This is a genomic window from Streptomyces sp. SDr-06 (assembly GCF_003324565.1).
Classification (GTDB): domain Bacteria; phylum Actinomycetota; class Actinomycetes; order Streptomycetales; family Streptomycetaceae; genus Streptomyces.
Window position 1 is genome coordinate 1 of the sequence record NZ_QOLA01000011.1, and the last position, 57,083, is coordinate 57,083.

Here is a 57,083-nt window from a genome sequence, read left to right on the forward strand (position 1 = left end):
CGGGCACGAGCCCCGGGAACTTTCGCCCGGCCCGACCCCGCAGGGACGCCGGGCCCGCAGCCGCGAGACGCCGACCCACCCACCCGCAGGCGACCGAGGCCCCACCCACAACCCCCCGCAGGGGTGCCGGGGGGGCGCAGCCCCCGCTCGGGGAGAGCGGGCACGAGCCCCGGGAACTTTCGCCCGGCCCGACCCCGCAGGGACGCCGGGCCCGCAGCCGCGAGACGCCGACCCACCCACCCGCAGGCGACCGAGGCCCCACCCACAACCCCCCGCAGGGGTGCAGGGGGCGCAGCCCCCGCTCGGGGGGCGGGGCGGAGCCCCGGGAAACGGCCTTCCCTTTCACCCCCGACCCCCGGAGGGTCTCGGGAAGGGGCGGGGTGGGGAAACGAACCAACCCCCCAGGCCATCAGGCCCAGGGGGTTGGAAAGGGGCGCGGCCCCTTACTTGTCGGCGACCGGCTTGCGCAGGGCGATGTTCAGCTCGCGCAGCCGGGACTCGTCCAGCTCCGAGGGCGCCCCCATCATCAGGTCCTGCGCGTTGCCGTTCAGCGGGAACGCGATGGTCTCCCGGATGTTCGGCTCGTCCGCGAGCAGCATCACGATGCGGTCGACGCCCGGCGCGATGCCACCGTGCGGCGGCGCCCCGAGCCGGAACGCCTTCAGCATGCCGCCGAACTCCCGCTCCACGGTCTCCCGGTCGTACCCCGCGACCTCGAACGCCTTGAACATGATCTCGGGCTCGTGGTTGCGGATCGCGCCCGAGGACAGCTCGATGCCGTTGCAGACGATGTCGTACTGCCAGCCGAGGACGTCCAGCGGGTCCTGGGTCTCCAGGGCCTCCAGACCGCCCTGCGGCATGGAGAACGGGTTGTGCGAGAAGTCGATCTTCCCGGTCTCCTCGTCCTTCTCGTACATCGGGAAGTCGACGATCCAGCAGAACCGGAACACGCCCTCCTCGAAGTGCCCGGCCCGCTTCGCGGCCTCGACCCGCACACCCGACATGATCTTGGAGACCTCGTCGAACTCGCCCGCGCCGAAGAACACCGCGTGCCCGGGGACGAGGCCGAGGCGCTCGGTGAGCACCTTGACGTTCTCGTCGGTGAGGAACTTCGCGATCGGGCCGGACAGCGAACCGTCCTCGCCGACCCGCACCCAGGCCAGGCCCTGCGCGCCGAGCGAGACGGCGTACTCGCCGAGCCCGTCGAAGAACTTCCGGGACTGCGAAGCCACGTCCGGCACCGGAAGCGCGCGCACGTGCTTGCCCGCGAACGCCTTGAACTCCGAGCCCGCGAACACGTCGGTGATGTCGGCGAGTTCGAGCTTGGCGCGCAGGTCGGGCTTGTCGTTGCCGTACTTCAGCATCGACTCGCGGAACGGGATGCGCGGGAAGGGGCTGGTGACCTCGCGGCCGCCGCCGAACTCCGTGAACAGCTCCGTCATCAGCTTCTCGATGGGCTGGAAGACGTCCTCCTGCTCGACGAAGCTCATCTCGACGTCGAGCTGGTAGAACTCGCCCGGCGAGCGGTCGGCGCGGGCGTCCTCGTCGCGGAAGCAGGGGGCGATCTGGAAGTACCGGTCGAAGCCGGAGATCATCAGCAGCTGCTTGAACTGCTGCGGGGCCTGCGGCAGCGCGTAGAACTTGCCCGGGTTCAGCCGGGACGGCACCACGAAGTCGCGCGCGCCCTCGGGGGAGGTCGCCGCCAGGATCGGGGTGGCCATCTCGTTGAAGCCCAGCGCGACCATCTTCGAGCGGATGGAGGCGATCACGGCGCTGCGCAGCATGATGTTGCGGTGCATGCGCTCGCGGCGCAGGTCGAGGAAGCGGTACTCCAGGCGCCGCTCCTCGTTGACGCCGTCCTCGGCGTTGATCGTGAACGGCAGCGGGTTCGCGGCGCCGAGCACCTCGACCTCGCCGACCTCGATCTCGATCTCGCCGGTCGCCAGCTCACCGTTCACGTTCTCGGCGCCGCGCGAGACGACCTTGCCGTCGACGCGTACGACGGTCTCCTTGGACAGCTTGTCCAAGGCCTCGGCGCCGGCCGTGCCGGGCCGGGCGACCAGCTGGGTGATGCCGTAGTGGTCCCGCAGGTCGATGAAGAGAATGCCGCCCAGGTCTCGGCGATTGTGCAGCCAGCCGCTCAGCCGGACGTCGCTGCCGACGTCGGAGGCGCGGAGCTCGCCGCAGGTGTGGGACCGGTACCGGTGCATCGTTCATCCAATTCTTCGCGAACCGTGGCCGCGACTACTTCGCGAGATTCTTCGCGAGACAGGCGGGAATCAACCAGTCCAGGTTACCGCCCGGTCCCGGGGCCCCTTCTCGGTGGCGGCCGGTCCTGGGATCTTCTTAAATGGGGTCAATGCGCACCGAGGACGTCCTGGCAGCGATCGCGACCGGCTTGTGGCGCTGGGACAACGGATCCGGGACGGTCACCCTCGACGCGGAGGCCGCCCGCCTCCTCGGCCTGCCCGCGCAGCCGGCCACCCTCACCGAGTCGGCCGTGCGGTCGCGTTTCCACCCCGTCGACTGGAACGAGGTCGACGGCATCGTGCACCTCGCCCTCGCCGAGGGCACCCTGGCCGAGGCCCGGCTGCGGATCATGGACGAGAACGGCCGGGTCCTGCGCACCGTACGCAGCCGTTCCAAACCCATGGTCAGCGACGGGGACTACCTGCTGATCGGCACCATCCAGGAGGTCGCCGAGCCGCAGCCCGGCACCACCGCCGCCCACCCCTCGATCACCGGCGACTGGCGGCGCTCGCGCGAGGCGTTCCTGCTCGACGCGGGCCGCGCGCTGGCCGAGGCCCGCTCCACCTCCGAGGTGCTCCGGGTCGCCGCCTCGCTCTCCATGCCGGGCTTCTCACCGGACGGCCTCGCGGTGTTCGGGGTGGCCGGCGAGCGGCTGACGATCATCGGGCACCACGGGCACAACCCCGGCGACGACGGCCCGTTCACGTACATGGCGCTCGACACCGACTACCCGGCCGCCGACGTCGTGCGCAACGGGCGGGCGATCTATCTGCCGACACCGCAGGAGTACCGGCGCCGCTTCCCCGCCACCTGGCCACTGGCCCAGCGCTTCGACCGCCAGTCGTGGGCGTTCGTGCCGCTCATCGTCGCCGGGCGGACCATCGGCGCCTGGATGGCGGCGTTCAAGCACCCCGTCGCCTTCACCCCCGACGAGCGTTCGGTCCTCACCACGGTCGCCCGCATGCTGGCGCAGGCCCTGGCCAGGGCGGGCGAGGCGGAGAACGAACGCGAGCTCTCGCTCGGCCTCCAGCGCGCGATGATGCCCACGCTCGGCCCCGAGATCCCCGGCATGACGATCGCCGCCCGCTACGTGCCGACCGGCGGCGGCCTCCAGGTCGGCGGCGACTGGTACGACATGATCCCGCTGCCCGGCGGCACCTCCCTCACGGGGTCCGGCGCGGGCAGGTTCGCGCTGGTCATCGGCGACGTCCAGGGCCACGACGTGCGGGCGGCCGGCCTCATGGGCCAGTTGCGCATCGCGCTGCGGGCCTACGCGAGCGAGGGCCACAGCCCCGACGCGGTCCTCTCCCGCGCCTCCCGCTTCCTGTACGGGATCACCGAGTCGTACGGGGTGCCCGACCCCTACGGCGACGGGTACGAGGACTACGCCCCGCGCTTCGCCACCTGCCTCTACATCGAGGTCGACCCGGCCACCGGCACCCTCGACATCGCGCGGGCCGGCCACCCCGACCCGGTCATCCGCACCGCCGACGGCACCGCCCTGATCCGCCCCACCGCGGGCGGCCTGCCACTCGGCATCGAGGCGGACTCCGACTACCCGACCACCCGGCTCGTCCTCGACCCCGACGAGACGATCATGCTCTGCACGGACGGGCTGATCGAGACCGGCGGCCACGACATGGCCAGCGGCTGGGCCCGGCTCCGGCCGGTCCTGGAGAAGCACACCGGCGCCAGTCTGGAGCAGCTCGCCGACGAACTGGTCCAGGCCGTGCACGGCCCCTCCTCCCACCACACCACGGGCCCGCTGGTCGACCGCCGCGAGGACGACATCGCGCTCCTGCTGCTGCGCCGCAACGACGTCGCGGCCCAGGCCGGTGCCGCCCCGCCCGACGTGGTCCGCCGCACCGCGCTGACCGTCGCCCAGGCCGAACCCGAGCGGATCGCGGGGGCCCGCAGGCAACTGCGCGAGCTGCTGCACGACTGGGCGGACGAGGAGCAGGTCGACTCGGCGGTCCTGATGATCTCCGAGATGATCACCAACGTCCTGGTCCACACCGACGGCGACGCGCTGCTGGTGGCGGAGGCGAGGGGCCCGCTCGGCACCCGTCGGCTGCGCGTCGAGGTGGCCGACGCGAGCGACGAACTGCCGCACCGGCGCCGCCCCGGCGAGATGGCCTCCAGCGGCCGCGGCCTGATCCTGATGGAGATGCTCGCGGACGCGTGGGGGGTGGACCCGAGGGGCGACGGCAAGTCGATCTGGTTCGAGCTCTACGAGACGGGCGGAGCCGGCGGGCCGGACGCCGCCGAGCCGTCCTCGGAGTAGCGCGTCCGCAGCTCGCCGAGGACGGCGAAGCCCGCCGCCGCGACCGGCACCGCGAGCAGCATCCCGATCAGCCCCGCGACGCTCGCGCCCGCGGTCAGCGCCACCATGATCATCGCGGGGTGCATCTGGACGGTGCGGCTCTGGATGACGGGCTGGAGGATGTGCCCCTCCAGTTGCTGTACGGCGAGTACGACCCCGAGGGTCCACAGGGCGGTGCCGAACCCGCGGTCGGCCAGCGCCACGAGCACGGCGACGGCCCCGGAGACGAAGGCGCCGAGGTAGGGGATGTACGCCCCGATGAACACCAGCGCGCCGAGCCCGATGGCCCCGGGCACGCGAAGGACGAGCAGCCCGACGGTGATGCAGATGGCATCGATGAAGGCGATGAGAGTGGTCCCCCGCATGAACCCCTCGACCGCCTCGAAGGCCCGGCGCGCCATGGCCTCGACGGTGTCGCCGGTGCCGCGCGGGGCCAGCGAGTGGGCGAGGCCCACGGCCCGGTCGGAGTCCTTGAGGAAGAAGAAGGTGAGAAGGAGCGCGAGCACGCTGGTGGCGAGGAGCGAGCCGAGCAGGCTGAGCCCTTCGAGCACCCCGCTGGCCGCGCCCGCCCCGAACCTGGACAGCAGCCGCTTGGCGTTGTCGGCGAGGTTGGTGACCCCGCCCCCGCCGGCCGCCCCGACGTGGTCGGCCACCCACTGCCCGGCCTGCTTGAGCGAGGCCACGATCTGGTCCCCGGTGTCGATGAGCGCGGTGACGACGACGTATCCGGCGCCGCCGACCACGGCGACGAGCGCGACGCAGGTCAGCGCGGCGGCGATGGACCGCCGGACTCCGACGCGGATCAGCCACCGGTGCACGGGGCCGAGGAGCGCGGTCCCGAGGAGCGCGAGCAGCACGGGGGTGACGGCGGTCTTGAACACGACGCAGAGCCAGACTCCGACGCCGACGACCCCGGCGACGAGCAGCACGAGGGCACACCACGCGCCGATCCGCCGGGCGGTGTCGGGAAGCAACGTGCCGTCCATCCCGCCAGCGGACCACGGCGCGGGGGGCCGCGCCTCAGGTACGGGCCCACACGGGTGACGCCCCGTCAGCTCCTCGACTCCCGCCGGCGCGCGGGGCCTCCGGGGGAGAGTTCAACGGCTGCGGACCGTGCGTGGCCGCTCGCGCAGTTCCCCGCGCCCCTGGCAGGGTCGATGCTGGCCAGCACCGGGCGCCTCAGCCCGTCCGGCAATTGAGGACGAGCGCCGTCCAGGCGCGAACGGGGGCGCGGGGGCAGAGCCCCCGCAGGGGGTGCAGGGGGCGAAGCCCCCGGCGGGGTCCGAGGGGCGGAGCCCCTCAGGGGGTCTGGGGCGCAGCCCCAGGGCTCAGCTCATCCAACCCCGCGCAACGGGTGGGCGGGTGGGCAAACCCCCCGGGGGCCCGGGGGCGGAGCCCCCGGCGGGGTTCGAGGGGCGGAGCCCCTCAGGGGGTCTGGGGCGCAGCCCCAGGGGCGGAACCAACCAACCCGTTGCACGGGCGGGCGGGTGGGCAAACCCCCCGGGGTCTGGGGCAGAGCCCCAGGGAGGCGGACACACTGGGCCAGGTCACATGCCGTGCACCGCCGGGACCGACCCGAGCCGCCCCTTCTGGAAGTCCTCGAAGGCCTGCTCAAGCTCCGCCCGCGTATTCATCACGAACGGCCCGTAGTGCGCCATCGGCTCACGGATCGGCTGCCCACCGAGCAGCACGACCTCCAGGTCCGGCGCGTTGGAGTCCTGCTTCTCGTCCGCGCGGACGGTCAGCGAACCGCCCTCGCCGAACACCGCGGTCTGCCCCATGTGCACGGGCCGCCGCTCCGCGCCGACCGAGCCGCGCCCGGCCAGCACGTACGCGAGCCCGTTGAAGTCCTCCCGCCACGGCAGCGTGACGGAAGCACCCGGCCGCAGCGTGGCGTGCACCATCGTGATCGGGGTGTGCGTGATCCCGGGGCCGTCGTGGCCGTCGAGCGAACCCGCGATGACCCGCATCAGCGCACCCCCGTCGGGCGAGGTGAGCAGCTGGACGGAACCGCTGCGGATGTCCTGGTAGCGCGGGGCCATCATCTTGTCCCGGGCCGGCAGGTTCACCCAGAGCTGGAGCCCGTGGAAGAGCCCGCCCGACATGACCAGCTGCTCCGGCGGCGCCTCGATGTGGAGCAGACCGGACCCGGCCGTCATCCACTGGGTGTCGCCGTTGGTGATCGTGCCGCCACCACCGTTGGAGTCCTGGTGGTCGAAGATCCCGTCGATGATGTACGTGACGGTCTCGAAGCCGCGGTGCGGGTGCCACGGGGTGCCCTTGGGCTCGCCCGGCGCGTACTCCACCTCACCCATCTGGTCCATCATGATGAACGGGTCGAGGTACTTGTAGTTGATCCCGGCGAACGCGCGGCGCACCGGGAATCCCTCCCCCTCGAACCCCTGCGGAGCAGTGGTCACGGCAAGGACGGGACGGGCCGCGACACCCTCCGGCGCGGCTACACGCGGCAGGGTCAACGGGTTTTCGACGGTCACAGCAGGCATGGGACGGCCCTCCTTGCGGGGATGCTCTACGTTCAAAGTAGTTGAATGGTGAACATCCTGCAAGGCGTCCCCATTCCCGCCCCCTCCGCGCCCGTCCCGGAACGCACTTCGGGCCCGCACCCCCGAGGGGTACGGGCCCGATGAACAGCCGGTTCCGCGGCTATCCGTACATCCGCCGCATGGCGAAGTCGACCATCTGCTCCACGGCCTTCGCGTCGAAGACCATCCGGTGGTCGCCCTCCATGTCGAGCACGAAGCCGTACCCGGTGGGCAGGAGGTCGATCACCTCGGCGCCGGTGATGACGAAGTACTTGGACTCCTTGCCCGCGTACCGGCGCAGCTCCTTGAGCGAGGTGAACATCGGGATGACCGGCTGCTGGGTGTTGTGCAGCGCCAGGAACCCCGGGTTGTCGCCGCGCGGGCAGTACACCCGGGCACCCGCGAAGATCTGCTGGAAGTCCTCGGCCGAGAGCGTCCCGGTCGTGAACGCCCGCACCGCGTCGGCGAGGGAGGGAGGCGACGGCTCGGGGTACAGCGGCTGCTCCCCGTACCCGCCCTGCATCTGCTGCTGAGGCGGGGCGTACTGCTGCTGTGCGCCAGGGCCGCCTGCGTGCTGGTCGTAGCCGTACATGGGGCTCAGCGTAGTGGGCCGCGATTAGAGCCGCGTCACAGTTGTCCCACTAGGGGTTGCGTCTTATTACCCACGGGTAGCATCATCGTAGCTACTTGCTGGTAAAGATGTAACCGACCCTGTTTACGGAGCCGTCGCCATGGGGCACTACAAGTCGAATCTCCGCGACATCGAGTTCAACCTCTTCGAGGTGCTCGGACGCGACAAGCTGTACGGCACCGGCCCGTTCGGGGAGATGGACGTCGACACCGCCAAGTCGATCCTGGAGGAGATCGCCCGCCTCGCCGAGAACGAGCTGGCCGACTCCTTCGCGGACGCCGACCGCAACCCGCCGGTCTTCGACCCCGCCACCAACACCGCTCCGGTCCCGGAGTCCTTCAAGAGCTCCTACAAGGCGTTCATGGACTCCGAGTACTGGCGCCTGGGCCTGCCCGAGGAGATCGGCGGCACCGTCTCGCCGCGCTCCCTGATCTGGGCCTACGCCGAACTGCTCCTCGGCTCCAACCCGGCGATCTGGATGTACTCCTCGGGCCCGGCCTTCGCGGGCATCCTCTTCGCCGAGGGCAACGAGCAGCAGAAGAAGATCGCCGAGATCGCGGTCGAGAAGCGCTGGGGCTCGACCATGGTCCTGACCGAGCCGGACGCGGGCTCGGACGTCGGCGCCGGCCGCACCAAGGCCGTCCAGCAGGACGACGGCTCCTGGCACATCGAGGGCGTGAAGCGCTTCATCACCTCCGGTGAGCACGACATGGAGGAGAACATCCTCCACTACGTCCTCGCCCGCCCCGAGGGCCACGGCCCCGGCACCAAGGGTCTCTCCCTCTTCCTGGTCCCGAAGTTCCACTTCGACTGGGAGACCGGCGAGCTGGGCGAGCGCAACGGCGTGTACGCGACGAACGTCGAGCACAAGATGGGCCTGAAGGCGTCCAACACGTGCGAGATGACGTTCGGCGACCAGCACCCCGCCAAGGGCTGGCTGATCGGCGACAAGCACGACGGCATCCGCCAGATGTTCATGATCATCGAGTTCGCCCGCATGATGGTCGGCACGAAGGCGATCGCCACGCTGTCGACGGGTTACCTGAACGCCCTTGAGTACGCCAAGGAGCGCGTCCAGGGCAGCGACCTCTCGCAGTTCATGGACAAGACCGCGCCGAAGGTGACGATCACCCACCACCCCGACGTGCGGCGCTCGCTGATGACGCAGAAGGCGTACGCGGAGGGCATGCGCTCGCTCGTCCTCTACACCGCCGCCGTCCAGGACGCGATCCAGGTGAAGGAGGCGGCGGGCGAGGACGCGAAGTCCCTCATCGGCCTGAACGACCTCCTGCTGCCCATCGTGAAGGGCTACGGCTCGGAGAAGTCGTACGAGAAGCTGTCGTCCGAGTCGCTCCAGACCTTCGGCGGCTCCGGGTACCTCCAGGAGTACCCGATCGAGCAGTACATCCGTGATGCCAAGATCGACACGCTGTACGAGGGCACCACGGCGATCCAGGGCCAGGACTTCTTCTTCCGGAAGATCGTCCGCGACCAGGGCGCGTCCCTGAACGCCCTCTCCGAGGAGATCAAGAAGTTCCTCGCCGAACAGAACGGCCACGCGGAGCTGGGCGGCGCGCTCGACTCGCTCGCCAAGGCGGCCGTCGACCTGGAGGCGATCGTCGGCACGATGATCACCGACCTGACGGCGACCGGTGAGGACGTCAAGAACATCTACAAGGTGGGTCTCAACACGACCCGTCTGCTGATGGCGTCGGGCGACGTGGTCGTCGGCTACCTGCTCCTGAAGGGTGCCGCGGTCGCCGCCGAGAAGCTGTCCTCGGCCTCCGCGAAGGACGTCCCCTTCTACCAGGGCAAGATCGCCGCCGCGAAGTTCTTCGCCGCGAACGTTCTGCCGGGCGTTGGCACGGCGCGCGCCCTGGCCGAGACGGTGGACGGCTCCCTGATGGACCTGGACGAGGCGGCGTTCTAGCCCACGCGGTACCGGGGGCTCGGGGTGGTCGGACCCCGAGCCCCTTCCCCATGCCCGCCCGCACCGGTTTCCGGGCGTGCGTACGCCCCGTTCCGGGTGTGCGGGGGAGCAACGTTCCCCGTACGGGGAGGCAGATCCCCCACCCCACCCCTTCCCGAAACCCGCCGGGGGTGGGTGGGATCGAGTGCGAACCGTGCGTGGTTGCTCGCGCAGTTCCCCGCGCCCCTGGCGGTACCGGTGCGGGGCGGCATCAGCAGCTTCAGCCTGCCCGGCAGGGGTTCGGCCGCGGACCGTGCGTGGTTGCTCGCGCCGTTCCCCGCGCCCCTAACAGCACCGTGCTGGCCAGCATGGGCAATCTCAGCCCGTCATGGGGGTCTCCCCTGGCCCTTAAGGCCTTGGGGGAGATTGAGGACGAGCGCCCTTAAGGCGCGAACGGGGGTGTGGGGGCGGAGCCCCCGCCGGGGTTCGAGGGGCGGAGCCCCTCAAGGGGGCCTGGGGCGCAGCCCCAGGGCTCAGCCCATCCAACCCCCCGCACGGGCGGGCGGGTGGGCAAACCCCACGGGGTCCGGGGCAGAGCCCCGAGAGGGGTGCAGGGGGCGGAGCCCCCGCCGGGGTTCGAGGGGCGGAGCCCCTCAGGGGGTCTGGGGCGCAGCCCCAAGGCTCAGCCCATCCAACCCTGCGCAACGGGTGGGCGGGTGGGCAAACCCCTCGGGGTCTGGGGCGCAGCCCCAGAAGCATCACCATCCAACCCTGCGCAACGGGTGGGCGGGTGGGCGAACCCCCCGGGGTCCGGGGCGGAGCCCCAGGGGCGGGCCCGTGGGCGAACCCCACGGGGGTCCGGGGCGGAGTCCCGGGCATGCTGCAGAGCCGGGAGTGCAATCCACCCCGCCGCTAGGGTGGCCGCATGAGCACACCGCCCCGCTTCGACCGCGGCCACACCGACGACCTGATGACCTTCCTCGCGGCGAGCCCGTCGCAGTACCACGCCGTGGCCAACGCGGCCGCACGCCTGGAGAAGGCCGGGTTCCGGCAGGTCCAGGAGACGGACGCCTGGGACGGCACGCACGGCGGCAAGTACGTGCTGCGCGGCGGCGCCATCGTGGCCTGGTACGTGCCCGAGGGCGCCGAGCCCCACACCCCGTACCGGATCGTCGGCGCCCACACCGACTCCCCGAACCTGCGCGTGAAGCCGCAGCCGGACTCGGGTGCGTACGGCTGGCGGCAGGTCGCCGTCGAGATCTACGGCGGGACGCTGCTCAACACCTGGCTCGACCGCGACCTCGGCGTCGCCGGCCGACTCACCCTGCGCGACGGCAGCCACCGCCTGATCAACGTGGACCGCCCGCTGATGCGCGTACCGCAGCTCGCCGTGCACCTGGACCGCTCGGTGAACACCGACGGCCTCAAGCTCGACCGCCAGCGCCACCTCCAGCCGATCTGGGGCCTCGGCGACGACGTACGGGAAGGCGACCTGATCCGCTTCCTGGAGCAGGAGGCCGGGCTCGACGACGGCGAGGTGGCGGGCTGGGACCTGATGCTGCACTCCGTCGAGGCGCCCGCCTACCTGGGCCGCGACCGGGAGTTGGTGGCCGGGCCGCGCATGGACAACCTGCTCTCCGTGCACGCCGGAGCCGCCGCCCTGGCCGCCGTGTCCGCCGGCGACGACCTCCCCTTCATCCCGGTGCTCGCCGCCTTCGACCACGAGGAGGACGGCTCGCAGGCCGACACCGGCGCGGACGGCCCGCTGCTCGGCAACGTCATGGAGCGCTCGGTGTTCGCCCGCGGCGGCACGTACGAGGACCGCGCCCGCGCCTTCGCCGGCACCGTCTGCCTCTCCTCCGACACCGGCCACGCCGTGCACCCCAACTACGCCGAGCGCCACGACCCCACGCACCACCCGCGCGCCAACGGCGGCCCCATCCTCAAGGTCAACGTGAACGCCCGGTACGCCACCGACGGCGCCGGCCGCGCGGTCTTCGCGGCGGCCTGCGAACGCGCCGGGGTGCCGTGGCAGACCTTCGTCTCCAACAACGCGATGCCCTGCGGCACCACCATCGGCCCCATCACCGCCGCCCGTCACGGCATCCAGACCGTCGACATCGGCGTGGCCATCCTGTCGATGCACAGCGCGCGCGAGCTGTGCGGCGCCGACGACCCGCATCTGCTGGCCAACGCCCTGACCGCGTTCCTGGCGGGCTGAACCAGCGCCCCGTACAAGGGGATTGGCCGTCCGGGGCCCGGGTACCCGGACGGTCCACCACCTTTCACGGAGGCGAGATCCATGGGCTTGGGCGGCTGCATCATCCTCATCGCGGTGGGGGCGATCCTCACGTTCGCGACGGACTGGCACGCCAAGGGTGTGAACCTCGACGTCGTGGGCCTGATCCTGATGGCCGTCGGCATCATCGGCGTGGCCGTCTTCACCAGCGTCCTGCGCAGGCGGCGCATAGTGCCGGGCGCCACCGTCGTCGAGGAGGAGCGCCGCGACCCCCTGGTGTGAGTCCCTGCGCCCCGGGGCGGGGCCGCGGTGACTCGCGCCCCCGCCTCGCGTGACCCTGGCCACCTGCGCCCGGGCGCGCGGTCCCACCCCCGCGACCCCGCGTATCCTCGACTGTCCGGGCCCTGACCAGGCCCGGGGGGAGACCGGGAACGGGGAGCAAGGGGGTACCGCCACCGTGGAGTTCCGTGTCCTGGGAACGGTGGCCGTGGCGACGGAGGACGGCGCGTTCCTCGCGCTCGGCCCCGCCAAACGCCGCAGCCTGCTGGCCATGCTGCTGCTCCGGCCCAACACCGCGGTGCCGGTGGAGCGCCTCACCGAGGCCCTGTGGGACGACGAGCCGCCGCTCCACTCCCGCACCGTGCTGCAGGGCCACGTCTCACGGCTGCGGGCCCTGTTCGCCGAGCAGGGCGCCGAGGCGTACGGCATCGAACTGGCCACCCGCGGACCGGCGTACGTCCTGCGGCTGCCCGAGACCCTCATCGACGCGCACCGCTTCGAGGAACTCGTCACCCTCGCCCGCGGGCAGCGCGATCCCGGCGACGCGGTGCTCATGCTGCGCGAGGCGCTCGCCCTGTGGCAGGGCCCCGCCCTCACCGGCACCGTCGCCAGCCCGCCCCTGCAAGCCGCCGCCCACACCCTCGAAGAGCTCAGGCTCGCCTCGGTGGAGGCGCTCGCCGAGGCGTACGGGGAGCTCGGCGAGCACGGCCGGGCCGCCGCCGTGCTGCGCACCGAAGCCGTCGCCCACCCCCTGCGCGAGCCCCTCTCGGCCGCGCTGATGCTCGCCCTGAGCCGCTCCGGCCGCCAGTCCGACGCCCTCGAATGGTTCCATCGCACCCGCCGCCTGCTCTCCGACGAACTCGGCGTGGACCCCGGCCCCGCCCTCTGCGACGCGTACGCCACGATCCTGCGGACCGGCACCCCCGCCGCGGCGCCCGCCGAGCCTGCCGCGCCCGAGCCCGAACACGCCATCGCCGTACCGGAGTTGCTGCCCCGCAGGCCTCGCGGCTTCACCGGCCGCCACGCCGAGCTGACCGCGCTCGGCCACGCCGCTGCCGGACAGTACGGCGCCATCGCGCTGGTCACCGGCGGCGCGGGCGTCGGCAAGACCGCGCTCGCGGTGCACTGGGCCCACGAGCGCCAGGGCGACTTCCCCGACGGCCGCCTCTTCGCCGACCTGTGCGGCTACAGCGACACCCCGGCCCGTCAAGTCACCGTCGTTCTGAGGGAGTTCCTGCTCGCGCTCGGCGTGCCCGTCCAGCGCATACCGGAGACCGAGTCCGGCATGGGCGCGCTGTACCGCTCGCTGACCGCGGACCGCCGGATGCTGGTCGTCCTCGACAACGCCCGCGACTCCGAGCAGGTCCGCCCGCTGCTGCCGGGCGGTGACCACTGCGTCACCCTGGTCACCAGCCGCGACCGGCTCGGCGGCCTCGTCGCCTCCGACGCGGCCCGCCCGGTCCGCCTCGACGAGCTGCCCGCCGCCGACTGCACCGCGCTGCTCGCCGCGGTGCTCGGCGAGGACCGGATCGCCGCCGAACCCGCGGCCGCCGCCCGCCTGGCCGAACTGTGCGACGGCCTCCCCCTCGCCCTGCGGGTCACCGCCGCACGCCTCGCCGCCCGCCCCCAGTGGACCCTCGCCTCGCTCGCCGGTGAACTCGCCGACGAGCAGCGCCGACTGGGGCTGCTGCGGGTCGAGGACACCGGAGTGGCCGCCGCCCTGCGCCTGACCGTCCAGCAACTGCCCGAACAGGCCCGCCGGATGTTCCGCGCGCTCGGCCTGCACACCGGCTCCGAACTCGACCGCTACACGGCCGCCGCGCTGGCCGGCTGCACCCCCGACCAGGCCGCCACCGCCCTCGAACGGCTGGCCACGGCCCACCTCGTGGTCGAGTCCGGCCCGCCGGGACCCGCCCACTCCCGCACCCGTCCGGACTCGTACACCCTCCACGACCTGGTCCGGCTCTACGCCCGCGCGCTCGCCCCCGAGGCCGACCCCGACGGCCTCGCCCGCCTCCTGGACCACTACCTGTACACCGGCCTGGTCGCGACCGCCACCGCCGAGCCCGGCAGCCAGCCCTGCTTCGTGCCGCCCCCCGGGGCCCGGCGGCCCGCGGCGGTGCGCGAGTTCGAGGACCGCCAGGCCGCGCTCGCCTGGTACGAGGCCGAACGGGCCACCCTGCGCGGCGCCGTCGCCGCCGCCGTGGGCGCCCAGCTGCACGACCGCGCCTGGCGCCTGGTGCTGCTCCAGTGGCCGCTGATCCTGTGGCGGGTCCGCGACGGCTGGGTCCCGCTCCTCCAACAGGCCCTGGAATCGGCCGAGTTGGAGCAGGAGCTGGACGCCCAGTCCCGCACCCGCGCCCTGCTGGGCTGGGTCCTGCACGAGGAGGGCCGCTACGACGAGGCGCTCGCCCAGCTGGAGAAGGCCCCCGACCTCGCCCGCCAGGCCGGCGACGTCACCAGCGAGGCCATCGCCCGCATGAACCTGGCCCTCATCCTCGCCCAGTACGGCGAGGTCGACCGGGCCGGTGACCTGCTCGGTCAGGCCCTCGCCCTGGCCGGCCGGGCCCGCGACCGCTCCACCCAGATGCTGGCCCACCAGCACCTGGCCCGCCACCACCTCGACGCGGGCAGGCACCGGTCGGCCCTCGACCACGCTCAGCTCGGCCTCGAACTCGGCCCCTCGCCCGAGGCGATCCCGCGCCGGGTGCTGCTGCGCACCAGCTACGGCGAGGCGCTGGCCGGCCTCGGACGCACCGACGAGGCCCGCCGCCAGCTCGCCGACGCGGCCCGCGAGGCCGACGACCACGGCTTCGAGGAGGGCGCGGCAGCCGCCCGCGCCGGCCTGACCGCGCTGCCACCGGCGTAGCCTTACGCGGTCCCCCCGTCGTCATGGGGCGCGGGCCCACGGGACGCACGGGAGGCCGCGGGTCCACGGAATGTCGTGGGTCCACGGAATGTCGTGGGGCGCGCGTGACGTCGGGAGGGTGCGGGCCCGACGCGCTTATTTCACGGGCGCGTTGGCCGGACGACAGGAAGCGCCGCGAGGCTGGGCGGCACAGCGATGCGATGGGGAGCGGGGCTCGATGGGCAGGGGCAGGGGCAGGGTGGCCGTCGTCGGCCTCGCCGTGCTGCTCGCGGCCCTGACGGCCTGCACGGACCGGGTGCCCTCCGGCGCCGACGGCACCGGTGTGAGGACGGCGGCGCACGGCTCCGCCGCCCCGCCCTCCGGCGCCCCGCGGGAAAGACCCGCCCCGCCGCTCCCCGCGCCCGGCGACGCCGGACCGAGCCCGTCGCCCGGAGCCGAATCCCCTGACCCGTCCGACCCGTCCGCCCTGCCCGGCTCACCCACGGCCACGCCCCCGCCGGGCACCCCGGGCCCCGACACCCGTACCGGCCCGCCGGGCGACGGTGGTGAGGACGCGCGCGGGTTCTGCTCGGCCACCTCGCTGTCCCTGAGCTTCCGCGTCGCGGACGACGCGCGCGGCTCCCGGCCCGGCGCCGACGCGAAGGCTGCGGGCGACGCGATCCTGGTGGTCCGCAACACCTCCGGGCACACCTGCGTCCTGCACGGCACCCCGGCGGTCGTCCTCCTCGACGCCGGCGGCCGCGCCGCTCCGCTCGCCGCCGCCCCGGCCAAGCCGTTCGCCAAGCCCTTCGCCCTGCACCCCGGGGCGAACGGGGTGGCCCGGATGCACTTCGCACCGGGCCGCGACTGCCCGGCACGGGGCACCTCGGTGCGCGTGACGCTGCCCGGCTCCGACAGCCCGAGCACCCTGCCCGTCCTGGATACGAAGGGCCGCCCCGCCACCCTTCCGCTGTGCGGCCCGGCCCCGCGCACCGGCCCGTTCAGGCCGGGCTTCGGCTGAGCCCCCCTGGACCCCGCTGGGCCACCGCTGAGCCTCCGCTAGGACGCCGCGTCCATCCCGGCGAGCACCAGCGGCAGCCTGCTCGCGCCGCCCTCGGTGAGCCGCACGGGCACGCCCCAGTCCTGCTGGTGCATGTGGCAGGCCGGGTACTCGTTCTCCGGGTCGTCGTCGCAGGAGGCCGCCATCGCCGACACGTGCAGCACGCCCTCGGTGACCTCCGGGTTCAGGCTGAGCTCGCGCGCGAGGTCGGTGCCGGTGCCCTCGCCCGCGAGCAGCAGCTCGGGCGGGGTCGAGGAGACGAGCAGCCGGGTCGAGGGCCCGTACCGGGTGTCCAGCTTCTGCCCGGCGGGCGCCTGGAACACCACGTCCAACCGCAGCCTGCCCGGGGCGACTTCGGTCGCCGCGCGCTGGGTGCGGTGCGCCACGGACTCCACCCGCACGGCCTCCTCGGGCAGCCGCAGCCGGGTCAGCCGGTGCCGCGCCGACTCGACGACGACGATGTCGTCCCCGACCAGCACGGCGTCGCTGGGCTCCCTCACGTCCGTGGCCAGCGTGGTCACCTCGCCGGTGGCCGGGTCGTAGCGGCGCAGCGCGTGGTTGTACGTGTCCGACACGGCGACCGAGCCGTCGGGCAGCGCGGTGACACCCAGCGGGTGCTGGAGCAGCGCCTGGGCCGCGTCACCGTCGCGGTGCCCGAAGTCGAAGAGGCCCGTGCCGACGGCGGTGTGCACGGCGCCCTCGGTGTCGACGTACCGCAGCGCGGAGGTCTCCGAGTCGGCGACCCAGAGCCGGTCCCCGGTGGCCGCGAGCCCGGACGGCTGGGCGAACCACGCCTTGGGGCCCGGCCCGTCGACGAGCCCCTCGTTGGTGGTCCCCGCCGCGACCTCGACGGTCTTCGTCTCCGGGTCGTACGTCCACAGCTGGTGCACGCCCGCCATGGCGATCCACACCCTGCCGCGCCACCAGGCCACGTCCCACGGCGAGGAGAGGTCCACCTCCAGGGCGGGCCCTGAGGTCGGCTGCCCCTGCCACCACTGCCTGCCGGTCCCGGCGAGCGGCTCGATGTCCCCGGTGGCCGGGTCGAAGGTGCGCAGCGCGTGGTGCACGGTGTCGGCGACGACCACCTTGCCGTCCGGGAGCAGCGCGAGTCCCTGCGGCTCCTTGAACTGCCCGTCCCCGCCGATCCGGCGCACGACGCCCTCCCCGTCCGGGGCGAGCTCGACCAGCTGGTGGCGGGTGGTGTCGGAGACCAGGAAGTTACCGCTGGGCAGCACGATCGCCTTGCCCGGGAAGCGCAGGTCGGTGGCGACCGGCTCCGGCGGGACGTACGGCCCGTCGCCCCGTCGCAGCGTCCCCTTCGCCCCGTGCTCGGCCTCCAGCTCCGCCACGAGCCGCTCGATGGCATGGGCATGGCCCTCGCCCGCGTGCTGGGCGACGACGTAGCCCTCGGGGTCGATCACCACGAGCGTGGGCCAGGCCCGCACCGCGTACTGCTTCCAGGTGGCCAGCTCCGGGTCGTCGAGGACCGGGTGCTCCACGCCGTACCGCTCGACGGCGTCGACGACGGCCTCGTGCTCGGCCTCGTGCACGAACTTCGGCGAGTGCACCCCGACGATCACGACGGTGTCCCGGTGCTTCTCCTCCAGCTCCCGCAGCTCGTCGAGCACGTGCAGGCAGTTGATGCAGCAGAACGTCCAGAAGTCGAGGATGACGATGCGCCCGCGCAGCTCGGCGAGGCTCAGCTCCTTGCCTCCGGTGTTCAGCCAGCCGCCCTTGCCGATCAGCTCGGGGGCACGGACGCGGGCACGACGGGGGGCGGGCGCGGGGGTGGGCGCCGGGGCGGCATCGTTCATGGTTCAAGCTTGCCATCCCGGTATGAACAGCTTGTGTCGCCGTTCGGCGGCCCGCCGCGGCGGGCAGGGGTACAGCCATGAAATACCTCGTGCGGGACAAGATCTTCGCCATCGGTGACGACTACTGGATCGACACGGAGGACGGGCGGCACGCCTTCCTGGCCGACGGCAAGGCGCTGCGGATGCGCGACACCCTGGAGCTGAAGGACCCGTCCGGGCGGGTGCTGATCACGCTGCGGGAGAAGATGTTCAGCCTGCGCGACGCGATGACCATCGAACGGGACGACCAGATCCTCGCGAAGGTCCGCCGCAAACGGCTCTCCCTGCTGCGCAACCACTACCGGGTGAGCCTGGTCGAAGGCACCGAGCTCGACGTCACGGGCAAGATCCTGGACCGCGAGTTCACCGTCGAGTACGACGGAGAGCTCCTCGCCCACGTGTCCCGCAAGTGGTTCCGGGTCCGCGAGACGTACGCGGTGAACGTCGTCCGGGAGGACGCGGACGCGGCCCTGCTGCTGGCGGTGGTCATCTGCGTGATCCGCATGGACGAGAAGGAACGCGGCCACGAGGAATGACCACCCCGGCAGGGCAGCGGCCCCAAAGGGGCGCGAGGAAGTGCGCGACCAGCCACCCACAACCCGCACGGACAGAGGGTTTTCAAGGGGCGCGAGGAACTGCGCGACCAGCCACACACGACCCGCACGGACAGCGGACCAAAAGGGGCGCGGGGAACTGCGCGACCAGCCACCCACAACCCGCACGGACAGCGGACCAAAAAGGGGCGCGAGGAACTGCGCAGAACCCGTACACCCACCCCGCACTACCCCTTGGGCACGTCCAGCCCCAGCACCCTGTCCTTCAGCGCGGGAAACACCCCCCGCGTCTCCGCGACCTTCGCCGGATCGAGATCCACGGTCAGAACCTCCTCGCCGGAGCCCGCCTCGGCGAGCACCTCGCCCCAGGGGTCGACCACGATGCTGCGCCCGCTCTGCTCGACCCCCGCGTGCGTCCCGGCCGTACCGCAGGCCAGCACGTAGGCCAGGTTCTCGACCGCGCGGGCCCGCGCGAGCAGCGTCCAGTGGGCGCTGCGGCGCGCGGGCCAGCCCGCGGGGACGACGAAGGCGTGCGCGCCCGCGTCGACCAGGCCGCGGAACAGTTCGGGGAAGCGGAGGTCGTAGCAGGTGGCCAGGCCCAGGGTGAGGTCCGGCAGCGAGGCGGTGACCAGATCCGAGCCCGCGCCCATCAGGACGGCCTCGCCCTTGTCGAAGCCGAAGCGGTGGATCTTCCGGTAGGTGCGGGCCAGCGCGCCGTCGGGCGAGAAGACGAGGGAGGTGTTGTAGAGCGCTCCGTCCTCGCCGCGCTCCGGAATCGACCCGGCGTGCAGCCAGACCCCGGCGTCCCGGGCCGCCTCGGCCATGGTCTGTGCCGTGGTGCCGCGCAGCGTCTCCGCCTCGTCCGCGAAGAGTTCGTACGCGAACGCCCCGACGGTCCACAGCTCGGGCAGCACGACCAGATCGCTGCTCCGCTGCTCCCGGATCAGCGAACCCACGCGTCGGCGGCGGGAATTGATGGATTCTTCCGGGTTTACATCGATCTGGATGAGCGAGGCGCGCACGGTACCACCGTCCTGGCTTTCGAGCCGTCAGCACTGGGGAAAACAGCCTACGATCGTCCTACCAAAGCACTGCCGGGGTACTGCTCGGCAGCGTACTGTGACCTTCCGGGGGAGACCCCGGACCCCCCAAGCGACCAAGCCTCCCACACAGTCCCGCAGTCCAGCCCGTACAAAGAACCGCCGAGGGGTCCCGTGACCGTCCATCCCAGCCTTCAGACCTACGCCGATGCCTGGACCCACTCCATCGAGGCGATATCGGAGCTGGTGCAGCCGCTCGTCGAGGGCGAGTGGAACCGTGCGACGCCGTGCCCCAACTGGTCGGTGCGCGACATCGTGTCGCACATCATCGGCATGGAGTGCGAGCAGCTGGGCGACCCGAGGCCGATCCACACCCTGCCGCGCGACATCTTCCACGTCCAGACCGACCTCGCCCGCTACATGGAGATGCAGGTCGATGTGCGCCGCCACCACACGGCGCCGGAGATGACCTCCGAGCTGGAGTACACGATCATTCGCCGGGCGCGTCAGCTGCGCAACGAGAACCGGGACCCCGACACCAAGGTGCGCGCCCCCCTCGGCGCCGAGCAGACCCTGGAACTGGCGCTGCGGATGCGGGCGTTCGACGTGTGGGTGCACGAGCAGGACCTGCGCTGGGCCCTCAACAAGCCGGGAAACCTGGACTCGCCGGGCGCGTACGTGGCCCGCGACATCCTGCTGCACACCCTGCCCCGGGTGGTGGCGAAGGACGCGGGCGCGCCGCCCAGCTCGGCGGTGGTCTTCGACGTCCACGGCCCGGTGGAGTTCCTGCGCACGGTGCGGGTGGACGCGGACGGCCACGGCACCATCGACGGCGCGCCCTCGCTCGGCCCGCTGGTCACGCTGACCATGGACTGGGAGACCTTCGTGCGGCTCGCCTGCGGCCGGGTCCGCCCGCACGCGGTCGCCGACCGGGTGAAGGCCGAGGGCGACCCGGCGCTGGCCGACGCGATCCTGCGGGAGTTCGCGGTCACCCCGTAGAGCCGGGGCCCCGGGGCCCCGGCCCGCTACACGGGGACGTGCACGGCCTCCACCCGGCTCGCCACCAGCCGGTCCCGCTCGCGGCGCTGTGCCCGTGCCCGCAGCCGCAGGATCTGGACCAGGCCCAGGGTCTCCAGGAAGAACACCGACGAGAAGGCGATCCGGTAGTTGTCCCCGGTCGCGTCGAGGAGCACGCCCACCGCGAGCAGGGTGGTCATGGAGGCGATGAAGCCGCCCATGTTGGTGATGCCGGACGCGGTGCCCTGGCGCTCGGGCGGGTTGGCCGGGCGCGAGAAGTCGAATCCGATCATCGAGGCGGGCCCACACGCGCCCAGGACCAGGCACAGGATGACGAGCAGCCACATCGGCGCGTGGGCGGCCGGGTAGGCGATGGTGGCGGCCCACATGAAGGCGGTCGCTCCCACGGTGCCGAGCGCCAGGGGCAGCCGGGCCGCGTGGTGGCGGGCGATGAGCTGGCCATACACCAAACCCACGACCATGTTGGAGAGCACCACCAGGGTCAGCAGTCCGCCGGCCGTGCCCCGGTCGAGGCCCTGCGACTCGACGAGGAACGGCATCCCCCACAGGAGCAGGAACACCATCGCGGGGAACTGCGTCGTGAAGTGCACCCACATCCCGAGCCGGGTGCCGGGCTCGCGCCACGACTCGGCGATCTGACGGCGTACGAACGCGGCCCCGGCGTGGTGCGCGGGCGGCGGCTCGTGGCCCTCGGGGTGATCGCGCAGGAAGAGCAGCAGCAGGACCAGGACGGCGACTCCGGCGAGCGAGCTGCCCGCAAAGGTCTCGGTCCAGCCGACGCCGTGCAGCGCGCGGGAGATGACGAGCGTGGACACCAGGTTGCCGGCCATCCCGAACAGCGCGGCGACCTGCCCGATCATGGGGCCGTGCTGGGCGGGGAACCAACGCGAGCCGAGCCGCAGCACGCTGATGAAGGTCATCGCGTCGCCGCAGCCGAGCAGCGCCCGCGAGCCGAGCGCGGTGGCGTACGAGGGCGACAGGGCGAAGCCGAGTTGTCCGACGGTGAACAGGACGGTCCCGAGCACCAGCACCTTCTTGGTGCCGAGCCGGTCGACCATGAGGCCGACGGGTATCTGCATGCCCGCGTACACGAGCAGCTGGAGTATGGAGAAGGTGGACAGGGCCGAGGCGTTGACGTGGAAGCGGTCGGCGGCGTCCAGGCCCGCGACGCCGAGCGAGGTGCGGAAGATGACGGCGACGAAGTAGACGCCGACGCCGATGCCCCACACGAACGCGGCCCGGCGCCCGCCCAGCGGCTGCGGCCGTGCGGCGGAGCTCATCGGTCGTCCCCCCTGACCAGGACCTTGACCCAGCTGAGGTGCTGGCGCACACAGTGCGCGGCCCGCTCGCCGTCCCCGTCCCTGATCGCGGCCAGCATCTCCTCGTGCTCGGCGATGTTCTTGGCGATGCGGTCGGGCTGGGCGTGCATGACGGCGACGCCCATCCGCAGCTGACGGTCCCGCATCTGGTCGTAGAGCCGGGCCAGGATCTCGTTCCCGGCGTTGCGCACGATCTCGGCGTGGAAGCAGCGGTCGCTGACGGCGACGGCGGCCAGATCGCCTGCGGCGGCGTGCGCCTTCTGCTCCGCGAGCAGCTCCTGGAGGCGTGCGACGAGCCGCTCCGGCGCGGGAACGGCCCGGCGCACCGCGAACTCCTCGACGAGCAGCCGGGTTTCGACCACGTCGGCGGTCTCCTGCGCGGAGACGGCGAGCACGAGGGCGCCCTTCTTCGGGTAGAGCTTGATCAGCCCTTCCACTTCGAGCTTGAGCAGCGCTTCGCGTACGGGCGTGCGCGACACCCCGACCGCCTCGGCCAGCTCGCCCTCGGTGAGCAGCGTGCCGCCCTCGTACCGGCGGTCGAGCACCGCCTGCTTGACGTGCAGGTAGACGCGGTCGGCGGCGGGCGGCTGCTTGGTGGCGGGGGCCGGGGCGGAAGGCATGCGCACAGGATAGATACAACAGGGGTGCATCAGGAAGCGCCGTCCGGATCGCGGGACGGCCGCGTGTGTGCCTGCCGAAACGCCCCTGCCCCCGGTCGCACGCGGCGGCCGGGGGCAGGGGTACGGGACGGGCGCCCAGGGGGCCCGGGTGGGATCAGGCGCGGCCCGCCGCGCGGCGGCGCACCACCAGGTAGCCCGCTCCGCCCACGAGGGCCAGGCCCGCGCCGCCCGCGACCAGCGCGGTCGTGCCGCCGGACTGCTCCTTGATCTCCGCGCCGGCCGCGACACCGCCCTTGGGCAGCACCGAGGTCTGGCCGGAGGCGTTCGCCGAGGGCGCGGCGGGCGGCGTCTGGGCGGGGGTGGTGCCGTTCAGCTTGCAGCCCTTGGGCAGCTTGGGGAAGTCCTGGAAGGCGTACCGGGAGCCGACGCCGCCCTCGACCTTGGACTTGAGCTGCGGCGCGGTGCCGTACGGGTTGAGGATCTCGGCGTAGATGCCGGCCGACTCGGGCAGCTTGGGGTGCTTGCGGTCCAGCTTGCCGAGGCTCGGCACCGGGTTGCCCGGGCCGTCCTGGAAGGTGGCCGTCGGGCCGTTCGGGCTCATGGTCAGCACCGCGGCGGTGCCGGCGCCGATGGAGACGCTCTGCGTGACGGTGCAGTCCTTGGCCGAGACGCCGGTCGCGCCGGGCTTGCCCTGCGGCAGGTCGTAGGTCCTGGAGGTGCCGTCGGGGGAGGTGACCTTCACCCGCGGGGTGGCGCTCGACGCGTCGAGCAGCTGCGCCTTGAGGCCGACCACGTACTCCTTGGCGGTGTCGGTCGGCTGCGAGCGGCTCACTCCGGCGATGACCCGCACCGCCCAGACGTCGCCCGGCTTCCAATCCGGGCCCACGGCGCGGAACCAGGCCTCGGGGCCCTCGGGCCCGTTGCGCAGCACCGCGAGCACGCCGTGCGTGGCGTCCTTGTGGACGAGGACCTTCTCGCCGTCGTAGCGGTCGCCGGTCGGCTTGGTGGCGGTGGCGGCCGCCGGGGCCTGGGCCGGGGTGGCGGCGAAGGCGGCGGCCGGGGTGAAGAGGGCTCCGGCGAGCGCGGCGGTGGCGACGGCGGCGCGGAGGGCGGCGCGGCGGCGGGAAGGAGCGTAGGTCGACATGAACGACTCCGAGACACAGGGCGGCCGGGCGGCCGGAAGACGAAGAAGAAGGAGAGGTTGCATGCCGCCTCCTCTGTCGGGTGGGGCCGTTGAGGCTGGGCGGGGCTGCAAGAAGAAATCTATGGATCACCTGTGCGAGAAGCGTCCGTTCCATGTCACGACGGCGCGACAGACCCCGGGGGCCCTGACGCCCCGGGTCACCGCGCGAGCAGCACGCACCGCCCCTCACCCACTGTCCGCCCGGCCCCCGAAGCTGTCCACTCGGGCGCCGGGCGGACATGCCGCGGCCCCCGACGCGTCCTGGGACGCGGCGGGGGCCGGGGGCCGACTGCCGTACGGGGCGGCCGGTTGTCGAGCGGGGCGGTCAGCCCCAGGTGATGAGCCGCTTCGGCTGCTCCAGGACCGCCGCCACATCGGCGAGGACTTTCGAGCCGAGCTCGCCGTCGACCAGGCGGTGGTCGAAGGAGAGCGCGAGCGTGGTGACCTGGCGCGGCTTGACCTTGCCCTTGTGGACCCACGGCTGGAGCTTGATCGCGCCGACCGCGAGGATCGCGGACTCGCCCGGGTTGAGGATCGGGGTCCCGGTGTCCACGCCGAACACGCCGACGTTGGTGATGGTCACCGTGCCGCCCGACATCGCCGCGGGCGACGTCTTGCCCTCGCGGGCGGTGGCCACCAACTCGCCGAGCGACTCGGCCAGTTGCGGCAGGGTCTTGGCGTGCGCGTCCTTGATGTTCGGGACGATCAGACCGCGCGGGGTCGCCGCCGCGATGCCCAGGTTCACATAGTGCTTGAGGACGATCTCCTGGTTCGCCTCGTCCCAGGACGCGTTGACGTCCGGGTTGCGCTTGATCGCCACAAGGAGCGCCTTGGCGATCAGGAGCAGCGGGTTGACCCGCAGGCCCGCCATGTCCTTGTCCGACTTCAGCTGCTCGACCAGCTTCATCGTCCGCGTCACGTCGACCGTCACGAACTCCGTGACGTGCGGCGCGGTGAACGCGGAGCCGACCATGGCCTGCGCGGTCGCCTTGCGGACGCCCTTGACGGGAATCCGCGTCTCGCGGGCGTCGGCCTGAACGACCGCCGCCGCAGCGGGAGTTGTTTCACGTGAAACAGGGGCGGGCTCGGCCGCCGGGGCCGCCGCCGCGTGCACGTCCTCGCGGGTGACGATGCCGTCGGGGCCGGTCGGCACCACGGTGGCGAGGTCGATGCCGAGGTCCTTGGCGAGCTTGCGGACCGGCGGCTTGGCGAGCGGGCGGGCCGGGGCGGGAGCCTGGCCGTTCAGCTCGGTCTGCACGGCGTACAGGGCCTCGGCCGGGGCCTGCTCGGGGACCGAGGCCCCCTTGCGCGGGCGGCGCTTGGTCGACGCCTCGGAGACGCCGTAGCCGACCAGAACGGGCTGGCGGCCCTTGGGCGCCTCGTCCTCGGCGGGGGCGGCTGCGGGCGCGGGCGCCGCGGCGGGCGCCTGAGCCGGCGCCGACGGCTCGGGCGCGCTGCCCGGGGCCACGTCGACGGTGATGATGGACGTGCCGACGTCCACCGTCACGCCCTCTTCGAAGTGGAGCTTGTGCACCACGCCGTCGTAGGGGATGGGGAGTTCGACGGCCGCCTTGGCGGTCTCGACCTCGCACACGACCTGGCCGTCGGTGACGGTGTCACCGGGCTGGACGTGCCACTTGAGGATCTCCGCCTCGGTGAGCCCCTCGCCGACGTCCGGCATCTTGAACTCGCGGTAGCGGGCTGCGTTCTCAGTCATTGTCGTCACGACCATTTCCCTCAGTACGCCAGCGAGCGGTCGACGGCGTCGAGCACCCGGTCGAGACCCGGCAGGTACTCCTCCTCCAGGCGCGCCGGCGGGTACGGGGCGTGGTAGCCGCCGACCCGGAGCACCGGGGCCTCCAGGTGGTAGAAGCACCGCTCGGTGATCCGGGCGGCGATCTCCGCTCCGGCGCCGTAGAAGACCGGCGCCTCGTGGACGACGACCAGGCGGCGGGTCCGCTCGACCGAGGCCTGGACGGCGTCGAAGTCGATCGGGGACATCGACCGCAGGTCCACGACCTCGATCGACTTGCCCTCCTCCTGGGCGGCCGCGGCGGCCTCCAGGCACACCTTCACCATCGGGCCGTACGCCACCAGCGTCAGGTCGGAACCGTCGCGCACGGTACGGGCCTGGTGCAGCGGGCCCGGGATGGCCTCGGTGTCGACCTCGCCCTTGTCCCAGTAGCGGCGCTTGGGCTCGAAGAAGATCACCGGGTCGTCGGACTCGATGGCCTGCTGCATCATCCAGTACGCGTCCGACGCGTTGGACGGGCTGACCACCTTGAGGCCCGCCACGTGCGCGAACAGCGCCTCGGGCGACTCGCTGTGGTGCTCGACCGCGCCGATGCCGCCGCCGTAGGGGATGCGCACGACGACCGGCAGCTTGATCTTGCCGAGCGCGCGGGCGTGCATCTTGGCGAGCTGCGTGACGATCTGGTCGTACGCGGGGAAGACGAAGCCGTCGAACTGGATCTCCACGACGGGCCGGTAGCCGCGCAGGGCCAGGCCGATCGCGGTGCCGACGATGCCGGACTCGGCGAGCGGGGTGTCGATCACCCGGTCCTCGCCGAAGTCCTTGAACAGGCCGTCGGTGACACGGAAGACGCCGCCGAGCTTGCCGACGTCCTCGCCCATGATCAGGACCTTGGGGTCGGTCTCCATCGCCTTGCGCAGCGACTCGTTGATCGCCTTGGCGATCGGCAACTTCTGTACGGTCATGGCTAGTTGCCCTCCCCATCCACGAACGACGCCTGGTAGGCGGCGAACTGGGCGCGCTCCTCGTCGACCAGCGCGTGGCCGTCGGCGTAGATGTTCTCGAAGATCGCCATCGGCTCGGGGTCGGGCATGGCACGCACCGCCTCGCGCACCCGCTTGCCCAGCGTCTCCGACTCGCTCTCCAGCTCCTCGAAGAACGCGGCGTCCGCGTGGCCCGCGCTCTCCAGGTGGACACGCAGGCGCAGGATCGGGTCCTTGGCCTCCCAGGCCTCGCGCTCCTCGTCGGCCCGGTACTTCGTCGGGTCGTCGGAGGTGGTGTGCGCACCCATCCGGTACGTGAACGCCTCGACCAGGGTGGGGCCTTCGCCCCGACGGGCCCGCGCCAGGGCGGACTTGGTCACGGCCAGACAGGCCAGCACGTCGTTGCCGTCGACACGGACGCCGGGAAAGCCGAAGCCCTGGGCGCGCTGGTAGAGCGGCACCCGCATCTGCTTCTCGGTGGGCTCGGAGATCGCCCACTGGTTGTTCTGGCAGAAGAACACGACCGGGGCGTTGTAGACGGCGGAGAAGGTGAAAGCCTCCGCGACGTCGCCCTGGCTGGAGGCGCCGTCACCGAAGTAGGCGACCACGGCGCTGTCGGCGCCGTCCTTGGCGATGCCCATCGCGTAACCGGTCGCGTGCAGCGTCTGAGAGCCGATGACGATCGTGTACAGGTGGAAATTGTTGCTGTTCGGATCCCAGCCGCCGTGGTTGACGCCACGGAACATGCCGAGCAGATTCGTCGGGTCGACACCGCGGCACCAGGCGACGCCGTGCTCGCGGTAGGTCGGGAAGACGTAGTCGTCGTCCCGCAGCGCACGCCCGGAGCCGATCTGCGCGGCCTCCTGGCCGAGCAGCGAGGCCCACAGACCCAGCTCGCCCTGCCGCTGCAGCGCGGTGGCCTCGGCGTCGAAGCGTCGGGTCAGCACCATGTCGCGGTAGAGGCCGCGCAGCTCTTCCGAGCTCAGGTCGATGTCGTAATCAGGGTGCTCGACCCGCTCGCCCTCGGGCGTCAGCAGCTGTACGAGCTCGGGTTCGGCGGCCTTCTTCGCGCCGGCGCCGGCGGTGCGCTTGCTGCTGCGTCGCGGTTTGCGCGCGGCAGTGCTCTCCACGGTCACGTGCGTGCTCCTCCGTCTGTCCGGCTCCCGGGTTCGCCGGTGAGCCTGGGGGTCCCCCCGGCTCGACCAGAGCTTGGGGGAGGCTCGCCTGTCCGTCTCAAGTGCACGGGGGTGTGCGCGCTCGGCCGGGGATCAGGCGTGACAGGTGCCCCGGCGAGCGCCCTGCCAAAGGCACGTTACCCAGTGCTGCGCATTACTGCGAAACCCCACTTGACCTGCGATTTTGCTTGGATTTCCAAGTAAATCGAGAAAGTAGGGAACAGTCGCTGGTCACAGCCTTGCAGGCCGCCGGAACAACGGCACGTTATCCCGGTCGCGCAGGTTCGGGAAGGGGTCACTTATGGCACTCTCCGGCGTCCTTCGGATGAATGTGTGAGACTGATTCCGTGCGCGAAACAGGCAAAATCACCGTATTCCTGCTCGATGACCACGAGGTGGTCCGTCGCGGCGTCCACGAAATGCTCTCCGTCGAGGACGACATCGAAGTGGTCGGCGAGGCCGGCACCGCGGCCGACGCCCTGGTCCGGATTCCCGCCACCCGCCCCGACGTCGCCGTGCTCGACGTCCGGCTCCCGGACGGCAGCGGAGTCGAGGTCTGCCGCGAGATCCGTTCGCAGAACGAGGACATCAAGTGCCTGATGCTCACCTCGTTCGCGGACGACGAGGCCCTCTTCGACGCGATCATGGCAGGGGCCTCGGGATACGTCCTCAAGGCGATCCGCGGAAGCGAGCTCCTGACGGCCGTGCGCGACGTCGCGGCCGGCAAGTCGCTGCTCGACCCGGTGGCCACCGCCCGCGTGCTGGAGCGGCTGCGCGACGGCGGCAAGAGCAAGGGCGACGACCGCCTGGCCAACCTCACCGAGCAGGAGCGCAAGATCCTCGACCTGATCGGCGAGGGTCTCACCAACCGCGTGATCGGCGAGCGCCTGCACCTCGCCGAGAAGACGATCAAGAACTACGTCTCCTCCCTGCTGTCCAAGCTCGGCATGGAGCGCCGCTCCCAGGCCGCCGCGTACGTGGCCCGGATCCAGGCGGAGAAGAACCACTGAGCCCCCGCCGCTGAACCCGCCGGCCACTGGGCCGCCCCGGCCTCATTCGGGACCTACGGCCCGGAGGTGCGGGGCGGCGGGCTCTTACCCGGGGCGCGGGCGGACCACGAGAGTGGGGGCATGCCCATCGAGGAAGCCCGCGCCATCGAGCTGCTCCGCCGCGTCCCCTACGGCCGGGTGGCGACCAGCATGCGAGCCCTGCCCTTCGTCGCCCCCGCCCGGCACGTGGTGGTCGACGGGCGCGTCCTGCTGCGCCTGCACGCGGGTCTCGGGTACCACCACGCCTGCGTGGGCAGCGTCGTCGCCTACGGGGCGGACAACCTCAGCGCGGGCGAACTCGACGTGTGGTCGGTGCAGTTCACCGGAACCGCCGAGCGCTTCGAGCCGACCGCACGGGAGCTGGAGCTGTTCGGCGCCGCCCCGCGCGAGGTGGACGGGGAACCCTTCGAGCCCGTGTACATGCGGATCGAACCCCAGTTCGTGACCGTTCACTCGCTGGACTACTCCAAAGAGCGACAACTCAAGTACGTTGCGTGATCTAACATCTGAAGAGTGCCGCGCTCATCTGCAACTCCACCCGTGGGCGACCTCCTGCGCCGCTACGCCACCCCGGGTGAGCCCCTCTCCTGCGAACGGGTCGCCCAGGGCCTGCTCAACCGCGGCTACCGGATCGCCACCACCCGCGGCGACTACTTCCTCAAGCACCACCTGGACGGCGACCACGAGGCCATCGCCCGCCAGCACCGGGCCACGGAACGCCTCCAGGCCCTCGGCGTGCCCGTCGCGCCGCCCGTGCCGGACGCCGACGGCGACACCGTCGTGGTGATCGGCGGCCACTGCTACGCGCTGCACCCCTGGGTGCACGGCCGCCACCGCCACGGCGCCCAGCTCTGCGCCGTGGAGTCCCGCCGGCTCGGCGCGCTGCTCGGCCTCGTCCACACCTGCCTGGCCCAGGTCATGGAGCCCGACGTACCGCAGGCCGAGCACCACAGCGCCGACCCCGCCGACACCCTCGCGCTCATCGACGACCTGGTGGCGCGGGCCCGCAGGCACCAGCCCCGCGACGCCTTCGACGAACTCGCCGAACACCGGCTCCTGGAGCGGCGCGCACTGCTCGGCCTGCACGCCCACCGCCGCCCGGCCGCCCCGGCCACCGGCGCCTGGGTGCACGGCGACTTCCACCCGCTGAACCTGCTGTACCGGGGCGAGGGGCGCTCGGCCGAGCCCGCCGCGATCGTCGACTGGGACCGGCTCGGCGTCCAGCCGCGCGCCGAGGAGGCGGTCCGGGCCGCCGTGATCTTCTTCGTACGCCCCTCGGGCGAGCTGGAGCTGGCGAAGGTACGGGCCTACGCGCGGGCCTACCGACGGGCCGCCGGGGCCGACGCCGAGGAGCTGGCGGCCGCGGTGCACCGGGTGTGGTGGGAGCGGCTCAACGACTTCTGGATCCTGCGCTGGCGCTACCAGCTGCACGACCGAAGGGCCGACCCGCAGTTTCCTGCGGCATCGGCCCTTGCGGTCTGGTGGACCCGCGAGTACGAGGCGGTGTGCGAGGCCTTCGCGGGCTGAGGCGCCCTCCGGTCAGTGCCCGGGGCTCGCGCTGGAGCCGCCGGGACCGGCGGAGGTGCCGGTGTTGGTGCCGGTCGTGGTCCCCTGGCTGGTGCCCGTGGTGGTGCCCTGGCTGGTGCCGGTGCTCGTGCCGGTCGAGGTGCCCTGGCTGGTGCCCTTGCTGGTGCCGGTCGAGGTGCCCTCGCTCGTGCCCTGGTCCGTACCCGAGCTCGTTCCCTCGGTGGTGCCCTCGCTCGTACCCGACGTCGTGCCCTGGTTGGTGCCCGGGGAGTGCGAGGAGTGCGACTTGCTCGGCGACGGGGAGGAGGAGCGCGAGCGGTGCTGGGAGGGGGACTCGCCATTGCCGTTCGAGCTGCTGCTGCTGTAGGACTGGCCCGAGCTGGTGCCGGGGGTGTCCGGCGTCGACGGGGTGTCCGACTGGGACAGGGACGGCGAGACCTTCGGCGTCGGGGAGTTCTTGGTCCCGCCTCCGCCGCCGCCCGAGCCGTTCGCCGCGCTCAGCGCGAAGGCGACACCCGCGGCGATCGCGATGATCGCCAGCACCACGAACAGCACGGTCTTGCCGCCGCGGCCGCCGTCCTGCTTGCGGCCGCCGCGGTCGTAGCCGTCGTAACCGCCGTCGTTCGGGTTCATCGGCGGCAGGATCGGGCCGCCGAACTGCGAGGTCTCCCCGTGCATGGGGTGGCCCATGGCCGTCGTCGCGCCGGTGGTGCCCATCGCCGGGGTGTGGGCGCCGTCGTGCATCAGCTCGACCGGGCCGGTGTTCCAGGTGCCGGTGTGGCCGCCCTGCGCCTGGAGCATCTGGAGCCCGTACTGGACCAGGCCGCGCATCTCCTCGGCGGACTGGAAACGGTCGTCCGGGTCCTTGGCGAGAGAACGCATGACCAGGCCGTCCAGCTCCGGCGGCGCCACGTGCGTCACCTGGGACGGCGGCACCGGCATGTCCTGGACGTGCTGGTAGACCACCGACAACGGTGTCTCACCGATGAACGGGGGCCGCAGCGCGAGGAGTTCGTACAGCAGACAGCCCGTGGCATACAGGTCGGAGCGGTGGTCGACGGCCTTGCCGAGCGCCTGCTCGGGCGAGAGGTACTGCGGCGTGCCCATGACCATGCCGGTCTGGGTCATCGTCGACTGGGCGCCGTGCAGGGCCCGCGCGATGCCGAAGTCCATCACCTTGACCGCGCCCGTGTCCGTGATGATCACGTTGGCGGGCTTGATGTCGCGGTGCACGATGCCGTGCTGGTGCGAGTAGGCGAGCGCCTCCAGAACCCCGGAGACGATGATCAGCGCCTGCTCCGGCGGCGGGGCGTCGGCGTCCACCAGGAGGTCGCGGATGGTGCGGCCCTCGACGAGCTCCATCACGATGTACGGGACGGTCTGACCGCCCACGAAATCCTCACCGGAGTCGTACACCGCCACGACCGCGTGGTGGTTGAGTCCGGCCACCGACTGTGCTTCACGCGTGAAGCGTGCCTTGGACACCGGGTCCTCGGCGAGATCGGCCCGGAGCAGCTTCACGGCGACGGTGCGGCCCAGGCGCACGTCCTCGGCGGCGAACACCTCCGCCATGCCACCACGGCCGAGCCGGTGGGTGAGACGGTAGCGGCCGTCGCCGACGAGTCCGCCGACCCACGACTCGTGGTCCTGCGCATCGGCCATCCCGGCGCCGTTTCCGTCGGGTTCGGGTGCCATCAGTCCTCGCCGTCGTATCTGGCCGCGTCCGCGGTCTTCCTTACGGTCTTCCGTCGTGCTCTTCCGCTGGTTGTGCAGTAGTGCACGCTACAGCGTTCACGCGGGGCACCGGTCCGGGATGGACCGGCCATCCAATCGGTTCCGTGTGTACCCATGCAAATCCCGTACGTTTTCGATGCCGTTCCTGTAACGCTTGCGAGACTCTTCCCGTGCGTACGGTCACGGAACGGGCACTCGGCTTGACGTGCGTGACCCCTCGGGCAGACTTGGCCTGAAAAATCGAGGATCATCACTGGCCACCGCGCCAAGGGGGATGCACAGTCATGAGCCAGGACGGCGCACACGGCCGCTATGCGGGCGGTTCCATCGCGGGCGGGCGCTACCAGCTGCGCGACCTCCTCGGCGAGGGCGGCATGGCGTCGGTGTACCTCGCGTACGACTCCGCTCTGGACCGCCAGGTCGCCATCAAGACGCTGCACACGGAACTCGGCCGGGAACAGTCGTTCCGCGAGCGGTTCCGCCGTGAGGCCCAGGCGGTCGCCAAGCTCCAGCACACCAACATCGTCTCGGTCTTCGACACCGGCGAGGACACGGTGATGTTCAACGGGTCCGCCGGCGCCGACGGCGTGATGCCCTACATCGTCATGGAGTACGTGGAGGGCGAGCCGCTCGGCTCGACGCTGCACCGCGACATCCAGCAGTACGGCGCGATGCCCGCCGACAAGGCCCTCAAGGTGACCGCCGACGTGCTCGCCGCCCTCGAGGTCAGCCACGAGATGGGCCTGGTCCACCGGGACATCAAGCCGGGCAACGTGATGATGACCAAGCGCGGCATCGTCAAGGTCATGGACTTCGGCATCGCCCGCGCCATGCAGTCCGGCGTCACCTCCATGACCCAGACCGGCATGGTCGTCGGCACCCCCCAGTACCTGTCGCCCGAGCAGGCGCTCGGCCGCGGCGTGGACGCCCGCTCCGACCTGTACTCGGTCGGCATCATGCTCTTCCAGCTGCTGACCGGGCGGATCCCCTTCGACGCGGACTCTCCGCTGGCGATCGCGTACGCGCACGTCCAGGAGGAGCCGGTCGCGCCGTCCTCGGTCAACCGGTCGATCACCCCGGCCGTGGACGCGCTGGTCGCCCGCGCGCTGAAGAAGAACCCGAACGAGCGCTTCCCGAGCGCCCAGGCCATGCACGACGAGATCGTGCGGATCGCGTCCGCGGGCCAGATGGGCGCGGCCCCGGTCATCACTGGCGGCGCCCCGGCCGCCAGCGGCGCGGGCGTCGGCGCGACGGTCTTCCCGCCGCTCGACTCGCAGGCCGCGCCCGGCATGCCGGGCAGTGTGCAGACCCCGTACCAGGCGGGCCCCTACGGCCCGCCCACCCCGGCGCCGACCCCGCAGCCGCAGCCCTCGTACGGCTACCCGCAGGCCGCGCATCAGCAGCCCGCCCCGATGGCGTCCCAGACGCCGCCGCCGTACACGGGCTCCCCGGCGCAGACGTCCTCGTCGGCCTCCGGCGGTTCGAAGCGCAACACCCCGGTGATCGTGGGCGCGATCGCGGTGGCGCTGCTCGCGATCGGCGGTCTGGTCACGGCCGTGATGATGAACAAGGACGACTCGGGCGGTACCGGAGGCGCCGCCAAGGCCAGCAGCTCGGCGCCGGCCGCGGGTCACAAGGGCCCGGAGCGGGACCGCACGATGGACACCGAGAAGTGCACCTCGCCCCAGACCTCGACGCTGGACCCGGGCAAGGTCCAGGCGCCGGACTTCTCGTACAAGGACATCCTGTCGGTGAAGTCCTGCATCCAGGCCGCGGGCTGGAAGGTCAACACCGAGACGGTCGACAACGGCCAGTGGGGCCAGGACGTGGTGGTCACCCAGTTCCCCGCGGCCGGGGTGGACGTGGACAAGAAGAACGCGCAGTTCACGCTCCAGATCTCGTCGGGCAACGCGCCCGCGCAGTAACCCCCTGCGGCTCGTTCCGCCAAGGCCCGGCACCCCTGGTGCCGGGCCTTGGCGCGTGTGGAGGGGGCGGGCACGACCCGCCCGACGGGTCCGAGGGCATGCCAAGGCCCACGCACCCCGCCCGAGCGGCCCGCGTGTGCGGACGGCGGACCGGGCGGACGGGAGTCCGGGGCCGGCCCATTCGGCGCACCTGGCGCGGCTCCCGGGATGCCGGGCAACTCGCCCCGTGTGACGCTGATTCGGTCACCCCAGGCGATCCTGCACGTCCGTACGGGAAGGGGCCCTCCCATGCCTCCAGGGATCCGGTCGCTCGCCGCGGCCGCATCGCTGACGGGGGCGCTGCTCCTGACGCCCCTGCCGTACGCGATCGCCGTCGGCACCCCCTCGCCCGGCCCGTCCCCGAGCGCGGCTTCCTCCGGCACGGCGCAGGCCTCGCCCCGGGCCGACCCCTCGCCGACCGCGTCCGAGGACCAGCACCTCGCGGGCAGCCGGGCGGGCGAGGGCCGGATCCGGCCGGGCCGCGTGGAGACCACGAACCCGCTCCCGGACGCCCCCGACGACGTGGCACCCGCCGACCTGGCACCGGCGCGGGAGGCGGTGCCGCAGGCCCCCCAGCAGGTTCCGACCCCGGAGCCTCCGGCACCGCCGACCCCCACCCCGACGCCCGGAGGGGCCCTTCCCTCCGCCCGGCACCGTCAGCAACCCCAGGCCTTCTCCCCCAGTTCCGACCTGCGCGTCCACGTTCTCTCCCTGGGCGCGGGCCTGACCCTGACGGGCCTGGGGCTCGGATTCCTGGGACTGCGGCTGCGGCGACCGTGACGGGGCGCTGGGGAGCCGCTCGCTGTTTCACGTGAAACGGTCGCCCCGCGACGGGAATCGGCGCCCGCAGGGCGGTGGATCAGTCCTTCGCGGGGGCACACCGTGATGTGAGGCACGTGTGCGAGAGAATGGACGGCATGGAGATGCCGAGGAACGATAAGTCGCCGGACAGCCCCCACATCCTGGTCGTAGGCCAGGACGGTATGGCCATCGGCGGTGGAGACGACGAGTCCCGCGAGGTCCCGGTGACGGAGATGGTCGAACAGCCCGCGAAGGTCATGCGTATCGGCAGCATGATCAAGCAGCTCCTTGAGGAGGTCCGCGCGGCCCCTCTCGACGAGGCGAGCCGAGTACGCCTGAAGGACATCCACGCTTCGTCCGTGAAGGAGCTGGAAGACGGACTGGCGCCGGAGCTGGTCGAGGAGCTGGAGCGGCTCTCCCTGCCGTTCACGGACGAGGCCATCCCCTCGGAGTCCGAACTCCGCATCGCGCAGGCCCAGTTGGTCGGCTGGCTCGAAGGTCTCTTCCACGGGATCCAGACGGCCCTGTTCGCCCAGCAGATGGCGGCCCGCGCCCAGCTGGAGCAGATGCGGCGCGCGCTGCCGCCCGGCGTCTCGCACGACGACGAGGACGAGGACGGCCCGCACGCGGGCGCCCGCTCTGGCCCGTACCTGTAACCGGCCCGCGCACCGAGCGGCCGGAGGGGGCGCCTTCGTGGCGCCCCCTCCGCACGTTCACCCGACGGTCAGCAGCACCTTGCCCACATGGCCGGAGGCCTCCAGCACCCGGTGCCCTTCGGCGGCGTCCGCCAGCGGCAGCGTCCGGTCCACCACGGGCCGCACCCGGCCCCCGGCGATGAGCGGCCACACATGCTCGCGGACGGCCGCCACGATGGTCGCCTTCTCCGAGGCGGGCCGGCCCCGCAGCGAGGTCGCGGTGACCGCGGCCCGCTTGGTCAGCAGGGCGCCGAGGTTCAGCTCGCCCTTGGCGCCGCCCTGGAGGCCGATCACGGCGAGCCGCCCGTTGACGGCGAGCGCCCGCACGTTCCGGTCCAGGTACTTGGCGCCCATGATGTCGAGGATGACATCGGCCCCGACGCCGTCCGTGGCCTTCAACACCTCATCCACGAAGTCCTGTTCGCGGTAGTCGATCAGGATGTCGGCGCCCAGTTCGGCGCAGCGCGCCAGCTTGTCGGGGCCGCCCGCCGTCACCGCGACCCTGGCGCCGACCGCCTTGCCGAGCTGGATCGCCATCGTGCCGATCCCGCTCGCCCCGCCGTGCACCAGCAGCGTCTCGCCGGGCCGCAGGTGGGACACCATGAAGACGTTGGACCAGACGGTGCAGGCGACCTCGGGCAGGGCCGCCGCCTGGGCCAGCTCCACGCCCTCCGGCACGGGCAGCAGCTGCCCGGCCGGCACGGCCACCTTCTCGGCGTAGCCGCCGCCGCTCAGCAGCGCGCACACCTCGTCGCCGACGCTCCACCCGGACACCCCGGGCCCCAGCGCGGCGATGCGCCCCGAACATTCGAGGCCCGGGTACGGGGACGCCCCGGGCGGCGGGTTGTAGAAGCCCTGCCGCTGGAGCACATCGGCACGGTTGACGGCGGCGGCGGCCACCTCGACGAGGACCTCGCCCTCGCCCGGTACGGGATCGGGCACCTCGGCCCAGACCAGCGCCTCGGGACCGCCCGGCTCAGGAATCGTGATCGCATGCATGCGGCCGACGCTACTCCGGCTGACCCTCCACCGGCGCACCACCGGCTCGTACGATGGTGATGAGCCGGTCGGTGAGCTGGAGCGGGCTCGCCTTGGCGTCGTCGTACGCCAGCAGCCGATGGCCGCGCAGCACGCTCACCACCAGGTCCTCGGTCTCCCGGACCCCGCGCCCGACCTCGCTCTTGCGCACGGGCCGCTCCACCATGTCGAGCCCGCTGCCCTGCTGGATCAGGTCCTCCATCACGGTGCCCGCGCTCGGGCTGAGCACCGACAGGCCGAGCAGTCGGCCGGCCGCGCTGGCGCTGGTGATGACGGCGTCGGCTCCGGACTGGCGCAGCAGCGGCGCGTTCTCCTCCTCCCGTACCGCGGCGACGATCTTCGCGCCCCGGTTGAGCTGGCGGGCCGTCAGCGCCACCAGGACCGCGGTGTCGTCGCGCTGGGTGGCGATGACGACCTGGCGGGCCTTCTGGAGTTCGGCCCGCAGCAGCACATCGCTGCGGGTGGCGTCCCCGATGACACCGACGAAGCCCTCCGCGTTGGCGGTCTCGATCACCTTCGCGCTCGGGTCGACGATCACGACCTGGTCCTTCCGCAGGCCCGTCGCGCACAGGGTCTGGATCGCCGACCGGCCCTTCGTCCCGAAGCCGACGACGACGGTGTGCTCTCGCAATTGAGCCTTCCAGCGGTTGAGCCGCCACTCTTCGCGGGTCCGTTCGGTGAGGACCTCGAGAGTGGTTCCGACGAGGATGATCAGGAACAGCACGCGCAGCGGCGTGACCAGCAGGATGTTGGTCAGGCGCGCGCTGTCGCTGTAGGGGACGATGTCGCCGTAGCCCGTCGTGGAGAGCGTGACGGTGGCGTAGTAGACGGCGTCGAGGAAGTCGACCTTGCCGTTGGCGTTGTCGTGGTAGCCGCCCCGGTCGATCCAGACGATGGCGGTCGTCAGTATCAGCACGGCGAGCGCCATCAGCAGGCGCTTGGCGACCTGGCGCAGGGGCCGGTCGACGACCCGGCGGGGCAGCTTCACCCGCCGGGTGATCAGGTTCTCGCCCGCCTGGCGTGCCATCGCGTCATGGCCGGGCAGTTTCACGTGAAACACCCTTCATCGAGGCGGGAGTTGGAGGTGCGTGTGGTTCGTTCGGTTCGGGCGGGGCGTTTCACGTGAAACGTCCTTCAGGTGAGCTGGAGTTGGCGATGGTCGAGGGCGTCCCACACGGAACAGGCCGCGTGCAGGCGCGAGTTGATGCCGAGGGAGAGCCGTTTCACGTGAAACAGCCTTCGCCCGAGGCTGATGGAGACCAGGGCAGGTCGAGGACCTCGACCTCCCGGCCCGCGCGAGCCCCGCCCGGCGGCACCACCGCGAGACCGTCGGCGGCCGCGATCCCGCGCAGCATCGCCGGGCCGTTGTAGTGCAGCGGCACGACCCGGTCGGCGCGGTGCACCACGGGTACGAGCCGGGTGTCGTACGGATGCCCCTGCACCTCGTTGCGCAGGGGGGCGGTGTATGCCACGGGCCGCGCCCGGTGCGCGAGTTCACGCAGCAGCGGCTCGGCCAGGGTGAGGAGTCCGGACACCGCGGCGAGCGGGTTGCCGGGCAGCCCGACGAGGTGCTTCCCCACGCCGATCTGCGCCAGCAGCATGGGGTGGCCCGGCCGCACGGCGACACCGTCGACCAGGAGCTCCGCACCGGCCTTGTGGAGCACGGGGTGGACGTGGTCGACGGGTCCGGCCGCCGTGCCGCCCGTCGTGATCACGAGGTCGGCCGAGGAGGCGGTGACGGCCGCGAGCAGCGCACCCGCGTCGTCCTTGAGCCGCCGCGTCGCGACGACCTCGGCGCCGAGCGCCCGCAGCCAGACCCCGAGCATCGGGCCGAGCGCGTCCCGGATCAGCCCGTCGTGCGGGAGCCCGCGCGTGAGCAGCTCGTCGCCGAGGACCAGGATCTCGACGCGGGGCCTGGGGACCGTGCTCAGCTCGTCGTACCCGGCGGCCGCGGCGAGGCCGAGCACGGCCGGGGTGACCAGGGCGCCCGCGGGAAGCAGCGCGTCACCCGAGCGGCATTCCTGGCCGCGCGGGCGGATGTCCTGGCCGTGCAGCACCACGCGGTCGGCCTGGAGCTGGGTGCGGGCCTCATCGGTGCGGGCGTGCTCGCTGCGGATCACGGCGGTGGCCCCGGCGGGGACGCGGGCCCCGGTGGCGATGCGTACCGCTTCCCCGTCGGCGAGGTTGCCGGGCAGGGAGTGCCCGGCAAGGATGCCGCCGTCCCGCACCGTCCACGGACCGGGACCGGCGACGGCCCAGCCGTCCATGGCGGAGGTGTCGAAGGACGGCAGGTCGGTGAGGGCGGTCAGCGGCTCGGTGAGGATCTCGCCCAGCGCCCGCTCCAGCGGGACCCGGTGGGAACGGGCGGGTGCGGCCCGGCCGGCCCGGGTGGCCACGGTGCGGGCCTCGGACCAGGCCATGGCTCTGTGGCGGGGCGCCTGTCGGGGCTCCGGCGTCGGGGTATCGGCGCGGGCCCGGCCCATGGCGGGGCTCTCCCCGGCCGGGTTGACGGTGGGCCCGGCGTCGCGCAGCAGGGCGAGGGCCTCGTCGGACCCGTCGTCCGCCCCCGGGCTCCGGGCGGTCATCCGGCGTCGTTCCTCGGGCCGTCGGGGGTCTCGGTCTCGGCCGCCCAGCGGTTGGCGAGCGCCGCCGCCCTGCGGGCCGCCTCCGCCACGTCCTTGCCCTCGCCGCCCGCCTTCGCGGCCGCGTAGCCGACCAGGAAGGTGGTGAGCGGGGCGGCGGGCCGGGCGACGCCGTGGGCGGCATCCCTGGCCAGGTCGAGCAGGACGCCGGTGTCGACATCCAGCTCGATGCCGAGTTCGTCCTTGACTGCGGTGATCCATTCGTCCAGCACGCCCCCATGGTCCCTGATGCGGGCCCGGGCTGCCGCGAGGTCCTCCCAGGTGTCGCAGTCGAAGGAGGCGAGCGGGTCGGCGGAAAGGCGGCCGAGGTCGAGTTCCCGGACGAGCAGCCGCAGCGGGAGACCGGCGAGCGAGCCGTGTTCGGTGGCGAGCAGCGCGAGCTCGCGGCGCAGCGGTTCGGCGCGGTAGAGGGCGACCAGCGGCTGGTCGCGTCCTTCGGCGTCGGTGCAGAGCACGCCCTCGCGGCCGGTGCGCCGCAGTTCGCCGAGGAGGGCGTGGACGGTCGGCGCGGCCAGGAACGGCAGATCGGCCGAGAGCACGAGCACGCTCGCGGCCGAGGTGCGCCGGACACCGGCGTCCAGCGCGGCCAGCGGGCCGCCGCCCGCCGGTTCCTCCCGGGTCCACACCACGGGCCGGGTGGTGGGCCGCCGCCCGCCCACCACCACGGTGTTCGCGGCGCCGGCGCAGGCGGTCAGGACCCGGTCGAGCAGGGCCCGGCCGCCCACGCTGAGCCCGGGTTTGTCGGCGCCGCCGAGCCGCTTGGCGGCGCCTCCGGCGAGCACCACGGCGTCATACGCGGTCGGCGCGGCGTCATACGCGGTCATCTTCCGAGTATGGGCCGCCGGACGATCAGCGATGGCCCCGCGAACGTCCCGGGTCCGCGGGGCCATTCGTCACAGCGTGCGCAGCAGCACCGCCGGGTGTTCCACGCAGTCGGCGACGTACCGCAGGAAGCCCCCCGCGGTGCCGCCGTCGCACACCCGGTGGTCGAAGGTCAGGGACAGCTGGACCACCTGGCGCACCGCGAGCTCGCCCTCGTGCACCCAGGGCTTGGGGATGATGCGGCCCACGCCCAGCATCGCCGCCTCGGGATGGTTGATGATCGGCGTGGATCCGTCGACACCGAACACCCCGTAGTTGTTGAGGGTGAAGGTGCCGCCAGTCAGCTCGGCCGGGGTCAGCGTGCCGGTGCGGGCCGCCTCGGTGAGGCGGGCGAGCTCGGCGCCGAGCGCGTCGACGTTGCGGGTGTGGGCGTCGCGGACGACCGGCACGACCAGGCCGCGCTCGGTCTGCGCCGCGAAGCCCAGGTGCACCTGGGGCAGCCGGACGATCTCGCGGGCCGCCGTGTCCACCGTCGAGTTGAGCTCGGGGAAGCGGGCGAGGGCCGCCGTGCAGATCCGGGCGAGCAGCGCGAGGACGGACACCTTGGGCCCACCGGCCGCGTTCATGGCGGCGCGCGCCGCCATCAGCTCCGTGGCGTCGGCGTCCACCCAGCAGGTGGCGTCCGGGATTTCGGTACGGCTGCGGCTGAGCTTGTCGGCGACCGCGCCCCGGATGCCCTTGAGCGCGACCCGCTCACCGGACGCGGCCGAGGCCGCGACCGGAGCCGCGGCAGGAGCGGGGACCCCGGAGGGGGCCCGCATCGCCGACTCGACGTCGCAGCGCAGGATGAGGCCCTGTGGGCCGGTGCCCCGCAACGCGCGCAGATCGAGGCCGTGTTCGCGGGCCAGCCTGCGCACCAGCGGCGAGATGACGGGCACGGGTCCCGCCGCCTCGACGGGCGCGGACGGCGCGGGGGCCGACGGCGCGACCGGGGACGCGGGCCGCAGGCGGGTGCGGCGGCGGGTGGTGGCCGTGCCCGTCCCGTAGCCGACCAGGACGTTGCCCGATCCCCCCGAAGACGCAGAAGACGCAGAAGACGCGGCGGACACTGAGGAGGCGGCAGCAGAGGCCCCGGCGGACCCGGCTTCCTCGGCGGCGTCGTGCCGCTGCGGGGCGCCGACGGCGACCGTCAACAGGGGTGCTCCGACGGGCAGTTCGGTGCCCTCCTCGCCGAAGCGCGCGGTGACCACGCCGCCGTAGGGGCAGGGCACTTCGACCATCGCCTTGGCCGTCTCGACCTCGACCACCGGCTGGTCGACGGCCACCACGTCGCCGACCGCCACCAGCCAGCGCACGATCTCCGCCTCGGTGAGTCCCTCACCGAGGTCGGGCAGCTTGAACTCCAGCACCTTCGGCATCAGTGCTCCGCCTCCCACTGCAACCGCGCCACCGCGTCCAGCACCCGGTCCACGCCCGGCAGATGGTGCTTCTCCAGCATCGGCGGCGGATAGGGGATGTCGAAGCCCGCGACCCGCAGCACGGGCGCCTCCAGGTGGTGGAAGCAGCGCTCCGTGACGCGCGCGGCTATCTCGCCGCCGGGCCCGCCGAATCCGGCCGACTCGTGGACGACCACGGCCCGCCCGGTGCGGCGCACCGACGCGCACACCGTCTCGTCGTCGAAGGGGACCAGCGAGCGCAGGTCGACGACTTCGAGGTCCCAGCCCTCCTCGCGAGCCGCCTCGGCCGCCTCCAGGCACACCGGCACGGACGGACCGTAGGTGAGGAGCGTGGCGCTGCGCCCGGCGCGCCGCACGACCGCCCGGCCGATGGGTTCCACGGCCGTGGGGGCCTCGGGCGACCAGTCGGACTTCGACCAGTACAGCCGCTTGGGCTCCAGGAAGACGACCGGGTCGTCGGACGCGATGGCCTCGCGGAGCATCCCGTACGCGTCCTCCACGGTGGCCGGGGTGACGACCTTCAGGCCCGGCGTCGCCATGTAGTAGGCCTCGCTGGAGTCGCTGTGGTGCTCGACGCCGCCGATACCGCCGCCGTAGGGAACGCGCACCACGATGGGCATCGCCATCGCTCCGCGGGTGCGGTTGCGCATCCTGGAGACGTGGCTGATGAGCTGCTCGAACGCCGGGTAGGCGAAGGCGTCGAACTGCATCTCGACGACCGGCCGCAGCCCGTACATCGCCATGCCGACGGCCGTGCCGAGGATGCCGGCCTCGGCGAGCGGGGTGTCGGTGCAGCGGTCCTCGCCGAACTCCTTGGCCAGCCCGTCGGTGACCCGGAACACGCCGCCCAGGGTGCCGACGTCCTCTCCCAGGACGTGCACGGTCGGGTCCTCGGCCATGGCGTCGCGCATCGCGCGCTGCAGGGCCTGTGCCATGGTGGCGGGCTTCTTGGCGGTGGCGGTGGTCATCACCGGGCCTCGGCTTCCAGCTCGGCGCGCAACTGGGCGGCCTGCTCGCGCAGGTGGCCGCTCTGCTCGGCGTAGACCTCGGCGAAGAGGTCCATGGGGTTGAGGACGGGCTCGGCGTTCATCTGCTCGCGCAGTGCGGCGGCCATGGTCTCGGCGGCCTCGGCGGCGGCGCGTATGCCGTCCTCGTCGAGGATGCCGCGGGTGGTCAACTCGCCCTCCAGGAGCCGGATCGGGTCGTGGTCGCGCCAGGCGTCGACCTCGGCCGGGCCCCGGTAGCGCGTCGCGTCGTCGGCGTTGGTGTGCGCCTCCATGCGGTAGGTGACGGCCTCGATCAGCGTGGGGCCGCCGCCGCGCCGGGCGCGGGCGACGGCCTCGGACAGCACCTGGTGCACGGCGGGCGCGTCGTTGCCGTCGACCAGGCGGCCCGGCATGCCGTAGCCGACGGCCTTGTGGGCGAGGGAGGGGGCGGCGGTCTGCTTGGCGAGCGGCACGGAGATCGCGAACCCGTTGTTCTGGACCAGGAAGACCACCGGGGCCTGCCAGACGGCCGCGAAGTTCAGCGCCTCGTGGAAGTCGCCCTCGCTGGTGCCTCCGTCGCCGACCAGGGCGAGCGCCACCACGTCGTCGCCCTTGAGGCGGGCCGCGTGGGCCAGGCCCACGGCGTGCGGGAGCTGGGTGGCCAGCGGGGTGCACAGCGGCGCGATGCGGTGCTCGCGCGGGTCGTAGCCGGTGTGCCAGTCGCCGCGCAGCAGCGTCAGGGCCTGCACGGGGTCCAGACCCCGGGCGACGGCGGCGAGGGTGTCGCGGTAGCTCGGGAACAGCCAGTCCCGCTCCTCCAGGGCGAGCGCCGCGGCGACCTCGCAGGCCTCCTGGCCGGTCGAGGAGGGGTACACGGCGAGGCGGCCCTGCTTGGTGAGGGCGGTCGCCTGCGCGTTGAACCGGCGTCCGCGCACCAGCTCCGCGTACAGCTTCAGCATCAGCTCGCGGTCGAGCTCGGCGCCGGTGCCCAGGACCCGGTGGGGCTCCGGGTCGGGGAGCAGCGGCGCGGGGTCGGTGCGGGGCCGCCAGGCGGGCGGAGGGGTCGGCCGGTATGCGGCGGCACCGGGGAGCTCTTGGACCGTCATGCCAATGCACCTCCTTGTGGAAGCGGACATCCAGGGGCGGGGCAGTACTGTGACGCCCCTCACCTACCGATTGTTCGGTCGTGGACGCATTTTGGCTACAGGCACCTCCAGCCTGTGGACAAACGGTTCTCCACAGCCTGGGATGGGAACAGGGTGTCCACAACAGGAAGGCGGGGGGACATGACAGCTGAACAAATGGCCACCGGTGACAACCGGCCGGTCCCGGCACGCCCGCTGGACGACATCGACCACGCCATCCTGCGCATCCTCCAGACGGACGGCCGGGCCTCGATACGCTCCGTCGCCGAGCGGGTCCACGTCTCGCGCGCCAACGCCTACGCCCGCATCAACCGGCTCGTCGAGGACAGCGTGATCCGTGGCTTCACCGCGCGCGTGGACCACGAGCGCGCGGGCCAGGGAGCGGCCGCCTACGTCACGCTCAAGATCGTGCAGAACTCCTGGCGCACGGTCCGCGAACAGCTGGGGGAGCTGCCCGGAGCGGCCCACATCGCCCTGGTGAGCGGGGACTTCGACGTCCTGCTCCTGGTGCACACACCCGACAACAGAGCGCTGCGCGAGCTCGTCCTGACCCGGATCCAGTCCATCCCCGAGGTCCTGTCGACACGCACGCTGCTGGTGTTCGAGGAGACCGACCTGGACCCCTCATAGGGGCCGTCCCTCCGGCGTCGCTCAGGTGCAGTACTTCTTCAGGAAGGCCAGCACGGTCTCCCAGTTGTCGGGGGCGGCGAGGAGGGCCACTCCGTGCGCGGTCGAGCCCTTGACCGAGACCAGCCGGTCCTCGGGGGCCTTCGTGCTCGCGGCGCTCAGCTCCCGCGCGGCCGTGGCGAACGTGCCGTCCTGGTCGCCCGCCATGTAGAGCACCGGCACGGCGAGGGACTTCGCGGCGGTGAGCGCGTCCATCGGGCCGTACTGCTCGGGCGCGGACAGGGAGACCACCGCGTCCGGTTTCAGCGGCATATGGGCGGCCGCCTCCAGGGTCGCTGTGCCGCCCTTGGAGGCGCCCATGAGGAGCAGCTTCCAGGCGCCCTCGGTACGCAGCAGGGCGGCCGCGCCCTCGATCTCGGCGGCCGCGTCGCCGGTCGTGTTGTTGACGGCGAGAACACGGAAGCCGGCCTTGCCGAGCTCGACGGCCTTGTCCTTCCACTGGCAGACATTTCCGTCCACCTGATGGGCGAGAACGATCCCGGTATTGCCACTGCCGGTCAGAAAGCCGCCAGTGGGCGATCCCGCCGCGCTCTTGAAGACGATGGAGCCCGCCTTGGCCTGTTCGGGCGTCAGGCAGCCGAAGTCGTCCCCCTGGGTCGGCGCGGCCTGGGCGGCGGCCTCGGCCTTCTTGACGGCGGCTCCCGCGTCCGGCGACTCGGCCGCGGGATCGTTTCCTCCGCCTCCACCGCCGCATCCCGCCAGCGCCGTGCCCACGAGCAGCACGGCGGCACAGACGGACACAAAGGGCGCAGGAGTTCGCAGGGCAGCCATGACGGTGGATGGTGATCCGCTTCGGTGCCTCAGTCAACGGCGCCGCGGCTCAATGGCCGGTCCGCAGCCCCTCGAAGGCCATCCTGACCACGGTGTCCGCCACCTGATCCCCGTCCGCCTCCCCCTCGCGCTGCGGCCGGTACCACTCCACCAGCGAGTTGACCATGCCGAAGAGCAGCCGGGTCGCCAGGCGAATGTCCAGGTCGGCGCGGAGATCTCCGTCGGCGACGGCCGCCTTGAGCAGGTCGGCGACGCGCTGGTCGAACTCCCTGCGGCGCTCCATCGCCCAGCGTTCCGTCTTGGTGTTGCCGCGGACGCGCAGCAGCAGCGTGACGTAGGGAAGCTCAGCCATCAGGACTTCGACCGTACGTCGGGTGACGTACTCGACTCGCTCGATCGACCGGCCGCGCAGGGCGCCCGGCTCGTCCAGGACGCCGAAGAGGCCGTCTATCGCGCGGCTCACCGCCCGGTGCAGCAGTTCCTCCTTGCCCGCGACATGGTGGTAGATCGAGGACTTGGAGATCCCGGCCGCCTTGGACAGGTGCTCCATCGACGTGCCGTCGTAGCCGCGCTCGTTGAAGACCCGCACGGCGACCGTGAGCAGCGTCTCGGGCGTGTAGGTGTCGCGCTTGGCGGTCGTCATGAGCCCGTCTCCTCGTCACCCGCGTACGCCTGCCGGAAGAGGGCCAGCGAGGGGGCGTAGCGGCCGGTGGGGCAGCGCTCGTGCAGCGCCGACAGCAGGTCGTACGCCCAGTCCTGGCCCAGCCGGCGGTTCCATTCGACGGGCCCCAGCGGGTAGTTGACGCCCAGCCGCATCGCGGTGTCGATGTCCTCGGGCGTGGCGACGCCCTTAGCAACGGCGTCGGCGGCGAGGTCGACGAGCATCGCGACGGTGCGGGCGACGATCATGCCCGGCACGTCGCCGATGACGCTGACCTCCTTGCCCAGCCTCTGGAACAGGCCGACGGCCTCGCCGACGGCGCGCTCGGAGGTGTCCTCGCTCGCGGAGAGCGCGATGCGGGTGGCGCCCCGGTAGTCGAGGGCGAGGTCGAAGTAGACGACGTCCGCGAACTCGACGGACGTCTTGCCGTCGGCCGGGACGAGCTGTCCATCCCCCGGAAGCTCGATGTAGGGGCCGCCCTCGTTGACGGTCTTCACGGCGATGCCGGCCTCCGTCATCATCGCCACCAGGTCGCGGGCCGGGCCCAGGTCACCGACCACGGTGACGGCCGCCGGGGCCTTCGCGGGCGGCGCGGTGTGCGGCGCGGGACGCACGACCTCCTTCGGGGAGGCGCCGGAGCCGTAGGCGTACCAGCCGCGTCCGCTCTTGCGCCCGTGCAGTCCGGACTCGACCAGGCGGCGCTGGGCCAGCGACGGGGCGAACTTGGGGCTCTGGAAGAAGGACTCCCAGACCGAGCGCGTCACCGCCTCGTTCACGTCCTGCCCGATGAGGTCGGTCAGCTCGAAGGGGCCCATCCGGAACCCGCCGCTCTCGCGCAGCACCGCGTCGATGGTGGCGGGGTCGGCGCCGCGCTCCTCGTAGACCGCGAAGGCCTCCGCGTAGAAGGGCCGGGCGATGCGGTTGACGATGAAGCCGGGGGTGTCGGTGCAGCGCACCGGCGTCTTGCCCCAGGCCTTCGCCGTCTCGTACGCCCTGGTCGCCGCCGCCTCGTCGGTGGCGAAGCCGCTGACGACCTCGACCAGCGGGAGCAGGGGAGCGGGGTTGAAGAAGTGCAGTCCCACGAAGCGCCCGGGGTGTTCGAGCGCCCCGGCGATCGCGGTCACCGACAGCGAGGAGGTGTTGGTGGCGAGCAGGCAGTCCTCGGCGACCACCGCCTCCAGGGCCCTGAACAGGTCCTGCTTGACCGGGAGTTGTTCGAGGACGGCCTCGACGACGAGCGCCGCGTCGGCGAGCTCCGCGAGGTCCTCGGCCGGGTGCAGGCGGGCCAGGGCCGCCTCGCGGTCGGCGGCGGACAGGCGGCCCTTCTCGACCAGCCGGTCCAGGCGGGCGGCAAGGGCGTCGGCGGCCTCGCGCGCGCGGCCCGGCACGGCGTCGTGGAGGCGCACGCGGTGCCCGGCGACGAGGGCGACCTGGGCGATGCCCTGCCCCATGGTCCCGGTGCCGACGACGGCGACGGTACTGCTCGGCGCGATCGCCGGTGCGCTGGCGGTTTCGGTCATGAACGCGATCCTCCCCTACGGCTGGCCCACGGGCCCGGCGGGCCCCCTCCCGGGGCGCCCGAGCGGGGCCGTGGCGGGCGTGGCCGGTAGTTGTCCACAGGTTTCCCCGGGCCCTCTTGTCCCGACCGATCGTTCGGTTACTCTAACGGTGTCCGGCTCTCCCTGCCCAGCTCGAAGACTCGACGAGGAGTTGCTCGCCATGCAGCTGACCGAGAAGCACAGGCCCACCCTGGACGGGGCCCTGGAGGCGATCCGCACGCGTGCGTACTGGTCGCCGCACCCGGAGCACCCCAAGGCCTACGGGGAGACGGGCGCCGAGGACGGCAAGGCGGCCTTCGACGCGCTCCTGAACCGCCGCTTCGACCTCGACCAGCCGGGCACCGACGACTGGACGGGCGCCGAAGCGTCGCCCTACGGAATCGAGTTGGGCGTCCAGTACCCGCACCCCGACCTCGACGTCCTGCTGCCCGCGATGCGGGCCGGCATGGCCGCCTGGCGGGCCGCCGGGCCCGAGACGAGGGCCCTGGTCTGCATCGAGATCCTGGCCCGGATCGGCGCCCGCACCCACGAGTTCGCCCACGCCGTCATGCACACCAGCGGCCAGGCGTTCATGATGGCCTTCCAGGCGGGCGGGCCGCACGCCCAGGACCGCGGCCTCGAAGCCATCGCCTACGCCTACCAGGAGCAGACGCGCACCCCCTCGGGCAGCGCCGCCTGGTCCAAGCCACAGGGCAAGCGCGAGCCCCTGGAGCTCGCCAAGACGTTCACCCCGGCCGGGCGCGGCATCGCGCTGCTGATCGGCTGCAACACCTTCCCGACGTGGAACGGCTACCCGGGCCTGTTCGCCTCCCTGGCCACCGGCAACCCGGTCCTCGTCAAGCCACACCCGCGCGCGGTCCTGCCCCTCGCGATGACGGTGAAGGTGGCCCGCGAGGTGCTGGCCGAGGCGGGCTTCGACCCCAACCTCGTGGCCCTGGCCGCCGAGCGGCCCGTCGAGGGCATCGCCAAGACCCTCGCGGTCCGCCCCGAGATCAAGATCATCGACTACACGGGCTCCTCCGCGTTCGGCGAGTGGCTGGAGGCCAACGCCCGCCAGGCGCAGGTCTACACCGAGAAGGCCGGCGTCAACACGGTGGTCATCGACTCCACCGACGACTACAAGGGCATGCTCGCCAACCTGTCCTTCTCGCTGTCCCTGTACAGCGGCCAGATGTGCACCACCCCGCAGAACCTGCTGATCCCCCGCGAGGGCATCGCCACCGACGCGGGCAAGAAGTCCTTCGACGAGGTGGTCGGCGACCTCGCGAGCGCGGTCAGCGGCCTGCTGGGCGACGACGCCCGGGCCAACGCGCTGCTCGGCGCCCTGGTCAACCCGGACGTGAAGACCCGCCTGGAGGCGGCGTCCGGTCTCGGCGAAGTCGCCCTGCCCTCACGGGAGGTGGCCAACCCCGAGTTCCCGGGCGCGGTGGTCCGCACCCCGGTGATCGTCAAGCTGGACGGCGCGAAGCCGGACGCCGAGGCCGCCTACCTGTCGGAGTGCTTCGGCCCGGTCTCCTTCGCCGTCGCCGTCGACTCCACGGCGGACGCCGTCGAGCTGCTGCGCCGCACGATCCGCGACAAGGGCGCGATGACGGTCGGCGCGTACACCACCTCCCCCGAGGTGGAGCGCGCGGTGGAGGACGTCTGCCTGGACGAGTCGGCCCAGCTGTCGCTGAACCTGACGGGCGGGGTGTACGTCAACCAGACGGCCGCGTTCTCCGACTTCCACGGCTCCGGCGGCAACCCGGCGGCCAACGCGGCCCTGTGCGACGGGGCGTTCGTGGCGAACAGGTTCCGCGTGGTGGAGGTCCGCAGGCAGGCCTGACCAGACCCCTCCGGGGGGAGGCAGGCCTGAACTCAGGCCCTTCCGGGGCGGGGCCCGCGGGCAGGCCCGGGGCCCGGCCCCTCGGGGCAACGTCCACGGGGGAGCCTGAGGACAGGCCTTCGGGAGCCGGGTCCGAGGACACGCCTTCGGGAGGGGCGGGGTCCGAGAACAACCCTTCGGGGGCGGAGCCCGAGGGCAGCGCCTCGGGAGCGGGGTCCGAGGACAGGCCTTCGGGTGCGGGGCCCGAGGTCAGTACCTCGGGAGCGGGGTCCGAGAACAGCCCTTCGGGAGCGGGACCCGGGGACAACGCCTCGGGAGCCGGGCCGGAGGGCAGGGTCCGAGCAGCACAGCCGCACGGTGGCGGAGGCGCGTCAGTCGGGGACGGCGGCGTGCCTCTGCACCCAGGCGTGCATCGCGATGGCGGCCGCGGCCCCCGCGTTGATCGACCGCGTGGACCCGAACTGCGCGATGGAGCACACCATATGGGCGTGCTTACGGGCCTCCTCGGTGAGCCCGGGGCCCTCCTGGCCGAAGAGCAGCACGCACCGGCGCGGCAGCTCAGTGCGCTCCAGCGGCACCGCGCCAGGAAGGTTGTCGATGCCGATGATCGGCACGCCCTCCGCCTCCGCCCACGCGGTCAGCGACTCGGTGTCGGGGTGGTGGCGCACGTGCTGGTAGCGGTCCGTGACCATCGCGCCGCGCCGGTTCCAGCGCCGCCGCCCGACGATGTGGACCTCCTTGGCCAGAAACGCGTTCGCGGTCCGCACCACGGAGCCGATGTTGAAGTCGTGGCCCCAGTTCTCGACGGCCACGTGGAAGTCGTGGCGCCGGGTGTCGAGGTCGGCGACGATCGCCTCGCGCGTCCAGTACCGGTAGGCGTCGACGACATTGCGCCGGTCGCCGTGCGCGAGCAGCTCCGGGTCGTACCGCTCGCCCTCGGGCCAGGGCCGCGGGTGCGGGCCCACGCCGACCTCGGCCGGGCCGAAGCCCTCGTCGTACTGGACGGCGTCGCCGGCCGGGGTGTCCTCGGCCGGGGCCGGGTGTTCGGTGCTGCTCACCCCACGAGCGTACGTGGCCGCTCGGCCGCCTCCGTCGCCTCCCCGCGCTGCTCGGGAACGCGCGCGCCCGCCCGGAGCCGGCCCGCGAACGCGCCCACCCTGCGCAGGAAGGACGTCGGCAGGAACACGGCGTCCGCGGCGATCATCGCCAGCGAGAAGAACGGCAGGCCCAGCAGGACGGCGATCCCGGCGTGCTCCAGCACCATCGCCACCAGCAGCACGTTCTTGACCCGCCGGTTGAACAGCGTGAACGGGAACGCCACCTGCACCATGACCGTTCCATAGGTGAGCAGCATCACGATCACCCCGCTCGTGCCGAGCAGAGAGGAGAGTTCGGGCCACGGCGAGAAGTAGTCCAGCTTCAGGGGGTAGAACAGCGCGGTCCCGTCCTGCCAGCGGGTGCCCTGGATCTTGTACCAGCCGGCGGTCGCGTAGACCAGGCAGACCTCCGCCATGATCACGACCATGGCCGCGTTGTGCACGAGGTTGGCGAGCACATCGAGCAGCGCCCGCGCATCGGCGGCCGCGAACCTGCCCGCCGCCCACCACAGCCCCTGCACGGCCCACACGCCCCAGAAGACGACCCACAGCCACCACTCGCCGCCGCCGAAGACGCCGGATCCCGACGTGCGCCAGGTCCCGACGAGCAGCCCCAGACCGCACACCGCCCACAGCGCCGGGCCGACCCGGTCGCGGGCCGCCCCGCGCGCGACGCGCCGCGCGTCCAGCGACCAGACCTGCGCGCACCGGGTGAAGACCAGATAGATCGCCATCAGGTGGATGACGTTGTCACCGCCGTCCCCCATGAAGACGGAGCGATTCTGCAGGGAGAGCACGCCGATCATGAAGACGACGGACATGGTGCGGGTGCGCCAGCCCAGCATCAGGAGGGCGCTGGACACGACGGCCAGCGCGTACACGACCTCGAACCAGACCGTGCTGTCGGACCACAGCAGCGTGGTGAAGGCGTGGTTCCCGGACACCAGCCGGTTGCCCAGACCGAAGCTCCAGGGCCCGTCGGGTCCGTACAGCTCGCGGCGGTGCGGCAGTTCACGCAGCAGGAAGAACAGCCAGGTCGCGGAGAAGCCGATCCGGACGACAGCGCTCTGGTACGGGCCGAGGGCCGCGGCCGAGACGAGGCGCACCGCGCGCGCCGCCCGGGTCTCGGCGCCGTCGCCGGAACCGGCGGGCACGGTCCGTCCGGATGTCGGGGGACCGGCGGGCGCTCCCTCGGCGGGGGTGCTCCTCGCCGGTCGGGCGGCCGGGCCGTCGTGGTCGTACGTGCTCACCGCTTCGCCTCCGTACGTGCGTCACCGGCGCCCTTGGGCAAGTCGGCGGGGGTCACCGTCCACCACGGCACCTCCCGGTAGACGGGCCGGGTGTCGGTCTTCTCGTCGCTCCACGAGGGGCCCTTGACGGAGGTCGTCATGGACCTGACCTGGATCCGGTCGACGGTGCCGCCGTCGCGGTGCGCGCCGAGCCGCAGCATCACGATGCGGCGCAGGTACTGCTCCGAGAGCTCGCCGCGCAGCCCGTTCGGCTTGTTGTCGTCGGTGTGCGATCCGACGAAGAAGTCCCAGCCGCGGCGCAGTTCGTTCTGCTCGGTGTGGCTGGGCAGCGGGTTGTGCAGGATCGCCGCGCCGTCCTGCGCCGAGAAGTCGATCCACGGGGTCGTCCGCACGCTGCCGTCCGGCATCTTGATCTCGGCGCGCCCCTGGACGTCGATGTTCTGCTGGAGCGGGTTGGGCGCGAAGAGCTTCCAGTTCTGCTCGAACTCGGGATACACCCAGTCGTCGACGGCCTTTCCGTACTGCTTGCTGATCGTGTTGGACGGGGCGACGTGCAGGAACACCATCCCGATCTGTACGCAGGCGACCACGCCGATGACCGCGAGCGCGAGGGCGGCCACGACCTGGAACCGGAAGGGCAGCCCGGCGATCCCCCGCGAGGAGCCGGCCCCGCCGCCGGAGCCGGCGGGACCGGGAACGTCGGCGGCGCCGGGGGCGGGGGTGCCAGGAAACCTGGTGTCGGCGGGGGCCGAGGTGTCCTCAGGAAGCCTGGTGTCGGTAGAAGCCGACGTGCCCTCGGGAAGCCTGGTGTCGGTAGAGGCCGGCGTGCCCTCGGGGAGCTGAGCGTCCCCAGGGGGCGGGGTGGCGGAAATCCGGTCCTGCTCCGGCGCGGGCTCCGCGGCGGAAACCCGGTCCGGAGCAGCCGCCGAATCGAAGGCGGCGCCGTCCCCCCGTTCGGCGGCACGGCCGGTTTCCGGGTTCGGGCCCTGTTCCCCCGGGGCTCGCGGACCGCTCCCGGCGGGTTCGCCGAGCCCGGCCGCAGCGGCCTTGACCTGCCCCGATCCCGCTCCGTCGGCCTTGCCCCCGGCTCCGGTCCCGTGCTTGTACGAATCCATCCCGCCCCGATCGGCACCCGCTGAGTTATCCACAGGGTTGACACCCTACGGGCCGTCGACTCACCATTGAAGTCATTGAACCGAACGATCGGTCGGTTGGTGGACAACCGCACAGCAGATCGGCAGGGGGCCGCAATGACCGGAGTGACCGCGACAGCCACGGCAGCCGCAGGGACGGACACCGCGAACCGCGCGGTGTTCGACGCGGCCGTCGCCGCGGACGAGCGGATCGAGCCACGCGACTGGATGCCCGAGGAGTACCGCTCCTCGCTGGTCCGCCAGATGGCGCAGCACGCCCATTCCGAGATCATCGGCATGCAGCCGGAGGCCAACTGGATCACCCGCGCCCCGTCGCTGCGCCGCAAGGCGATCCTGATGGCCAAGGTCCAGGACGAGGCGGGCCACGGCCTCTACCTCTACAGCGCGGCCGAAACGCTCGGCACCGGCCGCGAAGAGCTCCTCGACAAGCTGCACTCGGGCCGCCAGAAGTACTCCTCGATCTTCAACTACCCCACCCTGACCTGGGCCGACGTCGGCGCGATCGGCTGGCTGGTGGACGGCGCGGCGATCACCAACCAGGTCCCCCTGTGCCGCTGCTCCTACGGTCCGTACGCCCGGGCGATGGTCCGCATCTGCAAGGAGGAGTCCTTCCACCAGCGGCAGGGCTACGAGCTGCTCCTCACCCTGTCCCGGGGCACGCCGGAGCAGCACGCGATGGCGCAGGACGCGGTGAACCGCTGGTGGTGGCCCTCCCTGATGATGTTCGGCCCGCCCGACGACGAGTCGGCGCACTCGGCGCAGTCCATGACCTGGAAGATCAAGCGGCACTCCAACGACGAGCTGCGCCAGCGCTTCGTGGACATAGCGGTCGGCCAGGCCGAAGCACTGGGCCTCACCCTGCCCGACCCCGACCTGCGCTGGAACGAGGAGCGCGGCCACCACGACTTCGGCGCCATCGACTGGGCGGAGTTCTGGGACGTCCTCAAGGGCAACGGCCCCTGCAACGAGCAGCGGATCACCCAGCGGCGCCGGGCCCACGAGGAAGGCGCCTGGGTGCGGGAGGCGGCCGACGCCTACGCCAGGAAGCAGCACGCCACGAAGACCGCGAACGGAGAGGCAACGGCATGAGCACGCACGACTGGCCGCTGTGGGAGGTGTTCGTGCGTTCGCGGCGCGGGCTGTCCCACACCCACGCGGGGAGCCTGCACGCGCCGGACGCCGAGATGGCGCTGCGGAACGCCCGTGACCTGTACACCCGCAGGTCGGAGGGCATCTCCATCTGGGTCGTGCCGTCCGCCGCGATCAGCGCCTCCTCGCCGGACGAGAAGGACTCCTTCTTCGACCCGGCCGCCGACAAGCCCTACCGCCACCCGACGTTCTACGAGATCCCGGAAGGGGTGAAGCACCTGTGACGGCCATCGTCTCGGCGGACGCGGCCCTCGCCCTGGGCGACGACGCCCTGGTGCTCTCGCACCGGCTGGGGGAGTGGGCGGGCCACGCCCCCGTCCTCGAAGAAGAGGTCGCGCTGGCCAACATCGCCCTCGACCTGCTCGGCCAGGCCCGGGTCCTGCTCTCCCAGGTCGGCGACGAGGACGAGCTGGCCTACCTCCGCGAGGAGCGGGCCTTTCGCAACCTTCAGCTCGTGGAGCAGCCCAACGGCGACTTCGCCCACACCATCGCCCGCCAGCTGTACTTCTCGACGTACCAGCACCTGCTGTACGGCGAACTGGCCGCGGGCGACGGCGAGTTCGCGGCCCTGGCGGCGAAAGCGGTCAAGGAGGTCGACTACCATCGCGACCACGCCGAGCAGTGGACACTGCGGCTCGGTGACGGCACCGAGGAGAGCCACCGGCGCATGCAGCGGGCCTGCGAGGCGCTGTGGCGCTTCACGGGCGAGATGTTCCAGCCGGTGCCCGGCCTCGACCTCGACCGGGACAGCCTCGAAGCACGGTGGACGGCATCGGTGACCTCCGTCCTGGACCGGGCGACCCTCACCGTCCCCGAAGGACCCCGCACCGGCGCCTGGGCGGCGGGCGCCGGCCGGCAGGGGCTGCACACCGAGCCGTTCGGGCGGATGCTCGCCGAAATGCAGCACCTGCACCGCAGCCACCCGGGGGCGACATGGTGACCGACACATCCCTCACCCCCCTGGAGGCCGAGCTGCGGCGCCTCGCGGGCTCCGTCCCCGACCCCGAACTGCCGGTCCTGACCCTCGAAGAGCTCGGCGTCCTGCGCACCGTGCACGTCGAAGCGCCGGACCGGGTGCGCGTCGAGCTCACCCCCACCTACACCGGGTGCCCCGCCGTGGAAACCATGTCCTCGGACATCGAGCGCGTGCTCCACGACCACGGCATACCGCACGTCTCGGTCGTGCGCGTGCTCTCCCCCGCCTGGTCGACCGACGACATCAGCGCGGAGGGCCGCCGCAAGCTCGCCGAGTTCGGCATAGCCCCTCCCCGGCCGCACACGGCCGAGGGCCCGGTCGCGCTCACCCTGTCGGTGCGCTGCCCGCACTGCGGATCCACCGACACCGAGCTGCTCAGCCGCTTCTCCTCCACCGCCTGCAAGGCGCTGCGCCGCTGCGTGTCGTGCCGTGAACCCTTCGACCACTTCAAGGAGTTGTAGATGTTCCATCCGCTCCGGGTCAGCGAGGTCGAGCAGCTCACGGACGACTCGGTGGCCGTCACCTTCGCCGTGCCGCCCGAGCTCCGCGAGGCCTACCGCCACCTCCCCGGCCAGCACCTCGCCCTGCGCCGCAGCGTGCGCGGCGAGGAGATCCGCCGTACGTACTCGATCTGCGCGCCCGCCGTCGAGGCGCCCGACGAGCCCGTCCTGCGCGTCGGCATCCGCGTCGTGGAGGGCGGCTCCTTCTCCACGTACGCCTTCAAGGAACTGGCCGTCGGCGACACCGTCGACGTCATGGAGCCGATGGGCCGGTTCGTCCTGGAGCCGCGCCCCGGACACTACGCGGCGATCGTCGGCGGCAGCGGCATCACCCCGGTCCTGTCGATCGCGGCCACCCTGCTCGCCCGCGAGCCCGAGGCGAGGTTCTGCCTGATACGCAGCGACCGCAGCGCCGCCTCCACGATGTTCCTCGAAGAGACCGCCGACCTGAAGGACCGCTACCCCGAGCGGTTCCAGCTGGTCACCGTACTCTCCCGGGAGGAACAGCAGTCCGGGCTGCCCTCGGGCCGGCTCGACCGCGAGCGCCTCGACACGCTGCTGCCCGCGCTGCTCCCGGTGGCGGACATCGACGGCTGGTTCCTGTGCGGACCGTTCGGCCTGGTGCAGGGAGCCGAGCGGGCCCTGCGCGGGCTCGGCGTCGACCGCAACCGCATCCACCAGGAGATCTTCCACGTCGACGCGGCACCGGCGCCCCTGGCCACCGCCAGCGCCCCGGCGCACGCCACACTCACCGCGACCCTGGACGGACGCTCGGGCAACTGGCCGGTGCGGGAAGGCGAGTCCCTCCTGGAAACGGTGCTGCGCGCCCGCGCCGACGCCCCGTACGCGTGCAAGGGCGGCGTGTGCGGGACATGCCGGGCCTTCCTGGTCAAGGGCGAGGTGCGGATGGAACGCAATTTCGCGCTGGAGCCGGAGGAGACCGAGGCGGGTTACGTCCTGGCCTGCCAGTCCCACCCGGCCACCGGGGAGGTGGAGCTGGACTTCGACCGCTGAGGGGCCCGGCCGGGCACAGCGGAGCCGCGCCCATTCCCATCGCGTAGAACCTGTTCTATCTTGACGATCCGTCAGATCCGGTCGCCCGCAACGCGGTTCACCCCGCGTCGCTCCGACCCGGACAGAACCGGTGCACGCGGGAGGACAAAGCCGTGGACTTCACCTTCACCGAGGAGCAGCAGGCAGCCGTCGAGGCCGCCCGGGCGGTCTTCTCCGGCGTCGCACCCAACGCGGTACCCAGCCCCGCTCTCACTCCGGGCCCCGTCGCCGACGACTTCGACCGCCCGCTGTGGGCCAGGCTCGCCGCGTCGGACCTGCTGAGCCTGGTACTCGACGCGGAGTACGGCGGAGCGGGCCTGGACCCGATCGCCCTGTGCCTGGTCCTGCGCGAATCGGCCAGAGTCCTCGCCCGGCTGCCCCTCCTGGAGACCAGCGCGGTCGCCCTGGCCGTACAGCGTTACGGACAGGCCGAGTTGAAGCGCCAGCTACTGCCCGCGATCGGCCGGGGCGCACTCGCCCTGACCGTCGCCGCCAACGGCCGCACCGGCCACGACGGCGCCGAACTCGCCGTCACCGCCCTCCGCGACGGCGACCACTGGGTACTCGACGGCGCCCAGACCGGCGTGCCCTATGCCCAGACCTGCGACCGCATCGCCGTCCCCGCCCACACCGCCGAAGGCCGCACCGTACTGGCCCTGCTTCCCCGGACCCACCAGGGCCTCACCCTCGCCGACCAGACCTCCACCAGCGGCGAACCCTTCGGGGAACTCCACCTCGACGCCGTACGCGCCGACACCACCGACGTCATCGACGCGGACGGCGCCTGGGAATGGCTGCGCGACCTGCTCACCACCGGAACCTGCGCCCTGGCCCTGGGACTCGGCCAAGCCGTCCTCACCATGACCAGCCAATACGTCGGAAAACGCCAGCAGTTCGGCCACCCGGTCGCCACCTTCCAGGCGGTCGCCGTGCAGGCCGCC

At 72.4% G+C, this 57,083-nt stretch carries 48 protein-coding genes (1 of these 48 running past the window's edge); 22 read left to right on the top strand and 26 right to left on the bottom strand.

Annotated features, from left to right (window positions below; all coding sequences use genetic code 11):
* Positions 1 to 443 precede the first annotated feature (443 nt).
* A complete protein-coding gene (gene aspS, locus DT019_RS21905; protein WP_114038586.1) occupies positions 444 to 2,210 on the bottom strand; it encodes an aspartate--tRNA ligase in 1,767 nt (588 codons plus the stop codon).
* A gap of 149 nt (positions 2,211 to 2,359) precedes the next feature.
* On the opposite strand from aspS, the gene DT019_RS21910 reads away from it, so the two are divergent.
* Positions 2,360 to 4,534: a SpoIIE family protein phosphatase gene (locus DT019_RS21910; protein WP_114038587.1), complete on the top strand. Its 2,175-nt coding sequence runs from the start codon at positions 2,360 to 2,362 to the stop codon at positions 4,532 to 4,534.
* On the opposite strand, the gene DT019_RS21915 is transcribed toward DT019_RS21910, so the two are convergent.
* The 3 genes from DT019_RS21915 to DT019_RS21925 all read right to left on the bottom strand — a co-directional run bounded on the left by DT019_RS21915 (position 4,480) and on the right by DT019_RS21925 (position 7,708).
* The gene (locus tag DT019_RS21915) at positions 4,480 to 5,559 is read right to left on the bottom strand and encodes an AI-2E family transporter (protein ID WP_114038588.1); all 1,080 of its coding nucleotides are present in this window, start codon (positions 5,557 to 5,559) and stop codon (positions 4,480 to 4,482) included. The two genes, DT019_RS21910 and DT019_RS21915, sit on opposite strands and share 55 nt — an antisense overlap.
* Positions 5,560 to 6,120: 561 nt before the next feature.
* Positions 6,121 to 7,077: a pirin family protein gene (locus DT019_RS21920; protein WP_114038589.1), complete on the bottom strand. Its 957-nt coding sequence runs from the start codon at positions 7,075 to 7,077 to the stop codon at positions 6,121 to 6,123.
* Between the two features lie 160 nt (positions 7,078 to 7,237).
* A complete protein-coding gene (locus DT019_RS21925; RefSeq protein WP_114038590.1) occupies positions 7,238 to 7,708 on the bottom strand; it encodes an SseB family protein in 471 nt (156 codons plus the stop codon).
* 139 nt (positions 7,709 to 7,847) lie between these two features.
* On the opposite strand from DT019_RS21925, the gene DT019_RS21930 reads away from it, so the two are divergent.
* The 5 genes from DT019_RS21930 to DT019_RS21950 all read left to right on the top strand — a co-directional run bounded on the left by DT019_RS21930 (position 7,848) and on the right by DT019_RS21950 (position 16,043).
* A complete protein-coding gene (locus DT019_RS21930; RefSeq protein ID WP_114038591.1) occupies positions 7,848 to 9,677 on the top strand; it encodes an acyl-CoA dehydrogenase in 1,830 nt (609 codons plus the stop codon).
* Between the two features lie 904 nt (positions 9,678 to 10,581).
* Complete coding sequence (locus tag DT019_RS21935; protein ID WP_114038592.1) at positions 10,582 to 11,877, top strand: M18 family aminopeptidase; 1,296 nt, start codon at positions 10,582 to 10,584, stop codon at positions 11,875 to 11,877.
* An 81-nt stretch (positions 11,878 to 11,958) separates the two neighbouring features.
* A complete protein-coding gene (locus DT019_RS21940) occupies positions 11,959 to 12,177 on the top strand; it encodes a DUF6458 family protein (RefSeq protein WP_114038593.1) in 219 nt (72 codons plus the stop codon).
* Positions 12,178 to 12,352: 175 nt separating this feature from the next.
* Positions 12,353 to 15,043 (top strand): AfsR/SARP family transcriptional regulator, encoded by a 2,691-nt coding sequence (locus tag DT019_RS21945; RefSeq protein ID WP_114038594.1) that lies wholly within the window; start codon positions 12,353 to 12,355, stop codon positions 15,041 to 15,043.
* Between the two features lie 217 nt (positions 15,044 to 15,260).
* Positions 15,261 to 16,043 (top strand): DUF4232 domain-containing protein, encoded by a 783-nt coding sequence (locus tag DT019_RS21950; protein ID WP_147267342.1) that lies wholly within the window; start codon positions 15,261 to 15,263, stop codon positions 16,041 to 16,043.
* 38 nt (positions 16,044 to 16,081) lie between these two features.
* Here DT019_RS21950 and DT019_RS21955 read toward each other — a convergent pair whose 3' ends face one another.
* Positions 16,082 to 17,896 (bottom strand): NHL domain-containing thioredoxin family protein, encoded by a 1,815-nt coding sequence (locus DT019_RS21955; protein ID WP_114038596.1) that lies wholly within the window; start codon positions 17,894 to 17,896, stop codon positions 16,082 to 16,084.
* Between the two features lie 77 nt (positions 17,897 to 17,973).
* On the opposite strand from DT019_RS21955, the gene DT019_RS21960 reads away from it, so the two are divergent.
* Positions 17,974 to 18,471, top strand: coding sequence for an LURP-one-related/scramblase family protein (locus DT019_RS21960; protein WP_114038597.1), 498 nt, complete (start codon positions 17,974 to 17,976; stop codon positions 18,469 to 18,471).
* Between the two features lie 245 nt (positions 18,472 to 18,716).
* On the opposite strand, the gene DT019_RS21965 is transcribed toward DT019_RS21960, so the two are convergent.
* A complete protein-coding gene (locus tag DT019_RS21965) occupies positions 18,717 to 19,511 on the bottom strand; it encodes a carbon-nitrogen family hydrolase (RefSeq protein ID WP_114038598.1) in 795 nt (264 codons plus the stop codon).
* Between the two features lie 192 nt (positions 19,512 to 19,703).
* Between DT019_RS21965 and DT019_RS21970 the strand changes: the two genes are divergently transcribed.
* Positions 19,704 to 20,528: a maleylpyruvate isomerase family mycothiol-dependent enzyme gene (locus DT019_RS21970; protein ID WP_114038599.1), complete on the top strand. Its 825-nt coding sequence runs from the start codon at positions 19,704 to 19,706 to the stop codon at positions 20,526 to 20,528.
* A 26-nt stretch (positions 20,529 to 20,554) separates the two neighbouring features.
* Here DT019_RS21970 and DT019_RS21975 read toward each other — a convergent pair whose 3' ends face one another.
* From DT019_RS21975 to pdhA (DT019_RS22000), 6 genes are all read right to left on the bottom strand, one after another.
* Positions 20,555 to 21,847: an MFS transporter gene (locus tag DT019_RS21975; protein ID WP_114038600.1), complete on the bottom strand. Its 1,293-nt coding sequence runs from the start codon at positions 21,845 to 21,847 to the stop codon at positions 20,555 to 20,557.
* Positions 21,844 to 22,506, bottom strand: coding sequence for a GntR family transcriptional regulator (locus DT019_RS21980; RefSeq protein ID WP_114038601.1), 663 nt, complete (start codon positions 22,504 to 22,506; stop codon positions 21,844 to 21,846). The genes DT019_RS21975 and DT019_RS21980 overlap by 4 nt, the downstream gene beginning before the upstream one ends.
* Before the next feature lie 154 nt (positions 22,507 to 22,660).
* Positions 22,661 to 23,650, bottom strand: coding sequence for a hypothetical protein (locus tag DT019_RS21985; RefSeq protein WP_114038602.1), 990 nt, complete (start codon positions 23,648 to 23,650; stop codon positions 22,661 to 22,663).
* A 364-nt stretch (positions 23,651 to 24,014) separates the two neighbouring features.
* Entirely contained in the window at positions 24,015 to 25,415 is a 1,401-nt protein-coding gene (locus tag DT019_RS21990) for a dihydrolipoamide acetyltransferase family protein (protein ID WP_114038779.1), read from the bottom strand.
* Between the two features lie 11 nt (positions 25,416 to 25,426).
* Positions 25,427 to 26,407, bottom strand: a complete 981-nt coding sequence (locus DT019_RS21995; protein ID WP_114038603.1) for an alpha-ketoacid dehydrogenase subunit beta — start codon at positions 26,405 to 26,407, stop codon at positions 25,427 to 25,429.
* A 2-nt stretch (positions 26,408 to 26,409) separates the two neighbouring features.
* Complete coding sequence (gene pdhA, locus DT019_RS22000; RefSeq protein ID WP_114038604.1) at positions 26,410 to 27,561, bottom strand: pyruvate dehydrogenase (acetyl-transferring) E1 component subunit alpha; 1,152 nt, start codon at positions 27,559 to 27,561, stop codon at positions 26,410 to 26,412.
* Between the two features lie 386 nt (positions 27,562 to 27,947).
* Here pdhA (DT019_RS22000) and DT019_RS22005 point away from each other — a divergent pair, with 386 nt between their 5' ends.
* The 3 genes from DT019_RS22005 (at position 27,948) to DT019_RS22015 (ending at position 30,176) form a co-directional block, all read left to right on the top strand.
* Complete coding sequence (locus DT019_RS22005; protein WP_100575501.1) at positions 27,948 to 28,610, top strand: response regulator; 663 nt, start codon at positions 27,948 to 27,950, stop codon at positions 28,608 to 28,610.
* A gap of 120 nt (positions 28,611 to 28,730) precedes the next feature.
* Entirely contained in the window at positions 28,731 to 29,147 is a 417-nt protein-coding gene (locus tag DT019_RS22010) for a pyridoxamine 5'-phosphate oxidase family protein (RefSeq protein WP_114038605.1), read from the top strand.
* A 15-nt stretch (positions 29,148 to 29,162) separates the two neighbouring features.
* Positions 29,163 to 30,176 carry a phosphotransferase gene (locus DT019_RS22015; protein WP_114038606.1) on the top strand — a complete coding sequence of 338 codons (1,014 nt, stop codon included), beginning with the start codon at positions 29,163 to 29,165 and terminating at the stop codon, positions 30,174 to 30,176.
* Positions 30,177 to 30,188: 12 nt separating this feature from the next.
* On the opposite strand, the gene DT019_RS22020 is transcribed toward DT019_RS22015, so the two are convergent.
* Positions 30,189 to 31,871 (bottom strand): protein kinase domain-containing protein, encoded by a 1,683-nt coding sequence (locus tag DT019_RS22020; RefSeq protein ID WP_114038607.1) that lies wholly within the window; start codon positions 31,869 to 31,871, stop codon positions 30,189 to 30,191.
* A 323-nt stretch (positions 31,872 to 32,194) separates the two neighbouring features.
* On the opposite strand from DT019_RS22020, the gene DT019_RS22025 reads away from it, so the two are divergent.
* The 3 genes from DT019_RS22025 (at position 32,195) to DT019_RS22035 (ending at position 35,331) form a co-directional block, all read left to right on the top strand.
* Positions 32,195 to 33,835: a protein kinase domain-containing protein gene (locus tag DT019_RS22025; protein ID WP_114038608.1), complete on the top strand. Its 1,641-nt coding sequence runs from the start codon at positions 32,195 to 32,197 to the stop codon at positions 33,833 to 33,835.
* 288 nt (positions 33,836 to 34,123) lie between these two features.
* Positions 34,124 to 34,654, top strand: a complete 531-nt coding sequence (locus DT019_RS22030; RefSeq protein ID WP_114038609.1) for a hypothetical protein — start codon at positions 34,124 to 34,126, stop codon at positions 34,652 to 34,654.
* A gap of 137 nt (positions 34,655 to 34,791) precedes the next feature.
* Positions 34,792 to 35,331 carry a bacterial proteasome activator family protein gene (locus DT019_RS22035; protein ID WP_114038780.1) on the top strand — a complete coding sequence of 180 codons (540 nt, stop codon included), beginning with the start codon at positions 34,792 to 34,794 and terminating at the stop codon, positions 35,329 to 35,331.
* A gap of 57 nt (positions 35,332 to 35,388) precedes the next feature.
* On the opposite strand, the gene DT019_RS22040 is transcribed toward DT019_RS22035, so the two are convergent.
* From DT019_RS22040 to pdhA (DT019_RS22070), 7 genes are all read right to left on the bottom strand, one after another.
* Complete coding sequence (locus DT019_RS22040) at positions 35,389 to 36,369, bottom strand: NAD(P)H-quinone oxidoreductase (protein ID WP_114038610.1); 981 nt, start codon at positions 36,367 to 36,369, stop codon at positions 35,389 to 35,391.
* Between the two features lie 10 nt (positions 36,370 to 36,379).
* Positions 36,380 to 37,459 (bottom strand): potassium channel family protein, encoded by a 1,080-nt coding sequence (locus DT019_RS22045; protein WP_223279706.1) that lies wholly within the window; start codon positions 37,457 to 37,459, stop codon positions 36,380 to 36,382.
* 172 nt (positions 37,460 to 37,631) lie between these two features.
* On the bottom strand, positions 37,632 to 38,993 hold the full coding sequence (locus DT019_RS22050; RefSeq protein ID WP_114038611.1) for a molybdopterin molybdotransferase MoeA: 1,362 nt from the start codon (positions 38,991 to 38,993) through the stop codon (positions 37,632 to 37,634).
* Complete coding sequence (locus DT019_RS22055) at positions 38,990 to 39,874, bottom strand: NTP transferase domain-containing protein (RefSeq protein ID WP_114038612.1); 885 nt, start codon at positions 39,872 to 39,874, stop codon at positions 38,990 to 38,992. Before DT019_RS22055 ends, DT019_RS22050 begins: the two co-directional genes overlap by 4 nt.
* 69 nt (positions 39,875 to 39,943) lie before the next feature.
* Positions 39,944 to 41,290 (bottom strand): dihydrolipoamide acetyltransferase family protein, encoded by a 1,347-nt coding sequence (locus DT019_RS22060; protein ID WP_223279707.1) that lies wholly within the window; start codon positions 41,288 to 41,290, stop codon positions 39,944 to 39,946.
* Entirely contained in the window at positions 41,290 to 42,297 is a 1,008-nt protein-coding gene (locus DT019_RS22065) for an alpha-ketoacid dehydrogenase subunit beta (protein WP_114038614.1), read from the bottom strand. The genes DT019_RS22060 and DT019_RS22065 overlap by 1 nt, the downstream gene beginning before the upstream one ends.
* Entirely contained in the window at positions 42,297 to 43,421 is a 1,125-nt protein-coding gene (gene pdhA / locus DT019_RS22070; protein WP_114038615.1) for a pyruvate dehydrogenase (acetyl-transferring) E1 component subunit alpha, read from the bottom strand. Before pdhA (DT019_RS22070) ends, DT019_RS22065 begins: the two co-directional genes overlap by 1 nt.
* A gap of 180 nt (positions 43,422 to 43,601) precedes the next feature.
* Here pdhA (DT019_RS22070) and DT019_RS22075 point away from each other — a divergent pair, with 180 nt between their 5' ends.
* Positions 43,602 to 44,090 carry an Lrp/AsnC family transcriptional regulator gene (locus tag DT019_RS22075; RefSeq protein ID WP_114038616.1) on the top strand — a complete coding sequence of 163 codons (489 nt, stop codon included), beginning with the start codon at positions 43,602 to 43,604 and terminating at the stop codon, positions 44,088 to 44,090.
* A 21-nt stretch (positions 44,091 to 44,111) separates the two neighbouring features.
* Here DT019_RS22075 and DT019_RS22080 read toward each other — a convergent pair whose 3' ends face one another.
* The 3 genes from DT019_RS22080 to DT019_RS22090 are packed head-to-tail and all read right to left on the bottom strand — an operon-like array spanning position 44,112 to position 47,099.
* A complete protein-coding gene (locus DT019_RS22080; protein WP_114038617.1) occupies positions 44,112 to 44,918 on the bottom strand; it encodes an alpha/beta hydrolase family protein in 807 nt (268 codons plus the stop codon).
* A gap of 49 nt (positions 44,919 to 44,967) precedes the next feature.
* Positions 44,968 to 45,561, bottom strand: a complete 594-nt coding sequence (locus DT019_RS22085) for a TetR/AcrR family transcriptional regulator (protein ID WP_114038618.1) — start codon at positions 45,559 to 45,561, stop codon at positions 44,968 to 44,970.
* Positions 45,558 to 47,099, bottom strand: a complete 1,542-nt coding sequence (locus DT019_RS22090) for a 3-hydroxyacyl-CoA dehydrogenase (protein ID WP_114038619.1) — start codon at positions 47,097 to 47,099, stop codon at positions 45,558 to 45,560. Before DT019_RS22090 ends, DT019_RS22085 begins: the two co-directional genes overlap by 4 nt.
* 199 nt (positions 47,100 to 47,298) lie before the next feature.
* Between DT019_RS22090 and paaN the strand changes: the two genes are divergently transcribed.
* The gene (gene paaN / locus DT019_RS22095; protein ID WP_114038620.1) at positions 47,299 to 48,963 is read left to right on the top strand and encodes a phenylacetic acid degradation protein PaaN; all 1,665 of its coding nucleotides are present in this window, start codon (positions 47,299 to 47,301) and stop codon (positions 48,961 to 48,963) included.
* A gap of 371 nt (positions 48,964 to 49,334) precedes the next feature.
* On the opposite strand, the gene DT019_RS22100 is transcribed toward paaN, so the two are convergent.
* From DT019_RS22100 to DT019_RS22110, 3 genes are read right to left on the bottom strand one after another with little or no spacing between them, the layout of a single operon-like run.
* Entirely contained in the window at positions 49,335 to 50,021 is a 687-nt protein-coding gene (locus DT019_RS22100) for a TrmH family RNA methyltransferase (RefSeq protein WP_114038621.1), read from the bottom strand.
* Positions 50,018 to 51,310: an HTTM domain-containing protein gene (locus tag DT019_RS22105; RefSeq protein WP_411292722.1), complete on the bottom strand. Its 1,293-nt coding sequence runs from the start codon at positions 51,308 to 51,310 to the stop codon at positions 50,018 to 50,020. Before DT019_RS22105 ends, DT019_RS22100 begins: the two co-directional genes overlap by 4 nt.
* On the bottom strand, positions 51,307 to 52,425 hold the full coding sequence (locus DT019_RS22110; protein ID WP_114038622.1) for a DUF5819 family protein: 1,119 nt from the start codon (positions 52,423 to 52,425) through the stop codon (positions 51,307 to 51,309). The genes DT019_RS22105 and DT019_RS22110 overlap by 4 nt, the downstream gene beginning before the upstream one ends.
* A gap of 135 nt (positions 52,426 to 52,560) precedes the next feature.
* Here DT019_RS22110 and paaA point away from each other — a divergent pair, with 135 nt between their 5' ends.
* From paaA to DT019_RS22140, 6 genes are all read left to right on the top strand, one after another.
* A complete protein-coding gene (gene paaA, locus DT019_RS22115) occupies positions 52,561 to 53,553 on the top strand; it encodes a 1,2-phenylacetyl-CoA epoxidase subunit PaaA (protein ID WP_114038623.1) in 993 nt (330 codons plus the stop codon).
* Positions 53,550 to 53,837, top strand: coding sequence for a 1,2-phenylacetyl-CoA epoxidase subunit PaaB (paaB, locus tag DT019_RS22120; RefSeq protein ID WP_053729227.1), 288 nt, complete (start codon positions 53,550 to 53,552; stop codon positions 53,835 to 53,837). The genes paaA and paaB overlap by 4 nt, the downstream gene beginning before the upstream one ends.
* Positions 53,834 to 54,553: a 1,2-phenylacetyl-CoA epoxidase subunit PaaC gene (paaC, locus tag DT019_RS22125; protein ID WP_114038624.1), complete on the top strand. Its 720-nt coding sequence runs from the start codon at positions 53,834 to 53,836 to the stop codon at positions 54,551 to 54,553. The genes paaB and paaC overlap by 4 nt, the downstream gene beginning before the upstream one ends.
* Positions 54,547 to 55,050, top strand: a complete 504-nt coding sequence (gene paaD / locus DT019_RS22130) for a 1,2-phenylacetyl-CoA epoxidase subunit PaaD (RefSeq protein WP_114038625.1) — start codon at positions 54,547 to 54,549, stop codon at positions 55,048 to 55,050. The genes paaC and paaD overlap by 7 nt, the downstream gene beginning before the upstream one ends.
* A complete protein-coding gene (locus DT019_RS22135; protein WP_114038626.1) occupies positions 55,051 to 56,103 on the top strand; it encodes a 2Fe-2S iron-sulfur cluster-binding protein in 1,053 nt (350 codons plus the stop codon).
* A 152-nt stretch (positions 56,104 to 56,255) separates the two neighbouring features.
* Positions 56,256 to 57,083, top strand: partial view of an acyl-CoA dehydrogenase family protein gene (locus tag DT019_RS22140; protein ID WP_114038627.1) — the 5' portion only. Its footprint extends 315 nt past the window's final position; the window shows 828 of its 1,143 coding nt (coding positions 1-828); the start codon lies at positions 56,256 to 56,258; its stop codon lies beyond the right edge, outside the window.

Excerpts from the sequence above, each read along its gene's own strand:
- aspS (WP_114038586.1), bottom strand. The coding sequence starts at position 2,210 with ATGCACCGGTACCGGTCCCACACCTGCGGCGAGCTCCGCGCCTCCGAC.
- DT019_RS21910 (WP_114038587.1), top strand. The coding sequence starts at position 2,360 with ATGCGCACCGAGGACGTCCTGGCAGCGATCGCGACCGGCTTGTGGCGC.
- DT019_RS21915 (WP_114038588.1), bottom strand. The coding sequence starts at position 5,559 with ATGGACGGCACGTTGCTTCCCGACACCGCCCGGCGGATCGGCGCGTGG.
- DT019_RS21920 (WP_114038589.1), bottom strand. The coding sequence starts at position 7,077 with ATGCCTGCTGTGACCGTCGAAAACCCGTTGACCCTGCCGCGTGTAGCC.
- DT019_RS21925 (WP_114038590.1), bottom strand. The coding sequence starts at position 7,708 with ATGTACGGCTACGACCAGCACGCAGGCGGCCCTGGCGCACAGCAGCAG.
- DT019_RS21930 (WP_114038591.1), top strand. The coding sequence starts at position 7,848 with ATGGGGCACTACAAGTCGAATCTCCGCGACATCGAGTTCAACCTCTTC.
- DT019_RS21935 (WP_114038592.1), top strand. The coding sequence starts at position 10,582 with ATGAGCACACCGCCCCGCTTCGACCGCGGCCACACCGACGACCTGATG.
- DT019_RS21940 (WP_114038593.1), top strand. The coding sequence starts at position 11,959 with ATGGGCTTGGGCGGCTGCATCATCCTCATCGCGGTGGGGGCGATCCTC.
- DT019_RS21950 (WP_147267342.1), top strand. The coding sequence starts at position 15,261 with ATGGGCAGGGGCAGGGGCAGGGTGGCCGTCGTCGGCCTCGCCGTGCTG.
- DT019_RS21955 (WP_114038596.1), bottom strand. The coding sequence starts at position 17,896 with ATGAACGATGCCGCCCCGGCGCCCACCCCCGCGCCCGCCCCCCGTCGT.
- DT019_RS21960 (WP_114038597.1), top strand. The coding sequence starts at position 17,974 with ATGAAATACCTCGTGCGGGACAAGATCTTCGCCATCGGTGACGACTAC.
- DT019_RS21975 (WP_114038600.1), bottom strand. The coding sequence starts at position 21,847 with ATGAGCTCCGCCGCACGGCCGCAGCCGCTGGGCGGGCGCCGGGCCGCG.
- DT019_RS21980 (WP_114038601.1), bottom strand. The coding sequence starts at position 22,506 with ATGCCTTCCGCCCCGGCCCCCGCCACCAAGCAGCCGCCCGCCGCCGAC.
- DT019_RS21985 (WP_114038602.1), bottom strand. The coding sequence starts at position 23,650 with ATGTCGACCTACGCTCCTTCCCGCCGCCGCGCCGCCCTCCGCGCCGCC.
- DT019_RS21995 (WP_114038603.1), bottom strand. The coding sequence starts at position 26,407 with ATGACCGTACAGAAGTTGCCGATCGCCAAGGCGATCAACGAGTCGCTG.
- DT019_RS22010 (WP_114038605.1), top strand. The coding sequence starts at position 28,731 with ATGCCCATCGAGGAAGCCCGCGCCATCGAGCTGCTCCGCCGCGTCCCC.
- DT019_RS22020 (WP_114038607.1), bottom strand. The coding sequence starts at position 31,871 with ATGGCACCCGAACCCGACGGAAACGGCGCCGGGATGGCCGATGCGCAG.
- DT019_RS22025 (WP_114038608.1), top strand. The coding sequence starts at position 32,195 with ATGAGCCAGGACGGCGCACACGGCCGCTATGCGGGCGGTTCCATCGCG.
- DT019_RS22030 (WP_114038609.1), top strand. The coding sequence starts at position 34,124 with ATGCCTCCAGGGATCCGGTCGCTCGCCGCGGCCGCATCGCTGACGGGG.
- DT019_RS22035 (WP_114038780.1), top strand. The coding sequence starts at position 34,792 with ATGGAGATGCCGAGGAACGATAAGTCGCCGGACAGCCCCCACATCCTG.
- DT019_RS22040 (WP_114038610.1), bottom strand. The coding sequence starts at position 36,369 with ATGCATGCGATCACGATTCCTGAGCCGGGCGGTCCCGAGGCGCTGGTC.
- DT019_RS22050 (WP_114038611.1), bottom strand. The coding sequence starts at position 38,993 with ATGACCGCCCGGAGCCCGGGGGCGGACGACGGGTCCGACGAGGCCCTC.
- DT019_RS22055 (WP_114038612.1), bottom strand. The coding sequence starts at position 39,874 with ATGACCGCGTATGACGCCGCGCCGACCGCGTATGACGCCGTGGTGCTC.
- DT019_RS22060 (WP_223279707.1), bottom strand. The coding sequence starts at position 41,290 with ATGCCGAAGGTGCTGGAGTTCAAGCTGCCCGACCTCGGTGAGGGACTC.
- DT019_RS22065 (WP_114038614.1), bottom strand. The coding sequence starts at position 42,297 with ATGACCACCGCCACCGCCAAGAAGCCCGCCACCATGGCACAGGCCCTG.
- pdhA (WP_114038615.1), bottom strand. The coding sequence starts at position 43,421 with ATGACGGTCCAAGAGCTCCCCGGTGCCGCCGCATACCGGCCGACCCCT.
- DT019_RS22075 (WP_114038616.1), top strand. The coding sequence starts at position 43,602 with ATGACAGCTGAACAAATGGCCACCGGTGACAACCGGCCGGTCCCGGCA.
- DT019_RS22080 (WP_114038617.1), bottom strand. The coding sequence starts at position 44,918 with ATGGCTGCCCTGCGAACTCCTGCGCCCTTTGTGTCCGTCTGTGCCGCC.
- DT019_RS22085 (WP_114038618.1), bottom strand. The coding sequence starts at position 45,561 with ATGACGACCGCCAAGCGCGACACCTACACGCCCGAGACGCTGCTCACG.
- DT019_RS22090 (WP_114038619.1), bottom strand. The coding sequence starts at position 47,099 with ATGACCGAAACCGCCAGCGCACCGGCGATCGCGCCGAGCAGTACCGTC.
- paaN (WP_114038620.1), top strand. The coding sequence starts at position 47,299 with ATGCAGCTGACCGAGAAGCACAGGCCCACCCTGGACGGGGCCCTGGAG.
- DT019_RS22110 (WP_114038622.1), bottom strand. The coding sequence starts at position 52,425 with ATGGATTCGTACAAGCACGGGACCGGAGCCGGGGGCAAGGCCGACGGA.
- paaA (WP_114038623.1), top strand. The coding sequence starts at position 52,561 with ATGACCGGAGTGACCGCGACAGCCACGGCAGCCGCAGGGACGGACACC.
- paaB (WP_053729227.1), top strand. The coding sequence starts at position 53,550 with ATGAGCACGCACGACTGGCCGCTGTGGGAGGTGTTCGTGCGTTCGCGG.
- paaD (WP_114038625.1), top strand. The coding sequence starts at position 54,547 with ATGGTGACCGACACATCCCTCACCCCCCTGGAGGCCGAGCTGCGGCGC.
- DT019_RS22135 (WP_114038626.1), top strand. The coding sequence starts at position 55,051 with ATGTTCCATCCGCTCCGGGTCAGCGAGGTCGAGCAGCTCACGGACGAC.